Source organism: Simiduia sp., assembly GCF_058345725.1.
Genome location: NZ_JBTUOC010000060.1, coordinates 1 through 44,337, shown reverse-complemented (window position 1 = coordinate 44,337; position 44,337 = coordinate 1). Strand labels below are relative to the sequence as shown.

28 protein-coding genes are annotated in these 44,337 nt (G+C 57.7%); 17 read left to right on the top strand and 11 right to left on the bottom strand.

The window, feature by feature from the left end:
- From ACW8F6_RS13410 to ACW8F6_RS13390, 5 genes are all read left to right on the top strand, one after another.
- The coding region (locus ACW8F6_RS13410; protein WP_491576384.1) for a putative glycoside hydrolase at positions 1 to 1,074 on the top strand (1,074 nt) is incomplete at its 5' end.
- 103 nt (positions 1,075 to 1,177) lie between these two features.
- Positions 1,178 to 3,343, top strand: coding sequence for a family 16 glycosylhydrolase (locus ACW8F6_RS13405; RefSeq protein WP_491576383.1), 2,166 nt, complete (start codon positions 1,178 to 1,180; stop codon positions 3,341 to 3,343).
- Positions 3,344 to 3,465: 122 nt separating this feature from the next.
- Positions 3,466 to 4,602: an FIST signal transduction protein gene (locus tag ACW8F6_RS13400; protein WP_491576382.1), complete on the top strand. Its 1,137-nt coding sequence runs from the start codon at positions 3,466 to 3,468 to the stop codon at positions 4,600 to 4,602.
- Complete coding sequence (locus ACW8F6_RS13395; protein ID WP_491576381.1) at positions 4,595 to 6,502, top strand: putative bifunctional diguanylate cyclase/phosphodiesterase; 1,908 nt, start codon at positions 4,595 to 4,597, stop codon at positions 6,500 to 6,502. Before ACW8F6_RS13400 ends, ACW8F6_RS13395 begins: the two co-directional genes overlap by 8 nt.
- Positions 6,503 to 6,622: 120 nt before the next feature.
- Positions 6,623 to 8,458 (top strand): serine/threonine protein kinase, encoded by a 1,836-nt coding sequence (locus ACW8F6_RS13390; RefSeq protein ID WP_491576380.1) that lies wholly within the window; start codon positions 6,623 to 6,625, stop codon positions 8,456 to 8,458.
- 117 nt (positions 8,459 to 8,575) lie between these two features.
- Here the strand turns inward: ACW8F6_RS13390 and ACW8F6_RS13385 are convergent, their stop codons facing one another.
- Together ACW8F6_RS13385 and ACW8F6_RS13380 are read right to left on the bottom strand one after the other, a co-directional pair.
- The gene (locus ACW8F6_RS13385) at positions 8,576 to 9,508 is read right to left on the bottom strand and encodes a diguanylate cyclase domain-containing protein (protein WP_491576379.1); all 933 of its coding nucleotides are present in this window, start codon (positions 9,506 to 9,508) and stop codon (positions 8,576 to 8,578) included.
- Positions 9,493 to 14,775, bottom strand: coding sequence for a CHASE domain-containing hybrid sensor histidine kinase/response regulator (locus ACW8F6_RS13380; protein ID WP_491576378.1), 5,283 nt, complete (start codon positions 14,773 to 14,775; stop codon positions 9,493 to 9,495). Before ACW8F6_RS13380 ends, ACW8F6_RS13385 begins: the two co-directional genes overlap by 16 nt.
- A 129-nt stretch (positions 14,776 to 14,904) precedes the next feature.
- Between ACW8F6_RS13380 and ACW8F6_RS13375 the strand changes: the two genes are divergently transcribed.
- The 3 genes from ACW8F6_RS13375 (at position 14,905) to ACW8F6_RS13365 (ending at position 22,677) form a co-directional block, all read left to right on the top strand.
- Complete coding sequence (locus tag ACW8F6_RS13375; RefSeq protein ID WP_491576377.1) at positions 14,905 to 15,246, top strand: DUF2956 domain-containing protein; 342 nt, start codon at positions 14,905 to 14,907, stop codon at positions 15,244 to 15,246.
- Between the two features lie 87 nt (positions 15,247 to 15,333).
- Positions 15,334 to 17,082, top strand: coding sequence for a hybrid sensor histidine kinase/response regulator (locus ACW8F6_RS13370; protein ID WP_491576376.1), 1,749 nt, complete (start codon positions 15,334 to 15,336; stop codon positions 17,080 to 17,082).
- 48 nt (positions 17,083 to 17,130) lie between these two features.
- Positions 17,131 to 22,677: an alkaline phosphatase D family protein gene (locus ACW8F6_RS13365; protein ID WP_491576375.1), complete on the top strand. Its 5,547-nt coding sequence runs from the start codon at positions 17,131 to 17,133 to the stop codon at positions 22,675 to 22,677.
- A 24-nt stretch (positions 22,678 to 22,701) separates the two neighbouring features.
- Here ACW8F6_RS13365 and ACW8F6_RS13360 read toward each other — a convergent pair whose 3' ends face one another.
- Positions 22,702 to 23,238 (bottom strand): hypothetical protein, encoded by a 537-nt coding sequence (locus ACW8F6_RS13360; protein WP_491576374.1) that lies wholly within the window; start codon positions 23,236 to 23,238, stop codon positions 22,702 to 22,704.
- Positions 23,219 to 23,779 carry a YSC84-related protein gene (locus ACW8F6_RS13355; protein WP_491576373.1) on the bottom strand — a complete coding sequence of 187 codons (561 nt, stop codon included), beginning with the start codon at positions 23,777 to 23,779 and terminating at the stop codon, positions 23,219 to 23,221. Before ACW8F6_RS13355 ends, ACW8F6_RS13360 begins: the two co-directional genes overlap by 20 nt.
- A gap of 204 nt (positions 23,780 to 23,983) precedes the next feature.
- On the opposite strand from ACW8F6_RS13355, the gene ACW8F6_RS13350 reads away from it, so the two are divergent.
- Entirely contained in the window at positions 23,984 to 27,913 is a 3,930-nt protein-coding gene (locus ACW8F6_RS13350) for an EAL domain-containing protein (protein WP_491576372.1), read from the top strand.
- Positions 27,914 to 27,920: 7 nt separating this feature from the next.
- Here ACW8F6_RS13350 and ACW8F6_RS13345 read toward each other — a convergent pair whose 3' ends face one another.
- The 3 genes from ACW8F6_RS13345 to ACW8F6_RS13335 form a co-directional block, all read right to left on the bottom strand.
- Complete coding sequence (locus ACW8F6_RS13345; RefSeq protein WP_491576371.1) at positions 27,921 to 28,571, bottom strand: hypothetical protein; 651 nt, start codon at positions 28,569 to 28,571, stop codon at positions 27,921 to 27,923.
- Between the two features lie 124 nt (positions 28,572 to 28,695).
- The gene (locus tag ACW8F6_RS13340; protein WP_491576370.1) at positions 28,696 to 29,889 is read right to left on the bottom strand and encodes a GAF domain-containing sensor histidine kinase; all 1,194 of its coding nucleotides are present in this window, start codon (positions 29,887 to 29,889) and stop codon (positions 28,696 to 28,698) included.
- Positions 29,890 to 29,961: 72 nt separating this feature from the next.
- On the bottom strand, positions 29,962 to 31,155 hold the full coding sequence (locus ACW8F6_RS13335) for an MFS transporter (RefSeq protein ID WP_491576369.1): 1,194 nt from the start codon (positions 31,153 to 31,155) through the stop codon (positions 29,962 to 29,964).
- A gap of 301 nt (positions 31,156 to 31,456) precedes the next feature.
- Here ACW8F6_RS13335 and ACW8F6_RS13330 point away from each other — a divergent pair, with 301 nt between their 5' ends.
- The 6 genes from ACW8F6_RS13330 (at position 31,457) to ACW8F6_RS13305 (ending at position 39,122) form a co-directional block, all read left to right on the top strand.
- Entirely contained in the window at positions 31,457 to 31,681 is a 225-nt protein-coding gene (locus ACW8F6_RS13330; RefSeq protein ID WP_491576368.1) for a FeoA family protein, read from the top strand.
- A gap of 18 nt (positions 31,682 to 31,699) precedes the next feature.
- Positions 31,700 to 33,781, top strand: a complete 2,082-nt coding sequence (feoB, locus tag ACW8F6_RS13325; RefSeq protein WP_491576367.1) for a ferrous iron transport protein B — start codon at positions 31,700 to 31,702, stop codon at positions 33,779 to 33,781.
- A gap of 95 nt (positions 33,782 to 33,876) precedes the next feature.
- Positions 33,877 to 36,528 (top strand): sensor histidine kinase, encoded by a 2,652-nt coding sequence (locus ACW8F6_RS13320; RefSeq protein WP_491576366.1) that lies wholly within the window; start codon positions 33,877 to 33,879, stop codon positions 36,526 to 36,528.
- Positions 36,518 to 36,946, top strand: a complete 429-nt coding sequence (locus ACW8F6_RS13315) for a response regulator (protein WP_491576365.1) — start codon at positions 36,518 to 36,520, stop codon at positions 36,944 to 36,946. The genes ACW8F6_RS13320 and ACW8F6_RS13315 overlap by 11 nt, the downstream gene beginning before the upstream one ends.
- Positions 36,946 to 38,613 carry a two-component system response regulator gene (locus tag ACW8F6_RS13310; RefSeq protein WP_491576364.1) on the top strand — a complete coding sequence of 556 codons (1,668 nt, stop codon included), beginning with the start codon at positions 36,946 to 36,948 and terminating at the stop codon, positions 38,611 to 38,613. The genes ACW8F6_RS13315 and ACW8F6_RS13310 overlap by 1 nt, the downstream gene beginning before the upstream one ends.
- A gap of 32 nt (positions 38,614 to 38,645) precedes the next feature.
- Entirely contained in the window at positions 38,646 to 39,122 is a 477-nt protein-coding gene (locus ACW8F6_RS13305) for a CBS domain-containing protein (protein WP_491576363.1), read from the top strand.
- A gap of 26 nt (positions 39,123 to 39,148) precedes the next feature.
- On the opposite strand, the gene ACW8F6_RS13300 is transcribed toward ACW8F6_RS13305, so the two are convergent.
- Positions 39,149 to 39,577 carry a GNAT family N-acetyltransferase gene (locus tag ACW8F6_RS13300; RefSeq protein WP_491576362.1) on the bottom strand — a complete coding sequence of 143 codons (429 nt, stop codon included), beginning with the start codon at positions 39,575 to 39,577 and terminating at the stop codon, positions 39,149 to 39,151.
- Between the two features lie 146 nt (positions 39,578 to 39,723).
- Between ACW8F6_RS13300 and ACW8F6_RS13295 the strand changes: the two genes are divergently transcribed.
- Together ACW8F6_RS13295 and ACW8F6_RS13290 are read left to right on the top strand one after the other, a co-directional pair.
- Positions 39,724 to 40,527: a substrate-binding periplasmic protein gene (locus ACW8F6_RS13295; protein ID WP_491576361.1), complete on the top strand. Its 804-nt coding sequence runs from the start codon at positions 39,724 to 39,726 to the stop codon at positions 40,525 to 40,527.
- Between the two features lie 98 nt (positions 40,528 to 40,625).
- Positions 40,626 to 41,459 (top strand): substrate-binding periplasmic protein, encoded by an 834-nt coding sequence (locus ACW8F6_RS13290; protein WP_491576360.1) that lies wholly within the window; start codon positions 40,626 to 40,628, stop codon positions 41,457 to 41,459.
- A gap of 64 nt (positions 41,460 to 41,523) precedes the next feature.
- Here ACW8F6_RS13290 and ACW8F6_RS13285 read toward each other — a convergent pair whose 3' ends face one another.
- The 3 genes from ACW8F6_RS13285 to rimO form a co-directional block, all read right to left on the bottom strand.
- Positions 41,524 to 42,129 (bottom strand): DUF2238 domain-containing protein, encoded by a 606-nt coding sequence (locus tag ACW8F6_RS13285; protein ID WP_491576359.1) that lies wholly within the window; start codon positions 42,127 to 42,129, stop codon positions 41,524 to 41,526.
- Positions 42,130 to 42,165: 36 nt separating this feature from the next.
- The gene (locus ACW8F6_RS13280; RefSeq protein ID WP_491576358.1) at positions 42,166 to 42,750 is read right to left on the bottom strand and encodes an FMN-binding negative transcriptional regulator; all 585 of its coding nucleotides are present in this window, start codon (positions 42,748 to 42,750) and stop codon (positions 42,166 to 42,168) included.
- A 249-nt stretch (positions 42,751 to 42,999) separates the two neighbouring features.
- A complete protein-coding gene (gene rimO, locus ACW8F6_RS13275) occupies positions 43,000 to 44,325 on the bottom strand; it encodes a 30S ribosomal protein S12 methylthiotransferase RimO (RefSeq protein WP_491576385.1) in 1,326 nt (441 codons plus the stop codon).
- Positions 44,326 to 44,337 lie beyond the last annotated feature (12 nt).

The window sequence follows — 44,337 nt, the reverse complement described above, 5'->3', positions numbered from 1 at the left end:
AATATGAACGAGGACTTCCCCGGCGCCACCACCGTCTACGACGGCATTCGCGCGGCCATGGCACAGGGCGGCGGCACCGCCGTCTACAGCGAAGACGGCCAGTTCACCGACACACCCGATGTCGCCATCGTGGTGTTTGGTGAAAATCCCTATGCCGAAATGCAGGGCGACGTGCAGGATACCGCCTATCGCTCGGCCAAAGACCTGGCGCTGATTCAGCGCTTTAAGGACGCCAAGATCCCCGTGGTCAGCTTGTTTATCACCGGTCGGCCCCTGGCAGTGAATCCCTTTTTGAATGCCAGCGATGCCTTTGCGGTAATTTGGCAGCCGGGCACCGAAGGTGCAGGTGTAGCGGATGTGCTCATTAAAAAACCCGATGGCGCTATTAACTACCCCTTCACCGGCAAGTTGAGTTTTTCCTGGCCCAAGCACGGCCAGCAATCGCCCTTAAATAAAGGCGACGCCAACTACGACCCGCTGTTTGCCCAGGGCTTTGGCCTCACCAACGGCGAGTCCAGCGAACTCGACTACCCGCTGGCAGTCAATCCTGCGGACGTCGCGGTAGCGGACACCCGTCACACTGCGATTTTTCACCGGCGCACCTTTTCGCCCTGGAAACTGCAACTCACCGGCACCGATGGCACCACCACCGACGTCAACGGCGCCAGCCTGAAGCGCCCGGGAATTGCCCTGTACATGCGCGATCGCTTTGTCCAAGAGGACACCCTGGCACTGCAGTGGGAAGCTCCGGGTCGGGCTGGCTTCTATGCGGGCAGCGCTCAGTCGATGCAGGACTTTACCGGCGGCACACTGATCTTCGACATTCAGGTCAGCCAGCCCGCCGATTTCACGGTACAGCTGCACTGCCAGCCAGATTGTCAGCCCCAGTCGCTGGCAAACTTCGCGCGCTTGGATCGCTCGCAGTGGCAGCAGGTACGCATACCCCTGGCATGCTTTGGCAGCGATTTACAACAGGTCAGTGCGGCCTTTGAAATTACCAGCCAGGACGCCACACAACTGAAGCTTTACAACATTCACTGGGAAAAAGGCGAGCACGGCTGCCCCAATCCCTAGCCCAAACCACGCCCTGCGCCGACACAATCGCGGCGGCGCAGGACGCCATTGCAAGACCGCTCAATCGCAACACCCAACTAATAATAAACAGAAAGGAAACACTATGAATCACAGACTCCCGTGGCTGCTGGCCAGCGCATTGTTACTCTCCGCCTGTGGTGGTGGCGGTGGCGAGGCGCCCTCGCCAACCCCAACACCCACACCAACCCCGACACCAACCGCGACGCCAACCCCGACGCCAACCCCGACGCCCACACCGACGCCAAATGCCAACTGGTCACTGGTGTGGAGCGATGAATTTGACGGCGAAAGTATCGACACCAACAAGTGGCAATTCGAAAAAAATTGCATGGGCGGCGGCAACAATGAGTTGCAGTGCTACACCGATCGCGCCGAGAACAGCTACCTGGCCGACGGCCGGCTGCACATAGTGGCGCGCCAAGAAGCCTTTAGCGGGCCCGCGCTGGGCGACGACGACCCCAACTACGATCCCAGCGATACCAGCGCCAGCCGCAACTACACCTCGGCGCGGCTGCGCTCCAAGGGCCAGGGCGACTGGCGCTACGGGCGCATCGAAGTGGCGGCCCAATTGCCCCAGGGCCAGGGCCTGTGGCCGGCGGTGTGGATGCTGCCCACCGAGTGGCGCTACGGCGGCTGGCCCGCCAGCGGTGAAATCGACATTATGGAGGCGGTCAATAGCAACACCGGCAGCGCCCCCAACGACATCCACGGCACCCTGCACTACGGCAAATTCTGGCCCGAAAACAGCTACACCGGCCAAAGCATCACGGCCGAGGGCAACATCTGGGAAGACCTGCACACCTACGCTGTGGAGTGGGAGGCCAACGAAATTCGCTGGTATTTAGACGGCGTGCACTATGCCACCCAGCAGCCCGCCACTGCCGACAGCCCCGGCTGGTTCACCTACTACTGGGCCGACCAGTCCACCGGCTTCAGCTACGGCAGTGCCGGCGCGCCCTTCGACGAGGCCTTTCACATCATTATGAACCTGGCCGTGGGCGGTAACTGGCCCGGCGCACCCGACGCCAACAGCAGCTTCCCACAAACGCTCAGCGTCGATTACGTGCGCGTCTACCAGTGCGCCCCGGAGGGTGTAGTGAGCGCCGACGGCAGCGGCTGCGCCTCCAACGTCAACCCCGATATCGCCCCCATCGGCAGCCACCGACCGGCGCAAAAAGTGATATCGCTGTTTGACAACAGCCTGCAGTCGCTGGCCTTTAGCCACGGCGGCGCAGACTACCAACAGTTGCTCAATCTGTTGAGTTGGTCGCCCGTGGACGGCGATGTGCAGCTAGAGATGGTCACCGAGGGCGATGCCACCCACTGGCAAATTGAGTTCTTAAACGCCGGCAACAGTTTTATCAACCTTGACGAAAGCCCCATCGAGGGCGCCGACACAGGCGTTAAGCTGATCAATATGGCGCAGTACGGCGAGTTGACCTTTAACCTCAAAGTATTGAGTAAAGCCGCTGCCACCGAGTTCAAGGTGAAGCTCGACAGCGGCTGGCCCAATGTCAGCGAGAAGGTCATCACCGCGCCGGCGCTCGACACCTGGGTCAAAGTTTCGGTACCCATCAACCAGTTGCAAGCCAACAGCATTGAGGCCGGCAGCGTAAACCTCAGCAGTATTCAAAATCTGTTTGTATTTGAGGCCAGCGGCCCGGCCAGGGTGCAAATAAACCAAGTGCAACTGGTGTGCCTGGAGAGCTGCGACCTGCAGCCCCTGGCCACCGATCCCGGCAACACCCTGACCGAAACGGTGTTCATATTTGACGACGAAGTGAACCCCATCTGGGACCTGGGCTGGCTGGTATGGGAGACCGCCTCGCCGCACTTGGTGCTGGAAACCCTGGACGCCACCGACCCCAGCCGAGGCAAAGTTTTGGACGTCAAGTTCACGGGCACCGACCGCAGCGGCCTGGTGTTTGTGAACAGTTCCACGGCCAAAGACATGCGCGCCTTTGCCGACACCGGCACGCTGCGTTTTGACATCCAGGTGCTCGACTACGCCAGCGCCAGCTCGCTGGCGATCAAGGCGGATTGCGGCCACCCCTGCTCCTCTGGCGATATTGCCATCGGCCAACCCGGCATGAGCGGCTGGCAGAGCGTGGAAGTGCCCGTGAGCGACCTGGTGGCCGGCGGCCTGGACCTCAGCAAAGTGAATACGCCTTTTGTGCTGGTGCCCGAATGGGACGCCCAAACCGGCGTGCACCTGCAAATTGACAATATCGCCTGGGTCTTGCCCTAGGGCTTGCGCCTTTCCCCTCCTGGCTGGCAGTTCCGATAGCTCGGGCTGCCAGCCCTTTGTGCAACAGCCCTCGACGGGCCTGCTAGACTTTAGGCTTAATACCCTCATGGTAAGAGCCGTCCATGCACACCTACCAAAACCTCTATCGCGACGATCACTGGCGCGCGCCCCTGCCCACCACCTCCGATGCCCAACTCGTGTTGCTTTTTGGCGACCGAGAGCTGGCGGCAAACCCGGCCCTTAACGCCGAGCTGCAGGCCCACTTCCCCAAGGCCGACATCATCGGTTGCAGCACCTCCGGCGAAATTTTAGGGACCGAACTGCACGACAATAGCCTGTGCCTGACCGCCGTCAGTTTTGCCACCACCGACACCCAGGTGTGCATGGCATCGCTGCAGGGCGGCAATTTGGCCGATACCCTAGACCGGCTGACTCAAGAGTTGACCAAAGAGGGATTGAAGTACGTATTGCTGCTGTCGGATGGCCAACAGGTCAACGGCACCCAGCTAGTGGATTTACTCAGGGCGAGGCTGCCGGCCGGGGTGCTGGTCACTGGCGGCCTGGCGGGCGATGGCACGCGCTTTCAAAGCACCGAGGTCTGGCACAACGGCCGATCCGGCGAGGGCAACATACTCCTGTGTGGCCTGTACGGCCCGGACATTGTCATCGGCCACGGCAGCATGGGTGGCTGGGACCCCTTTGGGCCAGAGCGCCTGATTACCCGCGCCCGCAGCAACGTGCTCTACAGTCTGGACGATCAACCGGCGCTGGCCCTGTACAAGCGCTATCTCGGCGACCACGCCGACGAATTGCCCGCCTCGGCACTCTTGTTTCCGCTGCTGATCAAACGCGACGGCGAAGAGGAGGCGGTGATCCGCACCATTTTGAGCGTCGACGAACAGGAGGCCTCCATGACCTTCGCCGGCGACATGCCCACCGGCGCCAAAGCCCAGCTCATGCGGGCTAATTTCGACCGCTTGATCGACGGCGCCGAGACCGCCGCCAGCGCCGCACTCAGCCGGCAAAAACACCAGGGCCAGGGCGGCCTGGCACTGCTGATCAGCTGCGTGGGCCGGCGCTTGGTGCTCAACCAGCGCACGGAAGAAGAGCTCGAAGCCGTGGAGGATGTGCTGGGCGACGGCTGGCAGTTTGCCGGCTTTTATTCCTACGGAGAAATATCGCCCATGGTTGGCAGCGACAGTTGTGCACTCCACAACCAAACCATGACAATTACCACGCTGCAGGAACGCAATGCATAAACTGCTTAAGCGGCTCTTGCGCAAACACGGCCGGGAGCACGCCGACGAGCTGCCCGAGGCGCCATTGTTAGCCGCCATTTCAGAGGCCCTGAGCCAACAAGATCGCGAGCGCTTAATGCTCGAGCGGTCGCTAATGCTTACCTCCGATGAACTCAACGAGCGCAACGGCGCGCTGCGCGAACAGTTAGACCAAAATGAACGCTTTCTGCGCGAGCATAAAACCGCCATCTCGCTGCAGCGCGCACTACTGGACGCCAGCCCAGAGGCCATCTTCAGCTTTGCACCCGGCGGCCGGTTAACGCAAATCAACCGCGCCGGTTGCCAGTTTATGAATAAACGCTGGGATCAGCTGAAAAATAACACCGGTCAAGAGAATCTGACCGCCGTGTTAGACCTTATGAAAAATACCGAACCGTTTTTGCAAGACATCGCCCAAGTCACCCAGGACAACAAGCGCATTTTGCACAACTTCATGGAAACCGTAGACAACCGCCACTACGAGTACCACAGCGTTCCCATTTTGAATGGCGCGGAATACCTCGGTCGGGTCTGGTGTTTTCGAGACATTACCGAAATTAAACAGCAGCAGGCACAGCTCGAGCGCCAGGCGTTTTACGACACCCTGACCGGCCTGCCCAACCGCCTGCTATTGCTCGAAAAACTCGATCACGCCTTGAAAAAAGGCGCCCGCGCCGGTCAAAAAACCGCCGTTGTTTTTATCGATCTGGACGATTTCAAAAAAATAAACGACACCGCCGGGCACGGCCAAGGCGACAACTTTCTGGTTTCCACCAGCGCGCGCCTCAACAATTGCCTGCGCAACAGCGACACCCTGGGGCGTCTGGGCGGCGACGAATTTTTGCTGATTATGGAGGGCATTGCGCATCAGCAAGACATCATCAGCGTGCTGGATCGCGTGCTGCTGCTGTTTAATGCGCCCTTTAAAATACACGGTGCCCACTATGTGGTAACCGCAAGCCTGGGCGTGTGCGTGGCTCCCCAAGACGACACAGAGCCGGAGGCACTGATTCGCAAAGCCGACATGGCCATGTACCAAGCCAAACAGGCGGGCAAAAATAAATTTCACTTTTTTGATCCGCGCCTCGAACGCATGGCCCTGCACCGAATAGACACAGAGCAAAAGCTGCGGCGCGCCATCGACAACGACGAACTGGTATTGCACTTTCAACCCAAGATCGATCTAAAGCGCAATTGCATTGTGGGCGCCGAGGCGCTGCTGCGCTGGCAAATCCCCGATGGCAAACTCATCTACCCAGACCAATTTATCCCGGTGGCAGAAGCCACGGGCCTGATTAATGCCATCACCCGCTGGGTATTTAAGCAGGCCCTGAAGAAATTGTTTGAGTGGCAAAATACGCCCTTGGGCGCGCTGCAACTGTCTATCAATGTCTCGGCCCACGATTTCGCCGACCCCGTGTTTTTGCCTACGGTGGTTGCCGCGCTGTCTAAGCACCCCATAACGCCGGGCAGCCTGGAGTTTGAGTTGACAGAGTCTGTGTTGCTGGAAAACCCGGAGCACACCAACAAAGCCATCACCCGGCTCCAGGCCCTGGGCGTCAAAGTGGCCATCGATGACTTTGGCACGGGTTACTCGTCCTTTAGCTACCTGCAGGACATGCGCATTAACTGTCTAAAAATTGATCGCAGTTTCATTACCGATCTCGGCACCCAGAGCCGCAAGCAAGCGATAGTAAAAAGTATCATTAACGTGGGTGAAAACCTGGGCCTCGAAGTGGTTGCCGAAGGCGTGGAAACCAGCTCGGAACTGGCCTGGCTGCAACACATGGGCTGCCATATGGGCCAGGGCTATCACTTCAGCAAACCCATTGAAGAGCAGGCGCTGTTGGCTTATGTGACAAAACATCTGCCACCCAGCTAAGCCGCGTCCACCACACCATCCCGCAACCTGGGCGCACCGACATCAGCAGTGCTTCAGACCCCGACAGCCGACTGCTATAGTAGTCCGGACCTTTGCCAACCAGCGGCCACTGCCCACGCCATGGAACAACGAAACCTCCAGCACTTTTACATCAACGAAGAGCAATCGATCTACCTGCTCAGCCACCGCGACGCCAAAAAGCTGAAGTCCTGGCTGGGGTTGTGCGAGGCGCAATTGCGCCGACTGGGGTATACCGCGACGCGAATGATTGGCAAGGGAGCCTACGGTTTCGTGTTTGCCGCCAAAGACAGCGACAACCGCGATTTCGTGTTTAAATTTTCGCGCATTACCCTGCCTCAACATGTGCAAGACCGGTTAGAGGATGAGGGCTATATGTTGTCGCAAGTCGCTCTGCCCGGCGTGCCGGCCTTCGTCGAATTCCAGCGCGTTCACGGTCAATCGATTTTAATGATGGAGCGCGCGCCCGGCGTCAATCTGGACGAGTACGCGCGCCGTGTGGGCCGGCTGGCACCGCGCCTGATTTTAAAAATAGCGGCCCAATTGGCCGACATATTACTGGGTCTGCGCGATCAGGCAGAGCAGCAAAACCGCGCCCCCATTGTGCACGGCGATATTAAACCCTCCAACCTGATGTGGGATGAAACCACCGAAGCGCTGCGGCTAATCGACTGGGGTGCCGCGGTCTTTGCCCAGCTGGACGCGCGCGGCCAGTACGCAACTAACAGCGGCCTAAGTGCACTCACTGCCGACGCCGCTCAAACCAACGCAAAATTAGGCGACATCTATTTTATTGGCGAAGAACAATTAAACGGCGGGCTTTCATCGCCGCGCTTTGACGAGCAGGGCGCGGCCGGCACCTTGTACGCCCTGGCCTCAGGACAGTCCAGCCGATTTGGTCGGCATGTAATTACGCCCAACTCTCTGGGCCTGCCCGAAGAGTTTGCACGCACGCTCACCAACTTGATGAGCAACGACAAGCGCCTGCGCGATCGCGCCGGCGACTACTGGCTGGGCAATATGCGCTACATGAAACACATTGTCACCACGCCCAATGACCGGCTGGACAATAACGACCTGCAACCGCTGTTGCCCATAACCAGTTACCCCAAAACTCACGAAGTAGACACGGTGGTTTACAGCTCGCGCAAATCCTTCTTGCGACGCGAAATGGACGACGCCACCTTTGCCGCCATCGACCCCACGGAACTGGACAAGTACTACAAAAATTTTCTCAGCGGTATGGGCGACACCGAAAAAGCCTTCGTCACCGCTGTGAGCCACCTGGGGCGCTTTCCCTTGGTGGGCGGCCTGGCCATCCACTGGGACGACCAAGGCATCCATATCGACTCCAGCCTCAACTTATACGACGAATCGCTGCTACCGGCATTCACCACCGCCGTCAACAACATGGTGCACCTGGGCCGCGCCATCAACAAACAAGGGGTATTTAAAAGCTGTATTTTTGACGCTCGCAAAACCCTGCACATAGAGCGCCAGCACGCGGGCGATGTATTTCGCGTAAAGCCCCACCACAAAATTCAGTTCGATGTGTTGGCAGCGCAGGGAGGGCAGGATCAGTCGTCGCGCTCGCACTCCTATTTTGAAGACGGCGACGACCCAGATGAAATGCTGGAGCTGCCGCCGGAAATTATGGCGCCCATCAAGCAGATGAACACGATTCACCACTCGGGTTGCATAATTTTTGAAAGCTTGGAAAAAGACTTGAAAATTCACAATTACCTGCGCCTGCGCGACCCCAGTCGCAGCGCCGAATTCAGGCATTGCCTGGATACGATTTTGGAAAATATTCACCACATCACGGGCTTGGGTGTATCGGGATTTATGAAGTTGCCCTATCGCGACACCAAGGTCTTTGCCCACCTGGCTCAACAACCCGAGCGCTTTTTTGATTTTGACACAGCGCGCAAAGCTTAACCCCAAAGTGACGGGAACTCACGATTACTGAAATAGGTGTGTCGGTTGCTGTACTCGAAAAAAAAGCGCACTGATTATTAACTCAGTTGACGCTTAAGTTCGCTAGCCCAGTACCGATTAATCGCACACCTGGTTGCGCCCGCGGTGCTTAGCTTTGTACAACTGTTTGTCGGCCGCTGCCACCAGCATTTCCGAGGCATCCGATTCGGTGCTGGGCACAATCGATGCCAGGCCAATGCTCACAGTGACATAATCACTCACCTCGGAATCTGGGTGCCCAATGGCCAGCGCGCGCACGGCTTCCAGGCACATATGCGCCACGTGGCGCGCGCCCTGGGCGTCGGCGTGGGTCAGCAAGCAGCCAAACTCCTCGCCGCCGTAGCGGGCCACTAAATCGCCCGGCCGCTGTACCACAGACGACAGCGTCTGTGCCACCTGGCACAGGCAGTCGTCGCCGGCCTGGTGGCCAAAGCGATCGTTGTAGCGCTTGAAGAAATCCACGTCCACCAGCAGCACCGATAGGATCACTTTTTCGCGCGCGCAGCGGCGCCAGGCTTTCACAAGTTCCTGATCAAAGCAGCGGCGATTGGCCACAGCCGTTAAGCCGTCCGTTAAGGCAATTTTGGCCAGCTTATCGGCCTGGCACTTAAGCAACAGGTGGTTGCGCACCCGCGCCTTGGTCACCACCGGGTTGATGGGCTTGCGTATAAAATCTACCGCGCCCAGCGCAAACCCCTTCATTTCGTCGGCGTCGGTGATATTGCCGGTAATAAAAATCACCGGAATATGGCGGGTAGACACGTCGTCCTTGAGTTCCCGGCAAACGTCGTAGCCACTTACCCCCGGCATGACCACATCCAGCAGGATAAGGTCTGGCATCACACGCTTGGCCAGCGCCAATGCCTGGTTGCCATCGCGCGCCATAAACAGCTCGCAACTTTCCTGAAACAGTTCGTAAATCACCCGAATATTCACAGCTTGATCGTCTACCACCAACAGCTTGGGTTTCATTTTGCCGTCGGGCAGCCAAAGATCTATGGATGCTTCCACGCGACCTCCCGCTTGATCGATTCCGCCACAACCAGCGCCTGGGTAAAGTCCATATCGTTCACCAGCCGCGCCAGGGTTTGTACCTCTTGCGCCACCGCCGGGGGTGGCGCTGGCATCAACACGCTGATTCTGTCGAGTGCGTTCAAATTTTGTTCGCGCAATTGTTTGATCAGCACATTTAATTCGGCCACCCAATGGGCCTGCGTGTGATCCACCGTCTGCGCCACTTGAGCGCGCCGATCCGGTGCCATGGCGGCGCTTGCGGGTTCGCCATCGGCGGGCGCTTCGCTGTCCGCCAGGCAGGCCTTCAAGCTGGCAACAGCCTGGGCCGCCTGTAGGTCGATGCTCGACAGCAGCTCCTCATTCAACACATTGGCCAATGGCTGCCCGCCCGCCTTCAGCTGGGATTCCAATGCGCCGCACTGCACCGACAGAGCTGTAGCGCCCACGGTGGCCGCGACACCTTTCAAGGAATGGGCAGCACGCTCGGCCAATTCCGCATCTTCCTTCGCCAGTGCTTTTAACAGCAATTGTTTTTGCTTGTCTATTTCCGCCGGCAACATCGCCACCATGCGGGCGTAGAGGGCCTGGTTATTGCCAAAGCGTTTTAGCGCCGCACGGAATGGCTCATTGTCTGCGACATCTGCGTGCGCGCGCGTAGGCTGAGCGGCAGCCGCCGCGCGATCGCCCTCGATAAACGTCAGCAACTTGGCCGTCAGCTCTATTAAATCAAAGGGCTTGGCCACGTGGTCATTCATGCCCGCCGCCAAACAGGCATCGCGATCCTGTTTCGAAGCATTGGCCGTCATGGCCAAGATCGGCAGTGTTGCAAAGCGGTCATCCTGGCGGATGCGGCGCGTGGCCTCCAGGCCGTCGATGCCGGGCATTTGAATATCCATCAGCACCAAATCGTATGGTCGCTGTGCGTTCAACACCTTGTCGATACCCTGCTGGCCATCCTCGGCCAGTTCCACAATCGCACCCGCGCTGGTCAGCATTTCACAGGCCACCTGGCGGTTAAGTTCGTTGTCTTCCACCAACAGCAGCCTGACCCCGTTTAAGGGGCGCTCCACAGGCGCTGACTGGGTTGTGCGCTTAACAGAAGCGCCCCCGCCAATGGCCCTGGCCACACTTTCCATCACTTGCGCCGGCGTCACTGGCTTCAAAAGGAAATCGGAAAACACGTCGATATTGGCGCTCTCTTCCACGCTTGCGCGCCCGTAAGCGGTCACCATCACAATCACCGGCGGCGCCTTTTGCGTGAGTTGTTTGATGTTATTGGCAGCGGCTACACCGTCCATTACAGGCATGCGCCAATCCATGAGAATGACGTCGTAGGGGCGCACACCCAAACTCGCCTGCACTTGCGCCACCGCCGCTTGGCCATCGTAGGCCTGATCCACTTGCCAACCCTGCGCCTTTAAGTTGCGCGCCACCACCTCAGACATGAGTTGGTTGTCTTCCACCACCAGCACCTTTAATGGCTGTTCGACATTGGCATTCACGGGCCGCTGCTCCTCAAGCACGGTCAAGCGCACGTCGAACCAAAAGCGACTGCCCTTGTCGGGTGCACTCTCCACCAGTAATTCAGCACCCATTAAGCGCACCAATTTTTTGCTGATAACCAGCCCCAGGCCGGAGCCGCCAAAGCGGCGATTGGTGGAGGAGTCGGCCTGCTCAAAGCTGTTAAAAATGCGCGCTTGTTGCTCGGGGCTAATGCCAATACCTGTGTCTTCGACAGCAAAGCGAATGGTCACGGCCTCGTCACTTTTGGCTTGCAAATATAGCCCCAGCACCACCTGCCCCTGGGCGGTGAACTTAAGCGCATTGCCGGCCAAATTTAATAGGATTTGCTGCAACCGCTGCCGATCGCCGGTCAACACGGCGGGAATACCGGTGTCGATATCGAAGATCACTTCCACATCAGAATTAACTGCGGTGCCCGACAAGACGCCGGCCAGATCGCGCAGGAGCCCTTCCACCTCAAAGGGGTGGTTATCCAATTCCATTTTGTTGGCGTCAAGTTTCGAGAAATCCAGAATATCGTTGAGAATGCCCAACAGCGATTGCGCCGCCCGGTGCGCCTTGGTCACATAGTCCTGCTGGCGGTCATTTAGCGGCGTTTGTTTCACCAGGTGCAGCATGCCGAGCACCGCGTTCATAGGCGTGCGAATTTCGTGGCTCATGTTGGAAATAAACGCCGACTTGGCGGCGTTAGCGGCATCGGCTTGGTCTTTGGCCTCGCGCAGGCGGTCCTCTACCTCGCGCTGCTCGGTAATGTCGAGGTTGATGCCCGTGACCTTTAGTGCCTTGCCCTGGTGATCGCGCTCCACATGGGCACCGGCCAGAATGTGCCGGACATTGCCCTGGCTATCTATAACGCGAAACACCGGGTCGTAGGTGTCAGTCCCCTCCACGGCGCCCATTAATTTCGCTTCGGCGGCAGCCACATCGTCGGGGTGCACGCGGCGACGCCAGTGGTCGTAATTCAGGCCCCCGTCGCGCTCGGACAAGGGATAGTCGTAGAGCGCAAACATGCGCTCATTCCAAACCAGCTCATTGGTTTCCAGCACCCAGCTCCAAATTCCCAAATCCGCCACTTTGGCGGCGGTATTAAGTTGATCGCGCGCGTTGACCAGCGCCCGCTCGTGCTCGCGCTGGGCGGAAATGTCGGTGGCCAAACCCAGAAACCCCTGCAACTCACCGTCCTCCCGAATGGCCGATAGCACCAGCGACGCCTCGAACACGCGCCCCTGTGCATGAACGAGGCGCATCACGCGCGCCTCGCTGCCACACTGTTGGGCGCCGTAAGTTAAGGCGTCAAAGCCCGACAGATTCACGCCATCCTCCGCCAGCCGCTCCGACACGCAGGCGGCAACATCCTCGGCCACGAAAACGGATTCGGGCAGCCGATACCCCACAATTTGCTCAGCCGTCAGCCCCAGCAACTGCTCGGCGCCGCGATTAAATAGGGTCACTTCGCCCTGTACATTGGTGGCCACAATGGCCGTTTCGGAGGCAGCGTCCAATACGTTGCGCAGCAGGTTATTTACGCGCCGCAATTCCAAGTCCGCTAATTTGCGCAGTGTGATATCCGAACGCAAAGAAACGTAGCGCTCCACCTTGCCGCTGGCGCCCACAAAGGGCGCAATGACCGTGTCGAACCAACCCAGCTCGCCCGCCTTATTGCGATTGCAGATTTCACCGCGCCAAGTTTTACCTGCGCGCAGGCTGCGCCAGAGATCCGCCATAAACTCGGCGCTGTGCTCGCCGCTGTTTAACAGCCGATGGTCCTGGCCGATCAACTCGGCCGCCTGGTAGCCGGTTGCCGCACAAAAATTATCGTTCACTTCCAGTATGCGACCTTCGGTATCGGTAATGGACAACTGTAACTGGGCGTCGATGGTGCTGAGGTAGACTTCATTTTCGTGCAGCGCTTCGGCCAGGTGCACGCGGTTTTCGGTAATTTCTGTGACGTCCTGCTCAATCACAAACACGCCGGAGACATCACCGCCGGCCACATCGGGCACCAGATCTGTGAGCAGGTGTTGCCGACGTCCCTCGGCGTCTACCAAGGTTCGCTCAAAGTGTTGGGGCACGCCATCCAGTGCCGCCTCCAGTTGCTTGGCCTGCATTTGATGCAGCTGACTGGCGTCCACCTCCGCCAGCGGCCGGCCCTGCAATTCGCGCGCGGGCAGATTCGCCGCTTGCGCATAGGCCTTGTTGGCCACCCAGTTGGTTAAATCTTTGCTCCAGTAACTCACCAGTGCCGGCACCGCATCCAAAACCGTTTGCAGGCGCCGCTCGGCGGCCTCCAGCGCCTTGGTGCGCTCGCGCACCTGAATTTCTAACTCGGCGTTCATGTCCTCTATTTGCGCTTTGCGCTGCCGCTCTTCGGTGATGTCGCGCATAATTTCAGACACCCCAACCACCCGGCCCTGGCTGTCGTACACGGGCGCAACGGACACAGACACGTCCACATAACTGCCGTCCTTGCGGCAGCGACGGCACTCAAAGCTGGGCAGCTGCTCGCCCCTGGCCAGCAACTCCATATGTGCCAGCTCTTCGCTGCGCTGGGCCTCGGGTACCAGCACGTCGCACAGACGGCGGCCCACCACCTCTTGAAAGCTGAACCCAAACAACTCGCGGGCGCGATCGTTCCAGCTTTGAATATGGCCCGTGGGGTCTAGCCCCACAATGGCTTCGGGGGAGTTAGTGACCAGTGCCGCCAGGGCCTGTTGGTGCATTTGCGACAAGTGCCGGCGCTGCTGGTTGGCCGCCACCAAGAGCGCCAGCGCCGCCACCAGCAAACTCACGAGCGCGCCAAACAGACCCAGCGACGACGGCGACTGCAGGTTTAACAGAGATTGAAAACCCGGCCGCGCGGTTAGCGTCAATTGCCAATGGCGCCCATACACATCCTGGATTTGGGAGTGGGTTAAATCGTTGTCGCCCGCGCTGCTGGACTGGTCGCTGACGTAAATGGGCTGGTGGTGGGCGCGATCGCTGATCGACAGCGCCACATGGCGGGTATCGATGGCCAGAGCGTCGAGCAGCTCGGTCATCACCAGGGCCGCATAACTCCAGCCGATACACTTTCTAACGCGCTCGGCCTCGGTAGTGGGGGTTGCGCCGCCGAGGTAGGCGGGCATTAAAAACAAAAACGCCTGGGCTGGCGCGCCATCGGCCTGTACCAGCGTAATGGGCGCCGTTAACTGCGGCTCGCCCGTGCGCATGGCCTTGTCTGCCGCCGCGCGCCGGCTACTTTCCGAGGCGATGTCCAGCCCGATGGCTTCGCGATTAAGTTGTTCGGGCGCCACAAATTGCACTATGTAGCGCTCGTTGGGGTGCGGCGTTAACTGACGCACTGTAAAATTGGGTTGACCGGCGGCGCGCACCTTGGCCTCAAAGACCGCCTGCTCTGCAGCCGGCACTCGGCGAATGAAACCAAAGCCGTGTGCGCCGGGAAACTCCTCTTCGATATTGCGACTCAGACTATAACGCCGGAAAGATTCATTGCCCGCCACTTGGTCTCCCACCACCAGCAACGAGCCCCTCGCACCGCGCAGACCGTATTCAAACAACCGCAACCGCTCGTCGATGCGCTGCATAATGCGCTCGCCGCGCTGCGTCAGCTGTTGCACCGTATCTTCATGGTTGGCCTTGTGCCGCTCGGCCACTAAGTAGAGTGTCACCAATAAACCGACCAGCAACACCGCAATTGCCCAGGTTACGCCATAGCGATGCACCGATTGTTGTTCGTTCACCCTGCCTCCCTCACACGGATAATGGATACTGTCTAAGCCAGAGTGTAGACCCAAAGCACCGGTACCACCGGCGCCACCGGCCCAGCCGTGAGGTATACTGCCAAGCCCTTAAACCAGTGCACGACTGCCATGAGCTACAAAAAATCAACAGCGGCCGATCACAATCTGCAGGACGCCCAGGCTATCGCGAAAAGTCTGCAGCGCCCCGGCCAGACCAAAGCTGAAACCAAGCGCATCACCCAGGGCATACAAAAAGGCATAGAGCAGTACAAAAAGCAGGCGAAAGCCAAGGCCCGCGAGCGCGAAAAGCTGCAAAAGAAAGCCCGGGCTAACACCCCACCTCAGACCGCCGGAACAATTGATTCACCGGCACCGCCGCACCGGCGACCGACCATTTTGCCCTGGACTCTGCTGGCCTTGACCTGGCTCGGAATTCTCGCCTTCACCCTGAGTGGCGGCATCGCTGCCTAGCGGCGCTTTAACGCCCAGGGGCTTTAGGTTAAGCTCAAGCCCTGCCGGCGAACCGGCCTTTATCGACGCGAATACCAGAAGCCGTGCATGGACTCAGCGAATACTAATAAAGAAAATATCGAAGCCGAGCTGATACGCATGCTGGCCAAGCAGGGGCGCATTACGCCACTGCCCATGCTCATCGCCTTAGCCGTGATAGCGTTTTTTGCCTCCGACAGTCTGCCGCGCTGGCTGTGGGCCGGTTGGTTTTCCGCGGCGGCGCTGGTGTTAATTCTGCGCGCCCAATTTTTGGCGCGACTGCCAAAACTCATCCACTACTCCGAGCGCCAGCAATTGCAGTTGGCCATGGCGGTGACCGTTGCCAATGGCATTCTGCACGGACTGCCGCTGCTTTATTTCAGCGCCTTCACTGAGCTGGAGCGCGCCGTGGTCACCATGATTCTCATGGGCACCAGTTCCATTACCGTAGCCACCACCGCCGGCTACCGTCCCATTGCCATCGCCTACACGCTACCCACGCTGGGTGTGGCGTCGCTGGTGTGGGGCTATCACGGCGCCACTGTTGCGCCTCCTAGCTGGCCATCGCTGGCGGTCGCACTGTTGATCATTTTTTACGTGCCCCTGCTCATTCGGCTGGCGGGCAACAGCTTTCACATTTTTGAAAGCTCCTACCGCGAGCGGTTGGTGCAGTCGGCGGTGAATACACAGCTGCAAACCATTCTGGAGCAGGCCGAGTCGGCCTCGTCGGCCAAAACCCGCTTTTTGGCCTCGGCCTCTCACGATCTACGCCAACCCATTCACGCCCTGTCGCTGTTCGGCTCCGCACTCGGCAAGCGACCACTCGACGACGAGTCGCGCGAGATAGTGGGCCACATGGACACCGCCCTGCAGGCGCTCGCCTCGCAATTGGATTCGCTGCTCGACATTTCCAAGCTGGATGCCGGTGTGGTCAACATTAATCGGCAAACGTTTAACTTGCTGGATATGGCCGAGCGTCTGCAGGTGGAATTCAGCCCGGGCGCCGAGGAAAAGGGCCTGAGCATCTGGCTCGACTGTTATGTCGACGTCTATGTGGAAACCGATGAACTGTTGTTTGAACGCATTTTGCGCAACCTCTTGTCCAATGCCATCAAATACACCGACAGCGGAAAAATCATGCTGTCGATCAATGTGGAAGAGGATTTAGTGACCGTATCGGTGGTGGACTCCGGGCGCGGTATTCCCAAGGCCGAACAGCAGCGCGTGTTCGAGGAGTTTTACCAACTGGAAAACCCCGAGCGCGATCGCCGCAAGGGCCTGGGCCTGGGCCTGGCCATCGTCAAGCGGCTGGTCAAGTTGCTGGATATTAAATTTTCGCTCTACTCGGTGCACAACGACGGCACCCGCGTGTCGCTTACCCTGCCTGTGAGTAACGACAGCCCCAACAGCCATTCCAATCGCCCCAAGGCGCTGGCCTCGTGGGATTCGCTGCGGTTGCTGGTGGTCGACGACGAAATGGAAGTGGGCCTGGGCATGCAGGCGCTGCTGGAAACCTTTGGCGCCACCGTCGACGTGGCCGACTCCACCCAAGCGGCCCTGCAACTGGCGCTAGCCAACCGGCCCGACATTTTGCTGGCGGATTTCCGCCTGCGCGGGGAGGACAACGGCCTGGACACCATTCGCAACCTGCGCGATATCTATCCCAAATTGCCGGCTATTCTTATCAGTGGCGATACCGCGCCCGATCGACTGCGCGAAGCCAACGAAGCCGGTATAAAACTGTTGCACAAGCCCGTTGCCGCCCACGTGCTGGAAGACGCCATTGCCGAAACCTGTAATTTAACTGTCTCCGAGTAGCGCCTAGCGGCTGTTTAATACTTTCATCGCCACGCAAGGACAGCGCACATGCAACGCGTCAGCCAATGGCTATCAGATCGCTTTGAAAATTTAGTCCACCGCGCCGCCAGTGAACCCGCCGCGCTCGAATTTGACCTGCTCATTGTGGGCAGCGGCTACGGTGGCGCCATTGCCGCGGCCACCTTGGCGGGGTGTGAATACCAGGGCCGAACGCTGCGCGTGGGCCTGCTCGAGCGCGGCGACGAATTTTTGTCGGGCATGTTCCCCAAAAATATGGAAGAGCTGCCGGCCCAGGTGCGCGGCATGGTGGGCGGCACGGCCATCGGTCAGCGCCAGGGGCTATTCGACCTGCGCGCCAACGGCGACATGAACGTGCTCACCGCCAACGGCCTGGGCGGCGGATCACTGATCAATGCGGGGGTCATGGCCGAGCCGGCCGCCGAGGTGTTCGACCAACGCTGGCCGCGCGCCTTGCAGGCTGGCACGGCGCTCGATTTTGCCCGCACCCGACAACTGCTGGGCGCCAGCGACGCCCAGGACAGACCCAACACTATCGCGCGCGCGGCGCACTGCCCCTCAAAATTTACCCAGTTGCAGGCCTTGGCACCCGAGGCCACAAGCGCCGCCGCCATCACTGTGGCCATGGTCGACGGCGACAATCAAGCGGGGGTAAAAATGAACGCCTGCAGCCAGTGCGGCGATTGCGCCACCGGTTGCAACCTGGGCGCCAAAAACTCCCTGGATATGAATTTGCTGGTGCAGGCACGACGCCTGGGCGCCGAGCTCTACGCCGGCGTGAGCGTCTCAAAATTGCACAAGCAGGCCGACGGTCGCTGGCGCCTGGCCTGTTACTACACCCACGACAAATTGCGCGCCGGCCAAAAAGCGCCCATAACACTCAGCGCTGAGCGGGTCATTTTGGCCGCCGGCAGCCTTGGCTCCACAGAGATTCTAATGCGCTCAGCCTGCGATGAGCTGGCCTTTTCGCGCCAGCTGGGCCAGCGTTTCTCCGGCAACGGCGACGCCATCGCCGTGGGCTTTGATCAACAGCAAGCCGTCAACGCCTTGGCCTGGTCGACCAAACAACCCAGCCGGCGGCAGGTGGGCCCCACCATTACCGGCATTCTGGACCTGCGCGCGTCGCACCAACTGGTTATCGAGGAAATGGCCGTGCCGGCGCCGCTGGCGCGCGTATTTGCCGAGCTCTACACCAGCACCAATAGCTTGCACAATCTGGGCGAGTCCGATTGCAGCGAACACCCGCGCGGCCAACCGAAAAATGACCCGCTCTCGCTCAATTTGCGCCAGCTTACGCACACCGCTTTGTATGCCGTTATGGGCGACGACGGTGCCGGCGGCCAGCTAGAGTGGCCGACCGAACCCAGCGCCGCCTCGGACGACCTGCCCGAAGGTCGCCTGCAGGTGCGCTGGCCCAGCGTCCGCAGCCAGCGGCTATTTGAATATCAAATAGAAACCCTGCGCAGCTTGACGGCCCGCAGCGTCAAGGGCCGCGTGCTCAGCAATCCGGCCTGGAACCCGCTGCCCGATGCCATGGCCGCGCTGTTTAACAGCGACAAAGGGCCACTCTTGACGGTGCATCCCCTGGGCGGCTGCAGCATGGCCGATTCGGTGACCGACGGTGTGGTGGACGATCTGGGGCGCGTCTATAACGCCGGCCCGGAGGGCGGTTTACACGAGGGCTTGATGGTGCTCGACGGCGCCATCATGCCCTGCGCCCTGGGCATTAACCCGGCCCTGACCATTGCTGCCGTGGCCCTGCGCGCCGCCGAAACCCTACGCAACCAGTGGCAACTACAACAGGCAGCCCAGGCGCTGCCCGGCTTTCGCGCGCGGCCGGTGTGGCGCGCCACCGATATGGCCGAGACGCCCCTACCCACGTTGATTGAGGTCAATGAGCGGCTCAATGGCGAGGTGGTTTTAGCCACCGAGACGGGCACCCGGCCACTGGTAGCGGAGCTCACGCTCTGTTTCGCCCCCAAGGCGGTGGCCGATTACTTTTGGACCGAGGGCGACAACGAACCCCAAGGCCGCACCGCCGCGCTGGCCCGGGACGCCCAGGGCAACAGCCGCAGCCAACTGCGGCTGTTTGAACCAGACAACTGGCGACTGTTGGTGGCGCGCAACGCCAATGAAGCGGAGATGGCCGCCGAGGCCATACTGGTGGCGCCGGTGAGCGGCGAATTGGAAATTATGCATCGCGCGCACAGCAAAGCCTGGCAACGGGTGGCGCGCGCCAGCTGGGCCTACCTTTGGAACCGGGGCCTGCGCGATAGTAAAGACGCCCTGCAGTTGAGCAAGCGGTTGCGCGCGCTGTTCAAACGGGTGGACAAAGCGCCCACCGGCTTTGGCGCCTATTTGCGTGATTTGCGCCACCTGGCCAGTCACTCGGGCCAGGTGCGTTTGTTTGAATACCGACTGACCCTGCATAGCCCCGCCGGCGGCTGGCCCAGCCACCTGCCCGCGCTGGCGGGCGCCGACCGACACCTTCTGCACGGCGAAAAGCACATCACCTACTGCCGCGCGGCCAATCCCATTCAACAGCTGTCGACCCTAACACTGAGCCAATTCCCCGGCTTACAGCGGGCCGCCACCTTGGCCTTTGACAACCGCTACCTGGCCAGGCGCGACAAGCCGCTGTTGCGCATCGTGCAGCAGGAAAATCTGGTACGAGGGTTTGCTGACTTAGTGTCCTTCCACTGCTTTTTTGTGCGTCTGTTGATCCACACCCACGTGTGGACCTTTCGCAAACCCGACCGGCCCGAGCCGCGCCAGCCGAACCGTTTGGCGGGGCCTCTGTCGGGCCTGCCAGCGCCGGAAATCCGCGAACTGGAGGTGGATCGACTCGACAACGGGCTACCCATTCACATTCGCCTGACCCGCTACCCGCAAGCCGACAGCAGCGAACCGCCACTGGTCATGCTGCACGGCTACAGCGCCTCCAGCACCACCTACGCCCACCCCGCCATCGATACCTGCGCGGCCGACTATTTTTACCGTGCCGGCCGGGATATCTGGCTGGTGGATCTGCGCACCTCGAGCGGATTACTATCGGCCATGCTGCCCTGGCATTTTGAAGATGTCGCCTTCAAGGACATTCCGCTGGCATTGACCGAGATACTGGCAGTCACCCGGCATAAGCAGTGCGATGTCATCGCCCATTGTATGGGTGCGGCCATGCTGAGTATGGCGATCCTGCAAAAGCCGCCGGCCGGCGCGCCCTACTTTCAGATGCGCGACAGGTTGCCGGACCATCTGCGCCATGTGGTACTCAGCCAGGTGGGGCCCAAAGTCTCCTTTTGCCCCGACAACATGACCCGCGGCTACCTGCTCAAAAACGTGCGCCATTTGCTCGGCAACCTGCCCTACCAATTCCGCCCCAGCGAGGCGCCCTCGATGCTGGAGTCGCTGTTTGACCGGCTGCTGCAGGCGCTGCCCTACCCGCGCGCGGAGTTCATGCGCGAAAACCCCTGGTGGCCCGGGCGCAAGGTGCGCTGGTCGGCCACCCGCCGGCGCATCGATGCGCTGTATGGGCGCGCCTTTTCGCTGGCCAATTTATCCGATCGGCTGCTGGCGCACATCGACGACATTTTTGGGCCCCTGTCCATGGGTACCCTCGCGCAAACCATACATTTTGCACTACAGGAGCAAATTACCAACTACCAGGGCGAGAACTGCTACGCCAGCCGCGAAAACTTTGCCCGGCGCTGGCGCTTTAACACCCTGAGTCTGCACGCTGCCGACAGCGGCCTGGCAGACGTGGACACCGCCGCCTTAATGGCCAGCGCCCTGCACGACATAGCGCCGGAATTGGAGGCGCAGGGCCTGTGCGCCCGCCAGCGCATTTTCCACGGCTTTGGCCATCAGGATTTATTGATTGGCCGCGGCAGCGAAAAAGTGTTCCGCGCCATAGATGCGTTTTTTCAGTCGCCCCAGGATTACCGGCAACCCAGCGACAGCAAGCCGCTGATCCAGGCGACGCCCAAGGTGCGCCTGGAATTGCCGGCGCTGGGCCCGGTGATAGGCCCCGCCACCCGCACCCAGCTGCCCGTCATGTTGGGGGTCGACCCCGCGGGCCGGGCGCCCGAGTATGTGCTGTTTGTGCGGGTCGACGACCAGGGCCGCCCCCTGGCGCCCTGGGATTTGGCCACAGCTCATTTAGATAGCCACTACCAACTGCAATTTGCCCACCCGGCCAAACACCAGTGGTTAAAATTTTTATTGGACCGCCCCGACGACGGGCTAGCTCAACTCTGGCTGCCGGTACTGATCCACGACGATGGCACGCCCCTGTCGCAATTGCCGCTGCACGCTGGCCTGCCGGGTAACCTGCTGGTCTTACTGCGCCAAGCGCAGGGCTCGGTGCCACAGGCGCAGGCGCAGTTGCTGCGCCACCTGGTCGAAGCCACCCAAGCCGATCTCGCGCAGCTATTGGCCGGCGACAGCCACCGACAGGCGCTGCTGCAATGGCCCGCCAGCGGCCCGGACAGCCTGCGCCTGGCCGTGGCCGCCTGCCAATACCCGGCCATGCTGGTGGATCACGCCTGCGCCTATGCCGCCTATCAACGACTGGCCGAGCGCCTGGATCAACCGCTGGCGCCCTCGCTGCTGTTACTGCTTGGCGATCAGGTATACGTGGACCCCACCGCCGGCATGGCCGACGCCCAAACCTACCACGAGCGCTATGTGGAGCCCTATCACCAATGGCTAAAGCAGCCGCCGGTGCGCGCGGTGTTGCGCCGATTGCCCAGTTACATGATGCCGGACGATCACGAGATCGCGAACGACTGGGACGACCGCCAGGGGCAAGCCCAGCACTATGCTCAGTTTACCCCGGCGCGCAGTAGCTACCTGCTCTTCCAACGCCAGCGCAACTTGCTGCCCCGTCCCGCCGCCCCCTGCGCTACGTCGACGACCGGCACCGCGCGAGCGCCCCTGTGGCAGACCCTGCAGCACCAGGAGCTGGCGCTCTTTTTGGCCGACAGCCGCACCGAGCGCAAGGGTCGAACGCCCGCACAATCGTTGGAACCGATGATGTCCGACACCCAGTTTACGGCGCTCAAAGAATGGCTGGTCAATTCTCCCACAGAGCAACCTAAACTGGTGGCGACGGCCTCTATGCTACTGCCGCGCCGCCTACGCTCGACGACGGGGGCCGGTGCCAGCTGCCAGTCCGATGCCTGGGATGGCTACCCGGCACAACTGCACGCATTGCTGGCCTGGATTGCCGAGCGTCGGATACAAAATGTCCTGTTCGTGTCGGGCGACGAGCACTTGTCCAACTGCGCGACCCTGACCTTTCACCTGCCGGACGGCGATTTGCGCTGCTACTCCCTGCACAGCTCGGCGCTAAATGCGCCCCTGCCCTTCGTCAATACCCGGCCCGAAGAGCTGGCAAGCGAGGACAGCCTGACACTGCAAACCGCCGCCGGCGAAGTGGTGTGCGATATCAGCACTCGCTATTTTCCCGGCGACGGTTTTGCACTGCTGCACTGGCAAGCCACCGGCGGGCGCTGGCAGTTAGCCTGCGAGTTTGACCGCGCGGAGACCGCTGAATCGCTGACATTAAAGTGGTAATCCCGGCGCCAGTGGGGCGTCGGCTTAGGGGTTGGACGCCTGGGGCGCAGGGGGGGAGACTTTTTGGTAGTAGCCGTCGAACACCGTTTGCCAGGCGCCATCTCGTTGTACCTGCCACAACTGCCGCACCCGGCCATCGGGCAGCTGCGACCAGCTGATCCTGTTGCGCTGTGCACCTGCCGGCGTGGGGCTATCGCCCTCGAGCACCATCTGGCCTGCGCGTAGGCCGCCCGCGAGTAGCAGCAAGGCGCCCTGATTATCCACCCAGCTCTGGTGCCAGCGTTCGCGGCTGGCGTCGTAGAGGGTAAAACTCTGGCCGCTGTAGCCCGCGGGCGTCTGGTAGCGCTCGTGCAGGACACAACCCTGCTCCACTAACTGTATCTGGTTGTGGCCGGCGAGCTGCCCGTCGGCGCGGCGCACCTCCCAATGGCCCAGCCAGAAATCAAAGGCGCGGTAGGCTTCGCCCTCGCAGGGTGCCGCCGCGCTAATCGCCGCCCAGGCACTCGCCGTCAGAGCCGCAAAATACCGACCCAGAAGCCAGCTAGAGCGCTGTAAACGCATATTTCTGGCCCGCAATGGAGGCCTCGTACATGAGCCCGCCCTTGGCCACCGTCAGCACCGCCACACCCTTGGTGTAGTTGGCGTCCACCTGTTGGGTGGACTCGGCCTTGGCGCCACTGCTGGCGCTCACACCGGTGGTACTGGCGGTGGCCTGAGCACTGGCCGTGATGGCAATGGCGCTGGCACCGGCGGCAAATTCAAAATTACCGGAAGTAAATTCTTCGTAGGCCCGCTTATCCTGTAAAAACACCACCTGACTGTAGGCCTGCCCACCCATTTGCAGCCCGATAGACAGCTGCGTCATGCTGGTGGTACCGGTCAACTGGCCCTTGCGGTACACCCGCCCGGTACCGTGGGCAGCGCCCAGGCCCAAACCGCCCTTGGCAATGGTGGGAAACACCGCGTAGGCGTAGGCGTTGTCAAAAAACTTCTGCGCGACGGGCGAGTGTTTAAAGGTGCTAATGGTGTCGCTGTACTCATCGGCCTGCAGGCCCAAGGACAGCAAACAAGAGATGATCAAAACGGCAAGTTGACGGCGCATAAATGGCTTCCTGTAATCAGCGACGCGAATAAGTAGGTAACAGCGATCAGCCTAAAAACGGCAAGGCACGGGTGTTTAGTCACTCGGCAGCCGCCAGAGTTCCATATTCAGCCCTCGGGTTCAATGCCCTGCACCCTGCACGGCAGCGCCCGCACCTTCGCCATTTCTGGGCTAGGCTTAATTATCACCGGATTACGTGCGCCTATGAATACGAACCTCCTGCTGACAGTGGGCCTGCTGGCGGCATTTTTCACCGCGGGTTTGGCTGGCTCGTTAGTCAACTACCAAAATCAGCAGAAGCTTGAGCGACAGCTGCAGCGCCTGGGCACGCAAACGGCGCAGCAACTGACGGGGCAGCTGGCGCACATCACGCTGGCTCTGCGCGGCATGCGAGGCGCCGTCAAAAGCGCCGGCGAAGAGTTTAACGGCCATTCCTTTGCCGCCTTTTTACAGCACAGTAACCTATTGCAGGAATTTCACAGCCTGCGTTTTTTCTGCTTTATTGCCAACGTGCCCGCGCAGGATACAGATGCATTTTTGCTACGCGCCCGCGCAGAGAATGCCGATTTTCATTTTCGCCAGTACACGCCGCACGCCCACAACCGCTACTTGATTACCTACATAGCCCCCAAACACAGCCTTAAAGATGCCTTTGGTTTGGATTTAGCCTCGGAACCCGCGCGCAGGGCCACACTGGACCAAGCCGCCAAAAAAAATCGCGTGCAGCTCAGCCCGCCGCTGCACGGTACCGGTAAAAAAATAGACAGCACGCCCGACTACCTGCTGGTGCTGCCGGTGTTTCACGCCGGCAGCACCGAGCCCTACGGCTGGGTGGGTGCACCTCTGTTTTTTAACGACCTCTGGTCACAGCTGGACGCCCTGGCGCTGACCCAGATCCAAGTGCAAGACGGCGCGATAACCTTTAACGGCCTAGCGCCCAATAACAGTTCGACGTCTGACGACCCACTATCGGATACGGGGCACTGGCCCTGGCAAAGCGCGCACCTAAGCTATCAAACCCAGCTGCCAGTGATGGGCCGCCAATGGCAGTTACACATCACTGCGACCCCCACTCTGGTACAACACCTCAACCTGCCCTCGGCAACCTACACCTCCTTGTACACGCTGTTGCTGGGAGGGCTGTGTACCGGCTTGTTGTACCTGTTGGTGCAACGCCGCCAGGAGTACAAATCGCGCGAGCGCAGCCAGCGCGAACAGCTGGGCACCCTGATTGATGCCGCCCCCTGCGGCATGATGTTTATCGATCAGGATTACAATTTCGTCGCCGTCAACCAACAGCTGTGCGAACTAACTCACTATACGCGCGATGAGTTGGTTGGCCACTCCTTTAATTTATTGATGGGCCAGGATGTCAGCGGTCAGAATTTACTGCAGCCAAGCACCGGCAGCGACATGTCCTACCAGGGCAAAGGCGTGTGCTTTGAAATGTTCGCCAAGCGCAAAGACGGCAGCCAATTCCCCGCCGCGGTGGGGTTTTCTACGCTGAACATCGATGGGCGGCGCTTTATTGTGGCCACGCTTGAGGACATCACCCAGCGCAAAACCATCGAACAGAAAATCGTCAATAGCGAGTTATTATTTCGCAATCTAGCCAACGCCATGCCACAACACGTCTGGACCGCAGAAGACACCGGCGCCATCACATTTATTAACCACCAAATGGCCAATTATTTTGGGCGCACAGTAGCGCAATTGCAACCGGAAGACTGGCCCGACATAGTGCACCCCGACGATCTGCAAAGTGTGTACGAGAACTGGGAGCGCTGCATAAAAGAAGGTGTCGACTACGAGTCCGAGTGCCGTTTGCGCACCCAAGACGGCGAGTATCGCTGGCATCTCATTCGCGCCCAACCCGTGCAACTCGCCGATGGCTCGCGCCACTGGTACGGCACCAATACCGACATCACCGAACACAAGCGCCTGTTGCTGGAAAGCGAAGCCAATGCGCAAAATACCCAGGCCATTATCGACAGCGTGGTGGATGCACTCATCACCATTGACGACAACGGACAAATCACCAGCACCAACTGGGCCGCACGTAAACTGTTTGGCTACAGCAGCGCTGAGCTGGAAGGCCAGAACGTCAACATGCTAATGCCCGAGCCCTATCACTCTCAGCACGACAGCTATCTAGCAAGCTATCGCCATACGGGTGAGCGCCATGTCATCGGCAATGCCCGACAGTTGGAAGGCCGCCATAAAGACGGCAGCCTGTTTAAGATTGAATTGCGCGTGGCTGAAAATTACCGCCACGGGAAACGCTACTTTTTAGGCATAATTAGAGATATTACCGAGCGCTTTTACAACGAGCGCCTGCTGGCCGCCCAGGATCATGCCCTGAGCCTCATTGCGCGCAACGCCGAGCTGCCAGTGATCCTTGAAGCACTGGTTAAGGATATCGAAAGCCTGGGACAAGAAATGCTGGCCAGCTTCTTACTGCTGGATGCCAGCGGCCGTAGATTGCTGCACGGCGCTGCGCCCTCGCTGCCTACGGTCTACAATGCTGCCGTTAATGGCATGGCCATAGGCCCAAAGGCTGGTTCCTGTGGCACATCGGCATTTTTGCGCAAACAAATCATTGTCAGCGACATCGAAACCGATCCACTTTGGGAGGATTATCGCGACCTGGCGCTGCAACACGACCTGCGCGCCTGCTGGTCTACACCCATTTTTGCTCACAACGAATTGCTGGGTGTCTTCGCCCTGTATTTTAAAAACCAGCGCGCGCCTTCAGCTCGTCATCAGCGCATTATCAATATGGCGGTGCACGTCAGCTCGCTGGCCATCAGTCACTCGCGCCGCGAAAATCAAATTAAACAATTGGCCTTTTACGACTCGCTAACCCAGCTACCGAATCGCGCGCTGGGACTCGACCGTTTAAATCGCGCCATTGCCGATGCCCACCGCCGCGATGAAAGCTTGGCCATTATCTTTATTGATCTCGATGGCTTTAAGAATATCAACGACAGCTTAGGCCATCATGTGGGCGACAAGCTGCTAAAAATGGCCTCGCTGCGCCTAAAGGACTGCGTGCGTGAAAACGATACAGTGGCCCGCCTTGGTGGCGACGAGTTCTTTATAATCCTGCACGGAACTTCCAACAAAATCGCGGAAGTAGTGACAGAAAAAATACTGAAAACCATGAGCGATAAATTTCAGATAGACAACCAAGAGCTGCACCTCTCCTGCTCCATGGGCGTCTCGCTATTTCCAAAGGACGGGCAGGACGCCAGCACGCTGCTGCGCAATGCGGATGCGGCCATGTACGGCGCCAAGGAGGCTGGCCGAAACACAGTGAAATACTATACCGACGACATGAACCGCAGCGCCGTTGAACGCATAACGCTGGAACAAGAAATCCGCACCGGTATTGCGCGCAATGAGTTTGAGCTTTTTTACCAACCGCGCATCAACAACGCCACCAATACCATCGTCGGAGTTGAAGCACTGGTGCGCTGGCAGCACCCCTCTCGCGGCCTGCTTGCCCCCAATGTATTCATTCCCATTGCTGAACAGTCGGGATTGATCGTGGCGCTCGGCGACTGGGTCCTGCAGCAAGCCTGCCGACAACTCAGCGAGTGGATGGGCCAGGGTTGCGCGCCCATCGCCGTTGCGGTCAACCTGTCACCGCGACAATTTCACGACGCCCAACTTATTGAAAAGGTGAAATGCGCGCTCGAACAAGCTCAACTACCGCCCAATCAACTGGAGCTGGAAATCACGGAGAGTATGGTAATGGACGAGGGCCCCCACATTATTGCCACCCTGCACGAACTCAAGACAGTAGGAGTCAATCTGGCGATTGACGACTTTGGCACCGGCTACTCAAATCTCAGTCGGTTAAAGCACCTGCCAGTTGACGTCATTAAAATCGACAAATCCTTTGTGGACGGCATTCCCGAAGACTTGGACGACGTGGCCATTGCCACCACAATCATCGCTATGGCGCACCACCTGAAGCTTAAAATAGTGGCCGAGGGTGTAGAAACCTACGAGCAGCAGCAGTTTCTCAGCGGCAAAGATTGCGACGAAATGCAAGGCTACCTATTTGGCAAACCCGAGACCGCAGAAAGAACGGCCTATCTTGTTGGGGTTAAACACCAGACACACTGAGAACCCGCTACGCCTTGGGCAGCTTTTTGTCGCGCGCGAGATATTTCAGCGCGATTTGTTCGCTGCGCGAAGCCTTTAACCAATGTCGCGACGCTTCCACATGGCGCGACATTTTATCTGCCAGCAAGCCCCGCAGCTGCTCCGCCAGCGCAGCATCTTTCTCGAATAACCGATCAAAATTCAACTCGCACAGCTGCAGACAAGCAATGTCCTTGATGTAGTGCAACCCACGCAGCGAGCGCAATTTCGCCAGCGGCAATACTTGATTACTGTGCAGCCGATTCAAGTCCACCAAGTCTTCCCAGCTGGCTTGCAGAAAGCGATTGGACGCGGCGTCGAAGGTAGCCAACTGTGGAAAATCGGTGTCGTCGCTGGGGTCGTAAAACAGGAAATGGTCGCTGGGCAGCAGCCAAGACTCGGGCAGTCGGAAATTCATGCCACCTTGCGGATGCACCCTGGGCAGTTGCCGGCAGGAGCCGGTATCAGACAATTTATACTCCACCACCAATCGATTACTGGTGCCTGTGTGCAAGGCAAAGCCGCGCTCCATCACCAGACAGAACAGCTCAAAGTGCTCGTCCAAAGTTTTCTGAGTGAGGTGCGTTGGTCTGCGGGCCTGCGCCAGCAGCGCCTGTACACTGGCGGTGGTGTCATCCATGGTCGCTTTCGCTCAATAGCAACAAGGGGCGATATAAGCCGGACAGAAAACCTTGCATACCCTTGCCTGTGAGAATTTTATGCGCCGCATAATAGCGCTAGCGTACCAGCAAAACAATCCAGCGCTACTCAGCGCGGGGCAGGCTAAAACTGATTTTGGTGCCGGGCCCATGTGCCCGATCCAGCCAGATCTTGCCGCCTTGCATAGTGACAAAATCGAAACACAACCCCAGGCCGATGCCGTGGCCGTGTTCGCCGTAACTCCCCAACTGGCTTTCTACTGGGCCCCTGAAAAGCTTCTCGGCCAGCTCGCTGTCGATGCCCGCCCCCTGGTCAATCACACTGATGACCACCTCATCGCCCTGCACCTGTGCCTCTACGCGCACTTCTGCGCCGGTGGGTGAATATTTAATGGCATTAGCTAAAAGATTTCGCAGCACCGTGTGACTGAGCGTAGCGTCGGCGCGCACGGCAAGTCCGTCGGGGATAGCCTGCTGAAGTGTCAGTCGCTTGATTTGTAAGGTGTCGCCCAGCAATTGCATGTCGGTTTTAATCAAATCGGCAATGGCTAGTGTTTGCAGTTGCAAGCTGTAGGCACCCATGCGTTGTTGCGACCACTGCAGCAATTCATCCAGCAGCTGATACACCGTGGTCGAGGCAGTCAAAATTGCCTGGGCCATATCGACCACGCGTTCGGGGCGCGAGGCATCGGCTTTAGAGCTCAGGCGCCGAGAGAACCCCAGTATGCTGTTAAAAGGCGCCCGCAGATCGTGAGCGATCACCGCAAAAATCTTTTCGCGATTTTTATTCAATTGAACTAAACGACGATTGTGCAGCCGCAACTCCAACTGGCTGACCACCTGCTTGGCAAGTGTTTTTAGGGCCTGGCGCTGTACATCGTTTAGCGCCTTGGGCACTTGGTCAATCACACACAGGGTGCCCAGCGGCAGCCCCTGCTCGGTAATGAGCGGAGCGCCGGCGTAGAAGCGAATATCCGGCGCACTCTCCACCAGCGGATTGTCGGCAAAGCGCTCGTCTAATAGGGCGTTGGGCACCTCGAAGACGTCGTCCTGCAAAATTGCGTGGGAGCAAAAGGCAATGGACTTGGGTGTTTCGGTGGCGTCTAAGCCCACCTTTGACTTAAACCACTGGCGGGTGTCGTCCACCAGGCTGATCAATGAAATGGGCGTGCCGCAGATTGCGCTGGCAATTTCTGTGAGGTCGTCAAAGGCTTGCTCGGCCTCTGAATCCATCACTTGGTATTGCTCGAGCAGCGCGAGGCGATCGCTTTCAAAGGGGTGCGTGGCGGCACTCTTCATGGGCTGGGTTTCCGTGGCGAATGACGTAAAAGTAACTCACCACAGTATAGGCAGAGATGCGCAGGCTGCCCGCTAGGGACACGCATCCCACGCTGGCCGCGTTTGGCGCGCCAATACCAGCGCCAAGGTGACGCTTATAAACATAATCAGTACCATGGCCACCGGCAGAGGCAGGGGCAATACAGTGGCCAAACTGCCTAGCAGGCCACCGGCGGAAAAACGCACGGTGGTCTCAAAGGCGGTGGCACTGCCAAAGTGCTTGTCCAGCACATTGAGAAACATGGCAGAACCCGAGGGCCCAATGGCCGCACCGGTTCCTATAGCCACCATAATGCCTGTCAAAGTCAGCGCCAGCGGCGGCGTGCTATACACGCTGACACCTGCCATAACCGCCACTGCCAGCCACTGCACCCGCAAGCCAATGCGAAAAATGTGCTGAGGCCGATAGCGCCCCACCAACCATTTACCCAAGCGATTGCCCAACAATATAGACACGGCAAAGGCCCCAAAGGCAAAGGGAAATTGGGCGCCGCTCAACCCGTAACTGTCCATTAGCAAGGGGCTGGAGACGGTCACAAAAACCAACCCCAGTAAACCGCTGCAACTGATGGTAAACGCCTGCCAGCGCGCCAGGTACATGCCGTGCTTGCGATAGCGCCAAATATAGGCGTACTGGCGAAAGCCCGCCGAGAGCGACAATTTTCCGGTAATCTTTTGATTGGTTTCGCGCACCCAGAGCGCCACTATCGCCAACATCAACAGAGCCGCCACAAACGACAGCAAAAATATGCTCTGCCACCCCAGCGGCAACATGGCCGAGCCCACCAGCGGTGCCAGAATAGGCGTCAGCATCACCACAAACACAATTTGCGCGATCTGGGCCGCCAGCTGCTCCGGCGGCGTGACGTCTTTTACGATGGCCGTGGCGGCCACCATGATCAGGCCCCCACCAAAGCCCTGCAGCAGGCGCCAACCATTGGCCCACAGCAAACTGTCCGACCAGACCAGCAGCAGCGAGCTAAGGGTAAACACCACCAGTCCGAACAGCGCCACCGGACGACGGCCCTTTTGATCCGAAACGGCGCCCCCCAATAGCTGGCCCGCCGCCAGGCCCAGCAAAAAATTACTGACCGTCCAACTCACCGCGCCCGCGCTCACACCCAGGTGGCTGGCCAGCAGTGGAATGGCCGGTAAATAGCTGTCCATGGCCAGGGGCGACAGGGCCACCATGGCGGCCACAACAATCATCAAGCGGGATGGGGTCAAAGCAGGTCTCCTGTTTACGGGCGCAGTGTACTCCCCTCAGAGGCTGGAACAAGCTCCGAGTCGTCGCCCGCCAACCACAAAGTGCCGGCAGACCTTGATGTTAGCCAAAGAGAAGAACATAATTACGAAAGATAATAGTTCTCATCTCCGTTATCTTGTGTGCCGCCAGGGGCTATGTACCCGGCGCATCCGTTGACAGCGCCGTGAGAGCCCCAAAATATAGCGCCACTGAGCCATTCACCAGCCGGGTGCCCGCTATCAAACCGTCTGTTATTCCACAGCCATTGCACAGGGTAGATTTGTGACACTTGATCAGTTAAATCTTCGTCAGTCAGCGCGTGTTGTTGCCATTCACAGTGAAAGCGCCGTATTGCGCAGCCACTGTGCACAACTAGGCATCGCACCCGGAGCCCCCATCGAGGTACTCCACCGAGCGCTCGGCCGCGGCCCAATGCAAGCTAAGGTACAGGGTGCCCTGTACGCCATTCGCCAGGAAGACGCTGCGGCCATCGAAGTCACCGTCTAATACGTTAAAGGCCTCTCTGTGAAGCAAATTGCCTTAGTGGGCAGCCCCAATTGTGGCAAAACCACCCTATTTAATGTTCTCACCAAGTCCAACCAGCGCACCGGCAACTGGGCCGGGGTTACCGTCGAGCAAAAAATCGGTGAGTTTCGGCTCGACGGCGCCGCCGTTGAGCTTATCGACCTGCCCGGCGTTCACATGCTCACGGACTGTCCGCTCAGTATCGACGCCAAGGTCACCAATGACTATCTAAACAGTGCCGAACCAGATGCCATTCTGCTGGTCATCGACGCCACCCAGCTGCGCCGACAGGCAGAGCTGATTCCCCAGGTCATTGCCACCGGGCGCCCGGTAGTCATCGCCCTCAATATGATGGATGCCCTGGAAGATCACGGCATTCAACTCGAGCTGCAAGAATTGAAAACGCTGCTCGGCGGCCGCTTGGTTGAGGTGTCTGCCGCCAAGGGCATCGGCATGGGCGAACTGCTTAAAGCCTTAAGCCAGGCAGTGCACAGCCAGCCACTCGCCGACAGCGAGGGCGCGGTCGATTGCAATTGCAACCCTCTGCCTCACCAACCGCTATCGCACGCAGGGCTTCTAGCCGCCATCGATCGGGCCACCACCTTCACCGGCGAACCCACGCTGACCGAGCGAATAGACCGCTGGCTGTTGCACCCAGCCTTTGCCATCCCCAGTTTTTTGCTGGTCATGTATCTGCTGTTTATGGTGTCGGTGCAATTTGGCGCCGTCTTTATCGACTTTTTTGATATCTGGCTGGGCAGCTGGGTGGTGGAGGGTCTGCGCTGGGCCTTGACCAGCCTTGGCGCACCCGCCTGGCTCATCGCCTTTATGGCCGACGGTATCGGCGCCGGCATTCAGTTGATCGCCACCTTTATTCCAGTAATCGGGGCTTTGTACCTGTGTATGAGCTGGCTTGAGGACTCCGGCTATTTGGCGCGCGCCGCCTTTGTAATCGACGGCGTCATGAGCCGCATCGGCCTTCCCGGCCAGGCCTTTATTCCGCTCATTGTGGGCTTTGGCTGCAATGTACCCTCGGTGATGGCGGCCCGCTCGCTGAATTCCACCTCGGCGCGTCTGACCACCATTTTTATTGCGCCGTTTATGTCCTGCAGCGCGCGCCTATCGGTATACGTATTCGTGGGCAGCGCGTTTTTCCCCGAGCAGGCCGGCCTTGCCATCTTTTGCCTCTACCTGCTGGGCATTATCGTGGCCGTGGGCTCGGCCTGGCTGTTGCGCAAAACCCTGTTTGGTCGCTACCACGAACCCTCTATTCTGGAAATGCCCTCTTACCGGCGCCCAGTCTGGCGCAACGTATTTACTCAGGCCGGCCACCGGTTGCACAGCTTTATGATGCGCGCGGGTAAGCGGATCATGCTGGTGGTGATTGTGTTGTCCTGCCTGGGCGCTGTGAAAACCGACGGCAGTTGGGGCGCTCCCGGCAGCCCGGATTCAGCGCTGGCCTGGATCGGTAAAAAACTCACTCCCATGCTGACACCTATCGGTATTGGCGAAGACAACTGGCAGGCAACTCTGGGGCTGTTCTCCGGCTTATTTGCCAAGGAAGTGATGGTGGGCACCATCCAAACACTGTACACCGACGAGGGCGGCGCCGAGGATAACTACGCTGACACTCCGCCCGATTTTATGGGCGACCTGGGTGCGGCCTTCACCAGCATTAAAGACAACACCCAAGCTATGTTCGGCCTGCAGTCGGATGCAGAAGAAGGTGTAGATGTCGCACTGATTGCCAACAGCCCCATTGCCAACCTGTTTCCATCGGCCTGGGCTGCCTTTTGCTTCCTAGCCTTTGTTTTGCTCTATGCGCCCTGCGTTGCCACACTGGGGGCCATGCAGCGGGAAGCAGGCTCGGGCTGGCTGCGCTTTTCGCTAATTTGGAGTTTGATGTTGTCTTACTGGATTGCCAGCAACCTGTGGCAACTGAGCCAATTATTCGAACAACCATTGTTTGCAAGCGTGTGGTTTTTGGCGTCCACCACAATTTTAGCACTAGTGTACTGGCTTATTGTGCGACGCGTGAAAGCCAAGCACCTGGGTGAAATCAGTGTGGTGAATCTAGCGTAAAAAACCCTACAGGCTAGTTAAGCGGCGCACTGTGCGCGTGGGTTGCAGGAGTTAAGCTACACTCATCACATAAGCTACAGTGACGGTGTCAGCTAATGGATGGTAACGCGCGCTCACAATGGTCGTGCTCAATATTCCCCAGTGTCGTGGCTGCACTGGGGGGCCTGGTAATTTTCGGCTGGCACGCCGGCATCAACCAAATTGTACAAATGTACCCAGGTTGGGTACCCATGCAGTACAACACCGCGCTGTGTTTCTTATTGGCCGCCGGCTTTATTTCTACCTTTTCTCACCCGCCTTCGCCCCTGCGCAAGCTGCTTACCGCCAGTCTGTTTGGCATTCCCGCTGTCACATTACTGCAGTACTTGCTGCACATAGATGTGGGCATCGACCAGTTGTTTATGCAGCACTACCTGCAAACGCAAACATCACACCCGGGTCGCATGGCGCCCAATACCGCACTGGCATTTATGCTCATCGCCAGTACTGGCTGGCTCAAATTACCGCGCGCCCAGCACGCACTGATAGCCACGGTGCTATGCGCCCTCACACTGGGATTGAGCGTGCTGGCGCTGCTGGGCTATCTCACCAACTTAACGCCCGCCTACGGTTGGGGCCAGCTCACCGCCATGGCCGCGCACACTGCCATAGGGCTCACGTTAATTAGTGCAGGCCTGCTGTTCGACCTGCGCCAGCAGCTCACCCGGCGCGATCCCCTGGCCTGGCAGCTGGCTTTTAGTGCGCCCCTTTTGCTGGTTATGTTTCTCGCGTTTCAGTTAGTGCCAATTCGCGCCGGCGAACTCTGGCAGTTCAGACAATCTAAAGCCGACATCTTCGTATTAGTGGATCGCATTGAACTTAAACTTGCGCTGGTCGAGGTGCTGCTGTCGGATCAACAAAACCCGCGCAACGCCATGCAGAACAGTTCCGTTCAAAGCAAACCCTCGCAGCGAAACTTCACCCTTGAAGTGCGCAATACACCCAATGGTTTAGCGCTCGCCCGCCCGGGCCAATCGCAGTCTCTACCGCTCAGCCAGCTCAGCGCAGTGATTGAAGCCTACACCGATGCCAATCAATACAACTACCAATTACTGGATTCGCAGGGCAGGCTACTGGCGGGAAAAGGTGCCCTCCACACCGACAAACCCCTGGCAAGTGCATCCGTTAACGTGCAGCCGCAGCCGCTCACGCTATTTCTGCAAGCGCAGCCAGGCACCAATCACTACTATCTGGCCACACGTACTTTTGTGTTGGTGTTAAGCCTGGCCATGCTGGTGGGCGCGGGTTTACTTTTCCGAAGCATTCAACGTCACACACAAGCAGAGGCCAAGGCCGCGCAGTTGTATGTGCGTTTCAAACGCGCCATCGACACCATCGACGAGGGCGTTGCCATTATCAGTCGCGACGGCCGCATCACCGATAAAAATAGCCGGCTCTCCATTGCCGACGCCTCGCACATTAACGAACTGTTTCCGCCAAAAGAACTGGCGCGCATTCAAGCGCATTTAAACGAACCCACGCCAGCACACTACACCCAAAGAACCATTAACAAGTTGGGCAATCCCATTGCCATTAGTTTAACCGCCGTGCCCGGATCACGGGACTATCTGCTCATGGAGGCCGATTTGCAGGAGTCGATTGGGCACCTTAAGGCACTCGAGCACCAGCAGGCCATTATCAACAGCGCCTTTGACGCAAGCACCAACGGCATTTGCGTACTCGACAGCCAACTAAAACTGGTTCAAGTCAACCGTACACTGCAAGATTGGCTGAACGACACACAGGAGCATTTAATCAGAAAACCCTTGATGCAGTTTGTCGCGCCGGAAACACATCCCGATTTTTTTGCTGCCCTGGAGGCCATCGCTACGGAGCCAGGTATCAGTGCAGAGTTTGAAATACAACTATGTCTACACGACAACCGCACCACCTGGATGCAAGCGCGCGCAGCCTCACAATTTTCCTCTAAGAGTAAGGCCATGTTGATCACGCTGAGCTTTATGTGTATCGATCAACGTAAACAATTGACCGATCAATTGAATCGCACCATTACCGAGCTGAAGCGCAGTAACGAAGAGCTTGATCAATTTGCCTATGTGGCCTCGCACGACCTAAAATCGCCACTGGTAGGCATTAAAAACATCAGCGATTGGCTGGATGAAGACTACCGTGATGTACTCCCAGAAGAAGGAAAAAACCATCTATCGCTGATTCGCTCGCGATGCCAACGCATGATGACGCTGCTAGACGATTTGCTCACCTACTCCCGCGCTGGCCGACTAGAAAAAAACCTGGAGCCCATCGCAATCAAGGACATGATGACCGACATCGTTAACATGTATGACTTTAAAAACGCATTTCAAGTGCAATGCTCCGATATCGTTTTACTATTGCCAAAAACACCCATAGAAACACTCTTCCGAAATCTCGTGAACAACTCCATAAAACACCATCATCGCGACCATGGAAAGATATTTGTTGAGGTCACCGTGCAAGACAATCACTTAGAATTCACCTACAGCGATGACGGCCCCGGAGTGCCATCCCAATACTTTGAGCGAATTCTTCGCCCCTTCACAACGCTAGCCCCAAAGGACAGAACCGAAGGCAGCGGCATGGGGCTGGCCATCATTGCTAAAATAGTGCAAAGCCTGAATGGTTCACTACAACTTTTAGACAGGCCAGAACAAGGACTCAGCATTTCAATCCAACTCCCCCTGTTTAAAGGCAAGAATCATGACGCATGATGAAATAACGCTACTGCTTGTCGAAGACGACGATATCGACGCAATGACTATTCAGCGAAGCTTTCAGAAGCAACGCATCAGCAACAGCATCATGCGCGCCGAAGACGGCGAAATAGCCCTACAAATGATAAAAACCCGAGAAATCAAAAAACCCTTTGTTATTTTATTGGACCTGAATCTTCCCAAGCTCTCTGGCCACGAGTTTCTGGAGGCACTGCGCGCCGACGAAGAGCACAAGGAAACCGTGGTTTTTGTATTAACTACATCCTCCGATGACGAAGACAAGATGCGCGCCTACGAGAAATTTATCGCCGGGTATTTTCTAAAAAGCGAAACTGGCGAACAATTTATGAAACTTATCGGAATGCTAGATGGGTTCTGGCGCATCGTAAAACTACCGATCGACGAGCAAAAATAATGCAAGCACTATTGATTGACGACGACGAACTAGACCGCGCAAGCGTCATGCGCTCGCTTAAGGCCACGCAGGGAAGCTATACAGTAGACATTGCCGACTGTGCCAATAGCGCCTGGGAGAAGATTAACGACAAGCGTTACGATGTCATATTACTGGATTATTTACTGCCAGATATTGACGGCCTTGACTTCATGCTTGAGCTTAAATCCAAAGCGGCAAAAAACAACACTGCCGTGTTAATGATATCTAACCTTGAAGACGAGCAACTGGCCATAAAATGCCTGCGCGCTGGCGCTCAGGACTTTTTGTTAAAGTCGTCGATTAACCCTATCATGCTAAAAACGGCCATCGCCAACTCCGTCATTCGCCACGAACTCGAAAGCGCACTGCACGACAGTTTTAATAAGGTTAAAAGTCTGTCGGAAAAAGACAGCCTGACCGGCCTTGCCAATCGATTCATTTTTGAGCAAACCGTTGATTATGCCATAAGACAGAGATCCAGAACCCACCCAGTCACCCTGTTTTTTATCGACATCGATAACTTTAAGAAAATCAATGACACCTGGGGCCACAGCTATGGCGATAAACTTCTCAAGCGAGTGGCCAAACGTATCGCCAGCTGTCTGCGTGGCGGCGAGATGCTCGCGCGCATTGGCGGGGATGAATTTGCCGTTTTCATCGACAACACCAAATCACCTGCAGATGCGAATCGGGCGGCACAACGGCTACTCAGAGTGATGCAAACGCCCTTCCAGTTTGATGCATTTAACTTCTATGCATCGGTGAGCATTGGCATTACTATTCAAAGCAGAAGCTCCGTGGATGTACAACAGCTGCTGGCCCAAGCAGACATAGCCATGCACAAGGCAAAGGGTCTGGGAAAATCGCAAATTTGCTATTTCCAGGACGCAATGCAACAGGAGTTTATTGCGCGCGTACGCATTGAAGACGGACTCCGACAGGCCTTAAAAAAACGTGAACTGATCATGTTTTTTCAACCCATCGTATCGCCCGCATCTGGCGAAGTATTGGGCTACGAAGCCCTCATTCGCTGGCGCCACAACAATGTGCTGATCAGCCCCGACAAGTTCATTCCCATTGCGCAGGAATCTAACTTGATCATGGACATTGGCCGCTGGATCATAGAAGACGTCGTATCTAACCACCCCCCCCTAACCAGCGACACCCAATACCTTTCTATCAACCTGTCGCCACTGCAACTGAAAGATCCAGCACTACTGAATTTTATTGATGACTGTGTCAAATCCTCTAACATCAAGCCGGGGCAAATTGAATTCGAAATCACCGAAACGGCGTTTATCGACGACAAAGATACTGTGCGAGGGTTAATACAAGACCTGCGTGAGCGTGGCTACGGCATAGCACTGGACGACTTCGGCACCGGCTTTTCATCGCTTTCCCATTTGCGCGACTTCCCGATTACCACCGTAAAAATAGACAAGACGCTGCTGCCTACAGAGCAGAATCCACGCCAGGAGATGTTGCTTGAAGGACTCTGCCAACTTATACAGGCACTCGACTTGGACGTGGTCCAGGAGGGCATTGAAACCAAAGAACAAGCCGCGCTGTGCGCGCGCCTGGGCGTCATTCGCGCTCAGGGCTATTACTATGAAAAACCCCAGCCTCTACTACACTTTTTGACATAGGCCCGTTGATTTAACCGAGAGGACAATCTTCAATGCGCAACCTGACTGCGAGAGATATCATGCACGCAGACATTCTATTCGCCTACGAAGGTTGGTCGATTAAGTATTTGGGCGAGTTTTTCCGCAAACACCAAATCGCTGGCGCGCCAGTGATTGCCTCGGACCACTCGCTGGTGGGCGTGGTCAGCATTACCGATGTCTTTCATTTTGAGAACGCCAACCGCGAACACAAACTCGCAAAACTGAAAGATTATTACCAAGAAAGCTATGCACTGGATTTTCACGAAAAAGATCTGGAATCCTGGAGTCTTACGGCTGAGGAAAGTTGCACCGTGCACCAGATTATGAACCCGCAAGTTATTACCGTGGCCCCCGACGCCAGCCTGAAAGCGGTGTGTGCCACACTCGTTGAAAACAGTATTCACCGAGTTTTTGTGACCGATAAACAGCAGATAGCCGGTGTCATTGCCAGCTCTGATGTACTGAAAGTATTGGCCGACACCCTTTAGCCGCACAGCTAATCAGGCGCCCACGCCTAGCTACCACTAGACCCCGTCAAGGGCAAAGCAAAGTGCAAAAACTCGGTGTCTTGCCGCCACCCCATCGCGCGATAGAGCGCCTGCGCGCTGTTATTGTCCACCGCTGTGGCCAATTCGAGTCTGTCCATCTGTTGAGCCAGCCCCTCGGCCGCGGCGGCCTGAAGCAGTTGGCGTGCAACACCCAGACGTCGGCAGCCACGACTCACGTAGAGATCGAACAGTATGAAATAAGGTGCCAACGACAGACTGCACCAACTAGGGTATAGCTGACTAAAGCCACAGGCCTGGCCCGACCGCTCTGCGAGCAACACTACAGACTGCCCTGTCTGCAGGCGCGCCACCAGGTAGCGCTGCACGGCACCCTCCGGTGCCTCGACTCCATAAAACTGGCGATAGGCCACAAACAACGGCACCAGCGCAGCCATATCGGATAGCCCTGCTTTTCTTACTCTGAATCCATTTGTTATAGCCATATCGAATGAGCACCTCCACGCGCTTGCGGTTGGCTAACCTATACTTAAAAAGAAAGGTGATCCATTTACCCATTTTCCGCCCCAGCGAGAATGCCCCTATGCGCCTGTGTTCACCGCTGCTGCTTTACCTGCTTGCCTGCATTGCCTTACTGGGCGCGCCCAGGTTGAATGCGCAATCACTTAACCAGCTGGAATATATCACCGAAAGCTACCCGCCCTACAATTACGAAGAAAACGGCATGGTGCGCGGCGAAGCCGTCGAACTCCTAATTGCGGCCACCAGCCTCGCCGGCAGTCCGGTGTTGGCGCGCAACATATTGCTGCAACCCTGGGCCAGAGCCTTTCACAACGCCTTAGAAGGGCCAAACCGCGTACTGTTTTCCACCACCCGAACCCCCGAGCGTGAGGCGCTCTTCAAGTGGGCCGGCCCCATAGGAACCAACCACATAGTGCTGGTAGGCAAAAAGGCTCGCGGTATTCGCATCGACTCACTGTCGCAATTGGATCGCTACCGCATTGGTGCCGTGCGCGACGACGTGGGTGAGCTATCACTGCGCGAATTGCACCTTGAGAAAACCATCATCACCCTAGGAGTACAACCAGAAAGCATTGCTAAAATGCTGCAAAGTGGACGCATAGACCTGTGGGTTTACGGTGAATCCAGTGCCTTCGATGTATTGAAATCCATTGGTGCCAAGCTAGCAGACTACGAGGTCGTTTATGTCTTGAAAACTTTGGATCTCTACTATGCCTTCAGCGCCGACGTAGATGACGCGCTGGTCGAGCAACTGCAAGATGCCATCGATACAATTAGAGGCAAACAGGTAACACCGCAAATTACCCCGCGTAAAACTCAACTCTACTCGCCGCAAAACGCTACGCAGGACCCCAAGCGTCAGTAATCTCCAACTTCAAAGACGCGACATAACCCCTGCGGAGACTGTTGCTATACTGTCTACATACTGTAGCTAATCACGCGTCAAGCGCACGAGGTAAGTTGGTGACCGCAAACCCGCACCCCAGCATTGGCACTGCACTAACACGCTACCGGAGAGTGCTGCGCTACGGCTGGTGCTGCATCATTGCCCTGTTAGCAAACACCCCTTGGGCGGGCGCCGCGCCACAATTAAACCAATTGATTTATATTACTGAGGACTACCCGCCCTACAATTATTTGCGCGACGGAAAAGTGGCGGGCCAAGCAGTCACACTATTGGTCGCAGCCAGCCAATTAGCAGGCAGCCCTATTACGCCGGAAATCATCGATGTCAAGCCCTGGGCACGGGGCTACCACGAAACCGTAAATGGCACTAATCGCGTACTGTTTAGCACCAGCCGCAGCCCCAATCGTGAGAAACTCTTTAAATGGGCCGGCCCCATCGTAGAGGAGCACATAGCGCTGGTGGCGAAAAAACACCGGCAACTAAACATTACCCAAATAGATCAATTAAAAAAATTGCGTTTTGGCGTGGTGCGCGAAGACGTGACCTCGCAATTTTTAGCGCCCCTCAAGCTGCCGCCCTCACAAATTGCGCAAGGTAATAACGTCGTGAGTATTGCCCGCATGCTCCAGGCAGATCGCATCGACATCTGGCCGGTGGCCCCGCGCACCGCCGATGTGATTTTAAACAACATAGGCTTGAATCCCGACGATTTCGAAGTGGTGGCGTATCTAAAAACTTCAGCGCTTTACTATGCTTTTAGCAAAGATGTCGACGATAGGTTGGTGGCGCAATTGCAATCAGCACTGGATCAACTGCGCGTTACGCACCCCCACTTGTTCCCCATTTCGCAGCTGGACCGGCTTCCCCTGGAAATCCCCCCCATTCGCTAGCAGCTGCCTTGGCCCTTTGTACAAGCATGGCTAGCCGAACGGCGCGCCGCCGATTCGCAGGCAATTAGCGCTTACCGGCAAGTTGCGCCAACTGCCGGTCGTGCCAGCGCGCCAGACACACAAGAGCACAGATTGCGCCGATCAGCGCCAACATCATGTCCGATTGGGTATCCCAGGCGTACCCTTGTGTACCCAAAAATGCCTCGGCATTTTCGCCGGTGGCCGCCGCCACCCACCACTCTAAAAGCTCATAAAAAGCGCTGAATGCTAGGCAAATACTGACCACGAACAGATTAAGCCAGGCACCCAATTTTACCACCTGCTTGCGAATTAGAATCTCGCGCGCCAGCACGGCGGGAATGAAGCCTTGCGCAAAGTGCCCAAGCTTGTCGTAGTTGTTGCGTTCAAAACCAAACCAGTCCTTCATACTGTCAAATAGCGGCACTTCTGCGTAGGTATAGTGCCCGCCCACCATCAAAATCACACAGTGAACCAATACCAACACATAGAGCAGCGGCGTCAAAGGAAAGCGCTGGCGTGTAGCAATTAGCAACACCAAACCAATCACTGCCGGCAACACCTCGAGAAACCAGGTAAACCGGTCTTTCGGCTCGATGGCAGACCAGATAAACACCGCGGCAAATATTGCAAGCCAAGCACAGTGATTCATTCGCATAATTACTCCTTTGCAGTCATTGGCAGCGGACTAGTCGCGCGGCAGCACCGCCTCCATAGCCGCAGCCAATGGCTCGTTACCTTGCGCACGCACGGCGTTAATTACGTTTTTGCGCTCGTCGACGGAACGGTTCTGACTGAGCTTTTGTTTAAACTCTACGCGCTCGATAACAACCGTGAACGCGCGGATTGCGTTTAGCATTTGCGGTGGATAGCTGGGCACCCAAGGAGTTTCTTCAGCGGCCTCATAAAACGCGGTTAACTGCTCGACAATTTCGCCGGCGCGCTCGGCATCGTCTTCCCAATGCAGGTGCCCGCTGACGTGAGCGGCCTCGTAATTCCAGGTGGGCACACCCGGGCGCAGATACCAGCTGGGCGACACATAGCCGTGCGGTCCCGCGAAAACACACAGCACAGGATGCCCCTCGGGAAGCTCGGCCTGCGGGTTGATACGCGCCACATGGCCAATGAGTCGCTGGCCGTTGTCGGTGGGCAGCATTGGCAGATGTGTGCAGCCCATGCCCTGAGAACTGTGACTCATCAGTTGCCCAAAGCTGTTGGCGGCGATAAACGCGAGCCCATCACTGTGGCCCTGAAAATGTTTGGGTATAAACACGGCTAGCTCCCTATTTGTGAGGGAGCACTATACCAATCTCGCGTTGGCGCAGCAGTATGAAAATGGCAGACGAACACCCCGCGGAGGCACTTTTCACAAGAACCTCCGTACCATTAACGGGGCGTCAACGGGAAGCTGGGCGTCGAAGCGCTCACCAGAGCAGGCGTCAAGGTAGGCGCCGAGCGCGCTAGGGCAGACACCCCAGCGGCGCAATTAATTTCAATGCCCGGCGCACTATCGAAACCCGGCTCAGCGAACCAGAGTGCCCCAAAGATCGTATTCATCGGAGTGCGTAATTTCCACCTCGACGATATCGCCAGGCACCACATCAAACTCTTCATTCAAGTACACAACGCCATCGATTTCAGGCGCATCGCCCTGGGTTCGACCAATGGCGCCCTCTTCATCCACCTCGTCGATAATTACGGGCAATGTGCGACCCACTTTCCGGGCAAGACGGGCGGTACTGATTTTTTGCTGGGTTTCCATGAAGCGCTCCCAGCGCGCCTGCTGAACATCTTCGGGCACCGGGTCTGGCAACTCGTTAGCCGTAGCACCGTCGACAGGGGAGTATTTAAAACAGCCCACGCGATCGAGTTGCGCCTCCTCCAGAAAGTCCAACAAGGTTTGAAAATCGTCTTCGGTTTCGCCTGGAAAACCCACAATAAAGGTGGAGCGAATGGTTAAATCGGGGCAGATTTCCCGCCACTGCTTAATACGGTTTAATACCTTTTCGCTGTGCGCGGGCCGCTTCATGAGTTTCAGTATGCGCGGGCTGGCGTGCTGAAAGGGAATATCCAGGTAGGGCAAAATTTTACCGGCCGCCATCAACGGAATAAGCTTGTCGACATGAGGATAGGGATACACATAGTGCAGGCGCACCCACACACCCATCTCACCCAGCGCAACGGCCAAATCCTGCATACGCGTTTCGGCGCCACTGGCTAAATCCAGTTTGAATTTAACGTCTACGCCGTAGGCGCTGGTGTCCTGGGAGATCACCAACAATTCTTGTACACCCTGGCTAACCAGGTCGTGCGCCTCTTGCACAACCTCGGGAATGGGGCGACTCACTAAATCGCCGCGCATGGCGGGAATGATGCAGAAACTGCAGCGGTGATTGCAGCCCTCAGAGATTTTTAAGTAGGCGTAATGGCTCGGGGTGAGCTTTACACCCGCTGGCGGTACCAACTCGTGCCGGTGCGGGTTCATGGCCTCGTTGGGGACATACTCGTGCACGGCGTTCATCACGGTGTCGTAGTCGGCCGGCCCACTGACGCTGAGCACACCCGGGTTTGCCGCTTTAATGGCCTCGGCATCCACACCCTTGCCCATGCACCCGGTCACAATAACCTTGCCGTTTTCCGCCATGGCCTCGCGGATAGCATCCATGGACTCCTGCTTGGCCGAATCGATAAATCCACAGGTGTTGACCACCACCACATCGGCATTGTCGTATTCCGGCGCCACCGCATAGCCGTCCAGCTTGAGCTTGGTGATAATGCGCTCGGAATCCACCAGCGCCTTCGGGCAGCCGAGTGAAACAAAGCCGACGGTGGGTTGCTTGGCGTTCATGGAAACCTCAAG

Coding starts and splice junctions, on each gene's coding strand:
- ACW8F6_RS13405 (WP_491576383.1), top strand. CDS start 1,178: ATGAATCACAGACTCCCGTGGCTGCTGGCCAGCGCATTGTTACTCTCC.
- ACW8F6_RS13295 (WP_491576361.1), top strand. CDS start 39,724: ATGCGCCTGTGTTCACCGCTGCTGCTTTACCTGCTTGCCTGCATTGCC.
- ACW8F6_RS13315 (WP_491576365.1), top strand. CDS start 36,518: ATGACGCATGATGAAATAACGCTACTGCTTGTCGAAGACGACGATATC.
- ACW8F6_RS13400 (WP_491576382.1), top strand. CDS start 3,466: ATGCACACCTACCAAAACCTCTATCGCGACGATCACTGGCGCGCGCCC.
- ACW8F6_RS13370 (WP_491576376.1), top strand. CDS start 15,334: ATGGACTCAGCGAATACTAATAAAGAAAATATCGAAGCCGAGCTGATA.
- ACW8F6_RS13365 (WP_491576375.1), top strand. CDS start 17,131: ATGCAACGCGTCAGCCAATGGCTATCAGATCGCTTTGAAAATTTAGTC.
- ACW8F6_RS13395 (WP_491576381.1), top strand. CDS start 4,595: ATGCATAAACTGCTTAAGCGGCTCTTGCGCAAACACGGCCGGGAGCAC.
- ACW8F6_RS13360 (WP_491576374.1), bottom strand. CDS start 23,238: ATGCGTTTACAGCGCTCTAGCTGGCTTCTGGGTCGGTATTTTGCGGCT.
- ACW8F6_RS13320 (WP_491576366.1), top strand. CDS start 33,877: ATGGATGGTAACGCGCGCTCACAATGGTCGTGCTCAATATTCCCCAGT.
- ACW8F6_RS13340 (WP_491576370.1), bottom strand. CDS start 29,889: ATGAAGAGTGCCGCCACGCACCCCTTTGAAAGCGATCGCCTCGCGCTG.
- ACW8F6_RS13300 (WP_491576362.1), bottom strand. CDS start 39,577: ATGGCTGCGCTGGTGCCGTTGTTTGTGGCCTATCGCCAGTTTTATGGA.
- ACW8F6_RS13285 (WP_491576359.1), bottom strand. CDS start 42,129: ATGAATCACTGTGCTTGGCTTGCAATATTTGCCGCGGTGTTTATCTGG.
- ACW8F6_RS13375 (WP_491576377.1), top strand. CDS start 14,905: ATGAGCTACAAAAAATCAACAGCGGCCGATCACAATCTGCAGGACGCC.
- ACW8F6_RS13390 (WP_491576380.1), top strand. CDS start 6,623: ATGGAACAACGAAACCTCCAGCACTTTTACATCAACGAAGAGCAATCG.
- ACW8F6_RS13350 (WP_491576372.1), top strand. CDS start 23,984: ATGAATACGAACCTCCTGCTGACAGTGGGCCTGCTGGCGGCATTTTTC.
- rimO (WP_491576385.1), bottom strand. CDS start 44,325: ATGAACGCCAAGCAACCCACCGTCGGCTTTGTTTCACTCGGCTGCCCG.
- ACW8F6_RS13310 (WP_491576364.1), top strand. CDS start 36,946: ATGCAAGCACTATTGATTGACGACGACGAACTAGACCGCGCAAGCGTC.
- ACW8F6_RS13355 (WP_491576373.1), bottom strand. CDS start 23,779: ATGCGCCGTCAACTTGCCGTTTTGATCATCTCTTGTTTGCTGTCCTTG.
- ACW8F6_RS13345 (WP_491576371.1), bottom strand. CDS start 28,571: ATGGATGACACCACCGCCAGTGTACAGGCGCTGCTGGCGCAGGCCCGC.
- ACW8F6_RS13305 (WP_491576363.1), top strand. CDS start 38,646: ATGCGCAACCTGACTGCGAGAGATATCATGCACGCAGACATTCTATTC.